The 57,671-nt window shown below is 36.6% G+C and carries 52 protein-coding genes and 1 riboswitch (2 of these 53 only partly in view); of the genes, 15 read left to right on the forward strand and 37 right to left on the reverse strand.

Annotation, left to right across the window (positions count from 1 at the left end; all coding sequences use genetic code 11):
• Positions 1–23: the 5' end (the start) of an alpha-xylosidase gene (gene yicI / locus B494_RS0103335; protein ID WP_017470948.1), read on the reverse strand. It extends 2,290 nt beyond the left edge of the window; 23 of the gene's 2,313 nt are visible here — the first part of the coding sequence; the start codon lies at positions 21–23; the stop codon falls past the left edge of the window.
• 149 nt (positions 24–172) lie between these two features.
• On the opposite strand from yicI, the gene B494_RS0103340 reads away from it, so the two are divergent.
• The gene (locus B494_RS0103340) at positions 173–1,042 is read left to right on the forward strand and encodes a helix-turn-helix transcriptional regulator (RefSeq protein WP_017470949.1); all 870 of its coding nucleotides are present in this window, start codon (positions 173–175) and stop codon (positions 1,040–1,042) included.
• A 94-nt stretch (positions 1,043–1,136) separates the two neighbouring features.
• On the opposite strand, the gene B494_RS21700 is transcribed toward B494_RS0103340, so the two are convergent.
• Both B494_RS21700 and galE read right to left on the reverse strand, forming a co-directional pair.
• On the reverse strand, positions 1,137–1,271 hold the full coding sequence (locus B494_RS21700; RefSeq protein WP_420884335.1) for a putative holin-like toxin: 135 nt from the start codon (positions 1,269–1,271) through the stop codon (positions 1,137–1,139).
• Between the two features lie 96 nt (positions 1,272–1,367).
• Positions 1,368–2,357: a UDP-glucose 4-epimerase GalE gene (gene galE / locus B494_RS0103345; RefSeq protein WP_017470950.1), complete on the reverse strand. Its 990-nt coding sequence runs from the start codon at positions 2,355–2,357 to the stop codon at positions 1,368–1,370.
• Between the two features lie 202 nt (positions 2,358–2,559).
• On the opposite strand from galE, the gene B494_RS0103350 reads away from it, so the two are divergent.
• Positions 2,560–3,936 carry a sugar transferase gene (locus B494_RS0103350; RefSeq protein ID WP_017470951.1) on the forward strand — a complete coding sequence of 459 codons (1,377 nt, stop codon included), beginning with the start codon at positions 2,560–2,562 and terminating at the stop codon, positions 3,934–3,936.
• 100 nt (positions 3,937–4,036) lie between these two features.
• Positions 4,037–4,576, forward strand: coding sequence for a nuclease-related domain-containing protein (locus tag B494_RS0103355; protein ID WP_017470952.1), 540 nt, complete (start codon positions 4,037–4,039; stop codon positions 4,574–4,576).
• Between the two features lie 75 nt (positions 4,577–4,651).
• Here B494_RS0103355 and B494_RS0103360 read toward each other — a convergent pair whose 3' ends face one another.
• From B494_RS0103360 to xylF, 3 genes are all read right to left on the reverse strand, one after another.
• On the reverse strand, positions 4,652–5,818 hold the full coding sequence (locus B494_RS0103360; RefSeq protein ID WP_017470953.1) for a sugar ABC transporter permease: 1,167 nt from the start codon (positions 5,816–5,818) through the stop codon (positions 4,652–4,654).
• Positions 5,790–7,316 carry a xylose ABC transporter ATP-binding protein gene (locus B494_RS0103365; protein ID WP_033193523.1) on the reverse strand — a complete coding sequence of 509 codons (1,527 nt, stop codon included), beginning with the start codon at positions 7,314–7,316 and terminating at the stop codon, positions 5,790–5,792. The genes B494_RS0103360 and B494_RS0103365 overlap by 29 nt, the downstream gene beginning before the upstream one ends.
• 156 nt (positions 7,317–7,472) lie before the next feature.
• Positions 7,473–8,564, reverse strand: coding sequence for a D-xylose ABC transporter substrate-binding protein (gene xylF / locus B494_RS0103370; RefSeq protein WP_017470955.1), 1,092 nt, complete (start codon positions 8,562–8,564; stop codon positions 7,473–7,475).
• Between the two features lie 464 nt (positions 8,565–9,028).
• On the opposite strand from xylF, the gene B494_RS0103375 reads away from it, so the two are divergent.
• From B494_RS0103375 to B494_RS0103390, 4 genes are all read left to right on the forward strand, one after another.
• Positions 9,029–9,268, forward strand: coding sequence for a hypothetical protein (locus tag B494_RS0103375; RefSeq protein ID WP_017470956.1), 240 nt, complete (start codon positions 9,029–9,031; stop codon positions 9,266–9,268).
• Between the two features lie 309 nt (positions 9,269–9,577).
• Positions 9,578–11,119, forward strand: coding sequence for a spore germination protein (locus tag B494_RS18890; protein WP_017470957.1), 1,542 nt, complete (start codon positions 9,578–9,580; stop codon positions 11,117–11,119).
• A gap of 28 nt (positions 11,120–11,147) precedes the next feature.
• Positions 11,148–12,266, forward strand: a complete 1,119-nt coding sequence (locus B494_RS0103385; protein WP_017470958.1) for a GerAB/ArcD/ProY family transporter — start codon at positions 11,148–11,150, stop codon at positions 12,264–12,266.
• Positions 12,250–13,455, forward strand: coding sequence for a Ger(x)C family spore germination protein (locus tag B494_RS0103390; protein WP_017470959.1), 1,206 nt, complete (start codon positions 12,250–12,252; stop codon positions 13,453–13,455). Before B494_RS0103385 ends, B494_RS0103390 begins: the two co-directional genes overlap by 17 nt.
• 188 nt (positions 13,456–13,643) lie before the next feature.
• Here B494_RS0103390 and B494_RS0103395 read toward each other — a convergent pair whose 3' ends face one another.
• From B494_RS0103395 to B494_RS0103440, 10 genes are all read right to left on the reverse strand, one after another.
• Positions 13,644–14,291, reverse strand: a complete 648-nt coding sequence (locus B494_RS0103395) for an ABC transporter ATP-binding protein (protein WP_017470960.1) — start codon at positions 14,289–14,291, stop codon at positions 13,644–13,646.
• The gene (locus tag B494_RS0103400; protein ID WP_017470961.1) at positions 14,266–15,405 is read right to left on the reverse strand and encodes an ABC transporter permease; all 1,140 of its coding nucleotides are present in this window, start codon (positions 15,403–15,405) and stop codon (positions 14,266–14,268) included. Before B494_RS0103400 ends, B494_RS0103395 begins: the two co-directional genes overlap by 26 nt.
• Positions 15,402–16,619 (reverse strand): ABC transporter permease, encoded by a 1,218-nt coding sequence (locus tag B494_RS0103405; protein ID WP_017470962.1) that lies wholly within the window; start codon positions 16,617–16,619, stop codon positions 15,402–15,404. Before B494_RS0103405 ends, B494_RS0103400 begins: the two co-directional genes overlap by 4 nt.
• A 23-nt stretch (positions 16,620–16,642) precedes the next feature.
• Complete coding sequence (locus tag B494_RS0103410; RefSeq protein WP_017470963.1) at positions 16,643–18,241, reverse strand: DUF6583 family protein; 1,599 nt, start codon at positions 18,239–18,241, stop codon at positions 16,643–16,645.
• Positions 18,242–18,545: 304 nt separating this feature from the next.
• Positions 18,546–19,322, reverse strand: a complete 777-nt coding sequence (locus B494_RS0103415; protein WP_017470964.1) for a hypothetical protein — start codon at positions 19,320–19,322, stop codon at positions 18,546–18,548.
• On the reverse strand, positions 19,319–20,188 hold the full coding sequence (locus tag B494_RS0103420; RefSeq protein WP_017470965.1) for an ATP-binding cassette domain-containing protein: 870 nt from the start codon (positions 20,186–20,188) through the stop codon (positions 19,319–19,321). Before B494_RS0103420 ends, B494_RS0103415 begins: the two co-directional genes overlap by 4 nt.
• Positions 20,185–20,562: a GntR family transcriptional regulator gene (locus B494_RS0103425; RefSeq protein WP_026065134.1), complete on the reverse strand. Its 378-nt coding sequence runs from the start codon at positions 20,560–20,562 to the stop codon at positions 20,185–20,187. Before B494_RS0103425 ends, B494_RS0103420 begins: the two co-directional genes overlap by 4 nt.
• Before the next feature lie 202 nt (positions 20,563–20,764).
• A complete protein-coding gene (locus B494_RS0103430; RefSeq protein WP_017470967.1) occupies positions 20,765–21,601 on the reverse strand; it encodes an HAD family hydrolase in 837 nt (278 codons plus the stop codon).
• Positions 21,602–22,205: 604 nt separating this feature from the next.
• Complete coding sequence (locus B494_RS0103435; RefSeq protein WP_017470968.1) at positions 22,206–23,339, reverse strand: glycerate kinase; 1,134 nt, start codon at positions 23,337–23,339, stop codon at positions 22,206–22,208.
• A gap of 25 nt (positions 23,340–23,364) precedes the next feature.
• Entirely contained in the window at positions 23,365–24,699 is a 1,335-nt protein-coding gene (locus tag B494_RS0103440; RefSeq protein WP_338131625.1) for a GntP family permease, read from the reverse strand.
• 203 nt (positions 24,700–24,902) lie between these two features.
• Here B494_RS0103440 and B494_RS0103445 point away from each other — a divergent pair, with 203 nt between their 5' ends.
• Positions 24,903–25,997 carry a CdaR family transcriptional regulator gene (locus B494_RS0103445; RefSeq protein ID WP_017470970.1) on the forward strand — a complete coding sequence of 365 codons (1,095 nt, stop codon included), beginning with the start codon at positions 24,903–24,905 and terminating at the stop codon, positions 25,995–25,997.
• 222 nt (positions 25,998–26,219) lie between these two features.
• On the opposite strand, the gene B494_RS0103450 is transcribed toward B494_RS0103445, so the two are convergent.
• Both B494_RS0103450 and B494_RS0103455 read right to left on the reverse strand, forming a co-directional pair.
• Complete coding sequence (locus B494_RS0103450; RefSeq protein ID WP_017470971.1) at positions 26,220–26,885, reverse strand: hypothetical protein; 666 nt, start codon at positions 26,883–26,885, stop codon at positions 26,220–26,222.
• Between the two features lie 162 nt (positions 26,886–27,047).
• The gene (locus B494_RS0103455) at positions 27,048–28,403 is read right to left on the reverse strand and encodes a zinc ribbon domain-containing protein (protein ID WP_017470972.1); all 1,356 of its coding nucleotides are present in this window, start codon (positions 28,401–28,403) and stop codon (positions 27,048–27,050) included.
• A gap of 528 nt (positions 28,404–28,931) precedes the next feature.
• On the opposite strand from B494_RS0103455, the gene B494_RS0103460 reads away from it, so the two are divergent.
• The gene (locus B494_RS0103460; RefSeq protein WP_017470973.1) at positions 28,932–29,639 is read left to right on the forward strand and encodes a zinc ribbon domain-containing protein; all 708 of its coding nucleotides are present in this window, start codon (positions 28,932–28,934) and stop codon (positions 29,637–29,639) included.
• On the forward strand, positions 29,609–30,073 hold the full coding sequence (locus tag B494_RS0103465) for a hypothetical protein (RefSeq protein ID WP_017470974.1): 465 nt from the start codon (positions 29,609–29,611) through the stop codon (positions 30,071–30,073). The genes B494_RS0103460 and B494_RS0103465 overlap by 31 nt, the downstream gene beginning before the upstream one ends.
• A 127-nt stretch (positions 30,074–30,200) precedes the next feature.
• Here the strand turns inward: B494_RS0103465 and B494_RS0103470 are convergent, their stop codons facing one another.
• From B494_RS0103470 to B494_RS0103555, 18 genes are all read right to left on the reverse strand, one after another.
• Positions 30,201–31,367, reverse strand: a complete 1,167-nt coding sequence (locus B494_RS0103470; protein WP_017470975.1) for a nucleotide sugar dehydrogenase — start codon at positions 31,365–31,367, stop codon at positions 30,201–30,203.
• Between the two features lie 74 nt (positions 31,368–31,441).
• A complete protein-coding gene (locus B494_RS21330; RefSeq protein ID WP_017470976.1) occupies positions 31,442–31,624 on the reverse strand; it encodes a hypothetical protein in 183 nt (60 codons plus the stop codon).
• A gap of 318 nt (positions 31,625–31,942) precedes the next feature.
• On the reverse strand, positions 31,943–33,355 hold the full coding sequence (locus B494_RS0103480; protein ID WP_017470977.1) for a Coenzyme F420 hydrogenase/dehydrogenase, beta subunit C-terminal domain: 1,413 nt from the start codon (positions 33,353–33,355) through the stop codon (positions 31,943–31,945).
• A 28-nt stretch (positions 33,356–33,383) separates the two neighbouring features.
• Positions 33,384–34,907, reverse strand: coding sequence for an oligosaccharide flippase family protein (locus B494_RS0103485; protein WP_017470978.1), 1,524 nt, complete (start codon positions 34,905–34,907; stop codon positions 33,384–33,386).
• 3 nt (positions 34,908–34,910) lie between these two features.
• Positions 34,911–35,996 (reverse strand): polysaccharide pyruvyl transferase family protein, encoded by a 1,086-nt coding sequence (locus B494_RS0103490; protein ID WP_017470979.1) that lies wholly within the window; start codon positions 35,994–35,996, stop codon positions 34,911–34,913.
• A gap of 330 nt (positions 35,997–36,326) precedes the next feature.
• Positions 36,327–37,496 (reverse strand): glycosyltransferase, encoded by a 1,170-nt coding sequence (locus tag B494_RS0103495; RefSeq protein ID WP_161603085.1) that lies wholly within the window; start codon positions 37,494–37,496, stop codon positions 36,327–36,329.
• A 123-nt stretch (positions 37,497–37,619) separates the two neighbouring features.
• Positions 37,620–38,681, reverse strand: coding sequence for an EpsG family protein (locus B494_RS0103500; RefSeq protein ID WP_017470981.1), 1,062 nt, complete (start codon positions 38,679–38,681; stop codon positions 37,620–37,622).
• A gap of 39 nt (positions 38,682–38,720) precedes the next feature.
• On the reverse strand, positions 38,721–39,845 hold the full coding sequence (locus B494_RS0103505) for a glycosyltransferase family 4 protein (protein ID WP_017470982.1): 1,125 nt from the start codon (positions 39,843–39,845) through the stop codon (positions 38,721–38,723).
• 15 nt (positions 39,846–39,860) lie between these two features.
• Positions 39,861–41,012, reverse strand: coding sequence for a glycosyltransferase family 4 protein (locus B494_RS0103510; RefSeq protein WP_017470983.1), 1,152 nt, complete (start codon positions 41,010–41,012; stop codon positions 39,861–39,863).
• Positions 41,009–41,881: an NAD-dependent epimerase/dehydratase family protein gene (locus B494_RS0103515; RefSeq protein WP_017470984.1), complete on the reverse strand. Its 873-nt coding sequence runs from the start codon at positions 41,879–41,881 to the stop codon at positions 41,009–41,011. Before B494_RS0103515 ends, B494_RS0103510 begins: the two co-directional genes overlap by 4 nt.
• A gap of 2 nt (positions 41,882–41,883) precedes the next feature.
• The gene (locus tag B494_RS0103520; protein ID WP_017470985.1) at positions 41,884–42,510 is read right to left on the reverse strand and encodes a sugar transferase; all 627 of its coding nucleotides are present in this window, start codon (positions 42,508–42,510) and stop codon (positions 41,884–41,886) included.
• A 24-nt stretch (positions 42,511–42,534) separates the two neighbouring features.
• Entirely contained in the window at positions 42,535–44,361 is a 1,827-nt protein-coding gene (locus B494_RS0103525) for a polysaccharide biosynthesis protein (protein ID WP_017470986.1), read from the reverse strand.
• Positions 44,362–44,440: 79 nt separating this feature from the next.
• Positions 44,441–45,325, reverse strand: a complete 885-nt coding sequence (gene galU, locus B494_RS0103530; RefSeq protein ID WP_017470987.1) for a UTP--glucose-1-phosphate uridylyltransferase GalU — start codon at positions 45,323–45,325, stop codon at positions 44,441–44,443.
• Between the two features lie 36 nt (positions 45,326–45,361).
• Entirely contained in the window at positions 45,362–46,129 is a 768-nt protein-coding gene (locus tag B494_RS0103535) for a tyrosine-protein phosphatase (protein WP_017470988.1), read from the reverse strand.
• A gap of 181 nt (positions 46,130–46,310) precedes the next feature.
• Positions 46,311–47,078 (reverse strand): tyrosine-protein phosphatase, encoded by a 768-nt coding sequence (locus tag B494_RS0103540; protein ID WP_017470989.1) that lies wholly within the window; start codon positions 47,076–47,078, stop codon positions 46,311–46,313.
• A 604-nt stretch (positions 47,079–47,682) separates the two neighbouring features.
• Complete coding sequence (gene thiT / locus B494_RS0103545) at positions 47,683–48,255, reverse strand: energy-coupled thiamine transporter ThiT (RefSeq protein ID WP_017470990.1); 573 nt, start codon at positions 48,253–48,255, stop codon at positions 47,683–47,685.
• A gap of 197 nt (positions 48,256–48,452) precedes the next feature.
• A riboswitch (TPP riboswitch) is annotated at positions 48,453–48,560 on the reverse strand.
• Between the two features lie 421 nt (positions 48,561–48,981).
• Positions 48,982–49,671: a CpsD/CapB family tyrosine-protein kinase gene (locus B494_RS0103550; RefSeq protein WP_017470991.1), complete on the reverse strand. Its 690-nt coding sequence runs from the start codon at positions 49,669–49,671 to the stop codon at positions 48,982–48,984.
• Positions 49,646–50,410, reverse strand: a complete 765-nt coding sequence (locus B494_RS0103555) for a YveK family protein (RefSeq protein WP_017470992.1) — start codon at positions 50,408–50,410, stop codon at positions 49,646–49,648. The genes B494_RS0103550 and B494_RS0103555 overlap by 26 nt, the downstream gene beginning before the upstream one ends.
• A 307-nt stretch (positions 50,411–50,717) precedes the next feature.
• Here B494_RS0103555 and B494_RS0103565 point away from each other — a divergent pair, with 307 nt between their 5' ends.
• The 5 genes from B494_RS0103565 to nrdG all read left to right on the forward strand — a co-directional run bounded on the left by B494_RS0103565 (position 50,718) and on the right by nrdG (position 56,515).
• The gene (locus B494_RS0103565) at positions 50,718–51,434 is read left to right on the forward strand and encodes an EAL domain-containing protein (RefSeq protein WP_017470994.1); all 717 of its coding nucleotides are present in this window, start codon (positions 50,718–50,720) and stop codon (positions 51,432–51,434) included.
• 30 nt (positions 51,435–51,464) lie between these two features.
• Complete coding sequence (locus B494_RS0103570) at positions 51,465–52,898, forward strand: zinc ribbon domain-containing protein (protein ID WP_017470995.1); 1,434 nt, start codon at positions 51,465–51,467, stop codon at positions 52,896–52,898.
• Between the two features lie 77 nt (positions 52,899–52,975).
• Positions 52,976–53,824 (forward strand): zinc ribbon domain-containing protein, encoded by an 849-nt coding sequence (locus B494_RS0103575; RefSeq protein WP_017470996.1) that lies wholly within the window; start codon positions 52,976–52,978, stop codon positions 53,822–53,824.
• Positions 53,825–54,167: 343 nt separating this feature from the next.
• Positions 54,168–56,045 carry an anaerobic ribonucleoside triphosphate reductase gene (locus B494_RS0103580; protein WP_017470997.1) on the forward strand — a complete coding sequence of 626 codons (1,878 nt, stop codon included), beginning with the start codon at positions 54,168–54,170 and terminating at the stop codon, positions 56,043–56,045.
• A gap of 5 nt (positions 56,046–56,050) precedes the next feature.
• Entirely contained in the window at positions 56,051–56,515 is a 465-nt protein-coding gene (gene nrdG / locus B494_RS0103585) for an anaerobic ribonucleoside-triphosphate reductase activating protein (protein ID WP_026065136.1), read from the forward strand.
• A 470-nt stretch (positions 56,516–56,985) separates the two neighbouring features.
• Here nrdG and B494_RS0103595 read toward each other — a convergent pair whose 3' ends face one another.
• Positions 56,986–57,671, reverse strand: partial view of a nuclease-related domain-containing protein gene (locus B494_RS0103595; protein ID WP_017471000.1) — the 3' portion only. 268 nt of this gene lie beyond the right edge of the window; 686 of the gene's 954 nt are visible here — the last part of the coding sequence; the start codon falls outside the window, past its right edge; it ends in the stop codon at positions 56,986–56,988.

Consider the following 57,671-nt stretch of genomic DNA (forward strand, 5'->3'; position numbering starts at 1 on the left):
CAAAAACCATCTGTAAATTTCATTTTATCCTCCTAACAAAACTTTTTCACTAACTTTTTTGAAAACCCTTTCATTTCGTTATATTTAATATTATACTGACTGAATAAGAGATTTTATTGTACAATTACAATCTTTTGTTGCACAATTATGATATTTTATTTGGAGGATAATGATGGAAGACTCCATTTTGTTAGAAAATCGGATGCACGGTGATACGATGTTCCCGATTCGAGTGTACACGGTCGACTATTTAGATGGTGAGGTGATCTTTAATTTACATTGGCATCCTGAATTTGAATTTCTTTACTTAGAGGAAGGGGAAATAACATTTCAAGTTGGCACCAATCGCTACCATTTGAAGCAAGGGGATATTTGCTCTATTCGCTGCGAAGAACTACATGGTGCTTACCCAGTAAAAGGAAGGTCATTCAAGTTGCATGCGATTGTTTTTCACATGAACTTAATCAAAAGCTTTACATTTGACTTAGTTGATAATGAATACCTTGATCACTTACATGCTATTGACTTTCCGCCATTTAAACGAATGCAAACATCAAGAGCAAAAGGACTATTGCAGCAATTACTCGATACTTATTTCAATAAAGCGTATGGTTTTGAAATGGAAGTGAAAGGCTATTTGTATTTAATTCTAGCTGATCTTCTTCGTGATAATTCACAAAACGCACCTCATGTATCGCCAGAAATCGCAAATAAATTAAATATTATTAAAGCCATTATGCAGTATGTTGATAACCATCTTGATCAGCAGATAACGATAGCTGAACTTGCTGAGCAAGCACAAATGAGTGAAGGCCATTTTAGTCGCTTTTTCAAATCGATTGTGCGTATGACACCGATTCAATATGTCAATTCGATCAAAATTAATAAAGCCTGTGAATTACTGAAAAAAACGGATAAAAAAATCATAGAAGTCGCAATGGATGTTGGTTTTGATAACCAAAGCTATTTTATTCGGACTTTTAAAAAACAAAGAAAGTGCTCACCTTCCCAATTTAGGAAGGATGGCATTGATATATGGTGAAGGTAAAAAGCAAAGGGACTTGCATGTAAGCCATGCAGCCCCTTTATAACCGTTAAACTTCCTCTTTCTTTGAGCACTTCATAACTGTATGTGCTTAACGTAAAACAAAAGATAGACAAGCTATCAAGAACGTACCAAATCCAATGAGCACCATAAACGTCTCATAAATGGTCATAAAGATCACCACCTCCTGCATGGAATATGATGGAGTCAATATTCCAATTATCATCGATAGAACAAAACTCAATATACGAACTTATGTTCTTATCATGACCGAAGATAGTGTTATTTATACTTACATACTAAAGCTTTTCCATTTAATGATTTAAAGTTGTCGCTCAAACTGCCAAGCATCTCTAAGCATATCTTCTACTTTTAATGTCGCGGACCAGCCAAGCTGATCTTTAATTTTTGACACATCTGCATAGCAAGTCGCAATATCACCTGGTCGGCGCTCAGTAATTTGGTATGGAATCGATATGCCGTTAACAGCTTCAAACGCTTCAATCATTTCCAGTACAGAAGTACCTTTTCCCGTACCTAAATTATAGATTTCCAAACCGGATTTGAGCTTTTCTAAAGCAGCCACATGGCCTTTCGCTAAATCAACGACATGAATATAATCACGTACCCCGGTTCCATCTACCGTATCATAATCATTTCCATAGACAAATAACTTCTCTAATTCACCCTTAGCCACCTTTGTAATATAAGGGACAAGGTTATTAGGAATACCACTTGGATCTTCACCTAGTAAACCACTTGAATGGGCACCAACTGGGTTAAAGTAGCGTAATAAAACAATAGATAACTTACGATGTTTTTTGATCACATCCTGTAATATCCGTTCACTCATTGCTTTAGTCTCGCCATAAGGATTGGTTGTTGACAACAATGGCATTGTTTCATGCATCGGCGACGTCTGATCACCATAGACCGTTGCTGAAGACGAGAAAACAAATTGTTTAACCTCATATGTCAAACAAGCTTCAGCAAGTGCCATTGTACTTATTAAATTATTTTGATAATAAAGAAGCGGTTTGTCGACAGATTCCCCAACAGCTTTTAATCCCGCAAAGTGGATCACACCATCAATGTGATGGGCTTGAAAAATCTTTGCCAACGCCTGCTTGTCTGTGACATCACCTTGATAGAAGGTAATCTTTTTTTGGGTGATCTGTTCGATTTTCCCCACCGTTTCTCTCTTACTATTTGACAAGTTATCAATAATAATCACATCATGTCCGTTATTTAGCAATTCTACGGAAGTGTGTGAACCAATATAGCCCACCCCGCCTGTTACTAATATATTCATTATTCTCACCCTCATTTTTTAGCTGTACACTTGATATCTTCATTATAGTCATTTGATTGCAAGTCAGCAAATTTTTAATAACTTTGAGATTCTAGTTGGATAATAGCAATACAAGTATTATAATAAAGGGTGAATCTTTTTCTATTAATCACTACACGCATTAAACATATGAAACCGTAACTTTGAAAGGAGCCGAGAAAAAGTGAATTTTAATAACTCAAGAACACAAAAGTTCTTGTTAATGCTTGGCGATATTTTTTGTATTTTAGCTGCCTATGTAAGTGCCTTTTATATACGATACTTTGACTTTCCTGATCCAAATTGGGATGCGTTTATTTCATTGTTACCTTGGATCATCGTTATTGGCTTATTTCTAATATCCGTCTATGAGCTTTATATTATTGATGGGAAACAAACCCTGACCGACTTAATAAGAAAAATTCTTGTTGTCGTGACCATGCTGACGTTCCTAACGATGGCAAGTTCATACTTATTTCGAGCGTTTGCCATGCCACGTTCTGTCATTGTCATTTCGACACTGTTTATGGTTGTCTATTTGTTTGTTTTTAAAGCTGTTTTCCTTAAGCTAACAAGAAGAAAAGTAGTTGGTAAGTTCCTGATTATCGGTAATGAAACAAATGCAGAACAACTGATTACCAAAATCAATTACCCGATGCTAAAACGCTCAGAAATAACTTGTGTTAAAGAAGGGTCCAATATGAAAGGGATCAAGCAATTGGTGATCAATTCTGATTACATTATTTTATGCACAGATATTTCTAAGGAACTAAAGTCACAAGTGATTTACCATGCCATGGAGCATAACAAGGAAGTTTATGTTATTCCAACCTTATATGAGCTTGTTTTGCAACGGGCAACGACTTCACCGTTGGATGATACGCTTGTCATGGGGGTTAAGCCGTTTGGTTTAACTTGGGAGAAAACATTCATCAAGCGATTATTTGATATTGTCTTTTCTTTACTCGTTCTGATTGTGATTTCACCTTTACTATTAGTGATGGCAATCATTGTTAAATTGGAAGACCCAAAAGCATCTGCTATTTATTCACAAGAGCGACTCGGTAAAGATGACAAGCCCTTTACCATATACAAATTCCGTTCGATGATCAGTGATGCCGAGTCTTATACAGGGCCAATTCTTGCTTCAACGAATGATGATCGTATCACTAAGGTCGGAAAGTTTATTCGAGCGACACGCATCGATGAATTACCACAGTTTTTCAATGTGTTAAAAGGTGATATGTCAATCGTTGGACCAAGACCTGAACGAGAATTCTTTATTAACAAACTGTTAAAAGAACATTATCATTATGGCTATCGAAATCGCGTAAAACCTGGCATCACCGGATATGCGCAAGTGATGGGAAAATATACAACCGTAGCAGAAGACAAGCTTAGATTCGACTTATTTTATATACGGAATTACAGTTTCTGGTTAGACCTACTGATTATTTTAAAAACATTTTTAGTCGTTTTTGATAAGTCAAAATCTGAAGGGACAGAAACAAAGAAAAAAGTATCGACAAAACAAGAAGCACTAAATCGTAATAATATTTAACAACTAAAATAGAGTCATCGAGATACGCATCAATCGGTGGCTCCATTTTTTGATCAAAGAAGACTCGCCTAACTCTTTAATATAATAAGGAGGATTCAATATGTCTGGGCTTGAAGTATTTGTTGGTTTAGCTATTATTACTGGACTAAGCGGCTTATACACAAAATTAAGAAAAAAGGTCGGTTCACGTTACGTTGAACAAAAGCTACAGAAACTCGATCAAGATATTTACCAAACCCTTTCGAATGTTAAGCTAGACGATCAAAATCAAATTGATCATGTTGTTCTCTCCGTTTACGGTATTTTCATCATTAAACGTGTAAACCAACACGGTACCATCTATGGTAGTTCATCCGATCAGGAATGGACCTGTCAACTAAAGAAACAGAAACAAACGTTTCCAAATCCAATTAAACAACACGCAACACTTACTTCCACTTTAGTAAAACACTTTAATATAAAAGAAAAATACATCCATACCATTGTTGCATTTGCCAATAAAGCTGAATTAGCAGTCGATCAACAATTAATTAAAGCAAACCAAGTAACCGATTACGATCGGCTTCCCGATCTCATTCAATCCTTTTCAACACCACAATTAGCTAAACAACAAATTCAAACCATTGCAGATAACTTCTAAAAAAGCACCCATTCGCCTTTGCTTTAGCGAATGGGTTAGCTTTTCTTATCTTTAAAACTTTACACTTTGACAAATTTAGGCGGTCTGTTTTTTATTTGAAATATCAACCCACACCGCCACGATTAAAATCAGACCTTTAACAATATATTGCCAAAAGGTTTGAATATTCATCATGCTCATCCCGTTATCGATACTCGCCATTATTAACGCGCCAATAATGGCACCAACGATTTTTCCTTTCCCACCTGTTAAGCTTGCGCCACCAATGACACAAGCGGCAATCGCATCTAGCTCATACATATCACCAGCACTTACCGTGGCAGCATTTAATCGACTGGTTAGCATAATGCCTGCTAAGCCAGCCAAAGCCCCCATTAATACAAAAACATAAAGGGTATGTCGTTTAATATTGATTCCTGATAGGGCCGCCGCTTCTTCATTGCCACCGATCGCATAGATATAGCGACCAAATGCTGTCTTATTCGAAACAAAAATAAACAGACTACCAAAGAAAACAACGATCAGCATCGGTAAAGGCACCCCATAATAAAGACTTAACATAAATGTAATTAAGAGAATTCCTGCACCATAAATCATCACTTTCCCATAGTCAACAAGTGGTGAAGCTAGCTGTAGCGCCAACTTATTTCGTTTGATCCGATCTTTCCACGTTAAGAAAAAGAACAGAGCAACCATAACTATCGCAAGAAGATAACCTAAACTATATGGAAGATAACTATTTGAAATAAAGCGGAAGCTTGGTTCTAAAGGAGCTATGGTTCGACCTTGACTTATACCAATTAATATCCCACGAAAGATGAGCTGACCACCTAAAGTAACGATAAAGGCGGGCACAGCACGATAAGCCACCCACCAACCTTGCCACAACCCAAGTAACGCACCAGCTATAATAGCAACCGCAATAACAGACACCGTTCCCCATCCATACCAAACCTGAAGAATTGCTGCAATTCCACCCGCTAAGCCAGCTAATGAGCCAACTGATAAATCAATATGTCCAGTAACAATAATTAAGGTCATCCCAATTGATAAGACTGAGATCACTGCCATTTGATTAAATAAATTGGATAAGTTACGAGGTGATAGAAACTCTCCACCTGTAAATAAACTAAAAATAAGCGCAATCGCTATTAATGCAATGATTAAAGTATACGCTTGTATATTTAAGCTAATGTCCATTTTCGGCTTTTGTTCAACGTCCTGATGCTTTAACTGCTTCATTTTTACCCCTCCTTAGCGTGGCATAGGTCATAATCTTCTCTTGTGTCGCTTCTGCCCTACTCAAATGCCCAGTGACTTCACCTTCTGACATGACCATGATCCGATCAGACATCCCTAACACTTCAGGTAATTCTGAGGAGACAATAACAACCGCAACACCTTGAGCAGCTAATTCATTAATAATTTTGTAAATTTCATATTTAGCCCCAACATCTATTCCTCTTGTTGGCTCATCTAAGACCAAGATTTTTGGATCAGTAAATAACCATTTACTTAAAACAACTTTCTGCTGATTTCCTCCGCTTAATTGTGAAACATCTACTTCTAGCGAATGCGTTTTTAACCGCATTTTTTCCGTTAACTCTTCAGCCTTCTTCACTTCTAGCGTCCGATCAATTAAGCGATTCGGCATCACTTTTTTCAGAGCAGCCAATGTTGAATTTTTCGATATCTCCATGCCCATGACTAGCCCATATTTCTTGCGATCTTCTGACACATAAGCTAAGCCTTTAGCAATAGCATCTGAAGGCTTTCTAATATTAACTGTTTCACCAGAAATAACGACTTGGCCTGATGATGTGCCGGGATACCCACCAAACAAACTTGTAAACAACTCTGTTCGCCCGGCGCCCATCAAACCAGCCACACCAAGAATTTCACCTTCCCGTAGATTGAAAGATGCATGTTTGACAAGCATCTCGCCTGTCAAACCATGTTTAAATTGATAATCTTGAACCATTAAAACGTCTTCTCCAATTTGATGCGCTTGATATGGGAAAAATTCAGTAAGTGCTCTACCGACCATTTTTGAAACAATTTTATCTTCTGTTAAAACATCAATGGGATCTGTACTAACGGTTTTCCCATCACGCAACACCGTCACCGTATCCGCTATAGCTAGTACTTCACCAAGCTTATGAGATATATAAATACACGTGACCCCTTTGCTTTTAAGCGCTCTTAATAGGTGCATCAACACGTCAACATCACTCTCGGTTAATGCTGCAGTCGGTTCATCTAAAATAAGAATATCGGCCTTCTTCGTAAGCGCTTTAACAATTTCAATAAGTTGTTGTTTTCCAACAGTCAAATCACTGACTCGCATTTGCGGATCAACTTTTAATCCTATTTGTTCAAGCCAATATTGCGCTTCAGCATAGAGACCATGCCAATCAATAACAGGCTTTTTCATGCGCTCATGACTTAAGAAAATATTTTCAGCTACTGTCATCTCTGGTACCAAAGCTAATTCCTGATAAATAATCGCTACACCTGCGTCTTGAGACTCTTTTATATCCCTAAATGCTACCGGTTTACTATTTATGAAAATATCGCCATGATAGCTTCCTGTCGGGTATACACCACTTAATACTTTCATTAAAGTTGACTTCCCTGCACCATTTTCTCCACATAAAGCATGAATCTCTCCCTTTTTCACAGAAAAGCTAACACGATCCAACGCCTTTACACCTGGAAATGCCTTAGTGATCTCCTTCATTTCTAACACGTAATTACCCACTATTTTTCACCGCCTTTATGACAAGCTTTAGATTACGAGCGAAAGCCTTGGCACTCATCCTATAACATTTTTTAACATATAACCAAAGAAGGAGACACGTTCTCCTCCTTTGGCTACATTTTGGCATCCTATTTTCTAGGGTTGATCAGGTCTATCTTGCTCTGGGACATTCCGATAAATATCATCGTAACTATGAAATCCATCTGCAATAATTGTATCGATAATATTATCTTGTGTAACAGGAATAGGCTCTAATTTTATAAAGGGGACATCAGTTACCTCATTATTTACAGTTTCATCAACTTGAATGGCCTCTCCGTTCGCCAACTGGACAGCAACTTCCGCATTTCTTGTGGCGATCGCACGAATCGGTTTATAGATCGTCATTGATTGCGTACCTTCTGCAATTCTTTGAACAGCTGCTAAATCAGCATCTTGACCAGAAATAGCAACTTCTCCAGCTAAATTTTGTGCACTTAATGCTTGTATCGCACCACCAGCAGTACTATCATTTGTCGCTACAATGACATCAATATCATTATTATTAGAAGTTAAGGCGTTCTCCACAATGCTAAGTGCATTTTCCGCTGACCATCCATCAGCCCACTGATCCCCAACAATCTCTATATCACCACTATCAATCAGTCGATCTAAAACGTTCATCTGACCTTCTCTAAACATATGGGCATTATTATCTGTTGGTGCCCCACCCAGCAAGAAGTATTTTCCGTTCGGTACATTTTCAACTAAGTATTCGGCTTGCATTTCTCCAACGCTTACATTATCAAATGAGACATAGGCATCAACATGTGCATTATTAATTAAGCGATCATAGGCGACAACAGGTATCCCTTCATCATTTGCCTGTTCAACTACAGGACTTAAAGCATCTGAGTTATTAGCAATAATAACTAGCACATCTATTCCTTGTGAAAGCATATTTTGGATTTGTGAAAGTTGTCTTTCGTCTTGACCATCCGCCGATTGAACAAGAACATTTGCTCCTAATTCTTCAGCTGTTTCTACAAAAATATCACGATCATGTTGCCAACGTTCAAGTGTTAAATCAGCCACCGATAGACCAATCGTTAAATCAGCATCTTCCTCACCTTCTAATTCAAGATTTTCTCCTCCAACATCTTGATCAATCGCTTGCCCACAAGCAACCAGAAAAAACAACATAACGAAGCCTAACCACTTAATAATAGTCACATTAAACTTTTGCAAATCGATACCCCTTTCTATTCTTCATTCATTTGAATACGCTTACATAATAGCAAAAAATGTATTGTTTGTCTACTGGACAAACTAAGTTTTGGTAGAAATTTTGAAACCACTCAATTTCTAATATACGCATACCCAACAAAAAGGTACAACTAGCGCGTTGTCCCGCTTCCATGACGCGACAGCCCAATGGTGTTGCTTCCTTCACGCCTTAGCGAAGGGATTACGAAATGTAACACACACAAGTAAGCTATAGCGGTTCTCGACACATTACATGTGTATAAAACAAACCTCCTATCACTGGGCGCTTTACAATCGTTAATTGATCGAAAGGTGTAATTGACGCGTCTATAAATGATGTCGGTGCTAATGTCATATGTTTTTCTTTTACTATATCAAGGAAATACTATCTAATTTTTGTAAAACATGCTATGATAAAATCAACTTAAAAAGTGAGGTGTGTTCGGATGATTAAACAAAAATGCAATTTAATAGCACTTGCCATTTACCATGATGACGATTTTGGTGAAGAAGTAGCCATGCTCTATAGTCCGATCAGTTCTTATTATTTCCCAATCCCAACACGACACATCTTAGAAACAACTAAACATAATGGACATGTGTTTGTCACTGAGCTTCAACATGCCTATTTCATCCCGAGTATTGACGTGACTAGAAAATTAAATGAATGGAGAAAACGGAAGTGAATCGAACGTCATTTCCCCCTTTAAAGAACACTTACAAACTCAACCGATTGTAAGTGTTCTTTTTCTTTTTCCAGCTTTGATAGCTTAAAATACAGATGAATGGATTCGAATAGTTGCATTCATTATCGATTCAACGATCAACCCTCGTTTCTGTTACTCACTACCCTCGACAATTTAGAACACCTTTGAAAACACTTTTTCTTATTAGCGCATAGTATGTTTCCATTCGCCTCATACTAATAGCAATAACTTTTCTTTTGCCCATTTGTTCGGGCGCAATCACTCATATCTCATGTTAGGGGTATTATAATGGCTCGAAAAAAAACACGATCCAATCCTAAACAAACGGATGCTTTAAATACAATGCTTAAACAAGGCGAGAGAGAGGTCGACCCTAACCTATCTACAAATATTGATAAATTAGAGGGCTTTTTTGATCGGGATAGTGACTTCACTGTTCGCCCCTTTAAACTAATTGGCAAATATCCTGCAGCTATTATTTATCTAGATAGTATTGTAGATAAGAAAGGCATTAATCAAGATATCTTAAAACCTTTAATGAATCAACAATCCAACTATTCATTTGAAGCACTCACTTTTGAACAGATCAAAACAGTCATCTACGAAGAACTTATCTATCAAACGCGAGGAAGTGAAGAAACAAAATGGACATCTATTATTGAGCATATTTTACGAGGGTACACGATTGTTTTAGTTGACCAGATCAAGCTTGCTTTTGCTTTTGATACATTCGATGTAGCTGAACGTAGCATTAGCCAACCTGAAGCTGAACAAGTGATTCGTGGTCCACGAGATGGGTTTATCGAATCGTTATCAACAAATATTTCATTAATTCGATTTCGTCTTCCTGTACCTTCCTTACGAATTAAGTCATTAAAAATTGGACAACTGACCCAATCAAAAGTGGCTGTCTTTTATCTAGACTCAATTGTAAATCCGAGCTTACTTGAAAGTGTTATTGACCGTTTAAACCAGATCAAGACTGACCGTGTTCTTGATGCTGGTTATATTGAGGAACAGATTCGGGATGCCCCTAAGTCACCATTTCCTCAAATACAGTATACCGAAAGACCAGATGTCGTCGTTGGAAACTTACTTGAGGGTCGGGTCACTATTATTGTTGATGGTTCTCCCTTTGGTTTAATTGCCCCAGCAACGATTACACAATTTTTGCATACGCCTGAAGATTACAATGAACACTTCCTAATAAGTTCAGCAACTCGGATGATTCGACTTATTGCCTTAGTATTGTCATTGATTATGCCGTCACTTTACTTAGCAGCCATTTCTTTTCACCCGGAATTAATCCCAACCCGATTTGCGATTGCGATAACAAGTGGACGGACCGGTGTGCCTTTCCCGCTATTTCTTGAAATATTTATAATGGAAATTGCCATGGAAATTCTACGAGAAGCCACGATCCGAATGCCAAAACAGATTGGGGCTGCTCTAAGCATTGTTGGTGTGCTTGTCGTTGGACAAGCTGCTGTTGAAGCAGGGTTTGTCAGCCCATTAACCGTTGTTATTATTGCATTAACGACGATCGGATCTTTTGCAACACCGAGTTACAATATCGCAATCGCCTTAAGGTTATTACGATTCCCAATGTTGCTTATGACAACCCTCCTCGGTTTATATGGCTTTATGATCAGTTGGATCATCATTTCTAACCATTTACTTTCACTTCGTTCCTTTGGTGTGCCCTATTTACAGCCACTCTCTCCAGGGAATTGGAATGATCTTAAAGATGCGATTATACGCACACCGTTGCGTTGGTTAAAGTATCGTCCAGATGCCCTCAATACGAAACACAAGCAAAGACTGAAGTAAGCCATTCATTAAAAAAGGGGGGGCCATCATGAAAACAAAGGTTGATCAACTCACGATGCTGCAATATATTTGCATTCTTGTAAATAGCACCATCGGTATTAGTGTGCTTTCTCTCCCACGCTGGGGGGCAACTAACGCCGGCACAGCAGGTATTTTGGCAACCTTTATTGGCTTAGTCTTGTTTTTTATTTTTCTAATGGCTATACTTTTGATCACATCGGCATACCCTCAACACAATTTCTTTGAAATTATCTGTCTCCATCTCGGAAAAACGTTAGGAAGGATTGTAACGATTGGCTTTTCAATACAATATGTTATTTTAACTTCAGTTATTATTCGAGAATTTACCGAGGTCATGGCCACCACTTTATTAAGGGAAACACCCGTTGAAATTACCATTTTTGTTTTAGTCTTAACCGTCGCACTTTCAACCCAAAAATCGTTGATCGACTATGGGTACATTAACTATTTTTATTTCCCATTTATTATTATTCCTGGACTTTTATTAATTAGCCTTGCCTTCCCTAGTGGTCAATACAGTAACATCCTCCCGGTTTTAGGGAATGGGATCACGTTAAGCAAAATCTTTATAACAAGTATCGACATCGTCATCTTGCCTTTTTTCCAAATTGGGTTATTTACATTGTTTTTAGTGATCCCAAATATAAAGCGTCCTAAAAAAGCTCTAAAAGGCGGGGTGATCGGCTGGCTAATTATTACTATGATGATTATGCTAATGACAACGGTCACCTATGCCGTATTCGGTGTAGAACAAATAAAAGATGAAGTCTGGCCTGTTCTAGCTCTAACTCGAACGATAAGGTTAGCCATTCCACCATTGCAAAGGTTGGATGTCTTCTTTATTTTATTCTGGGTCATTACCGGGTTTACAACGATTTTCAGTGGCTATTTGATCGCGACCTCCTTCTTTGCACAAAGCTGCCGTATGTCACATACTAAATTACCCTATTTGTTCTCGCCCGCCTTTTTCTTAATTGCGCGTACCTTTGATAATCATGTTCAACTCTATGAATTTATGCAACAAATAGGACACATAACATTCGCGATAACGACTAGCTTATTAATGATCTTAGTGATTATCACGCTATTTAAAAAAAGGAGGACAGCAAATGAAACGCCGCAATAAAATAATGTGTATCATCGTGGTTACGTGTTTGCTCCTTCTTAGTGGATGTTGGGATCAGGTTGAAATTGAATTACGTGCGACAATCGTAGGCTTAGCAATTGATCAGGCTGATCATCATGAAATTGAAGAAGATTACATTACCCACCCCGAATATCGTTCGGCAAATATAGAAGGATTGTATAAAATGACGGCACAACTCGCTGTGCCTGGACAAGTCGCTTTAGGTCCAGAAGAGGGAGCCGAAGGTGGCGCTGTTGATGATAATGTTTGGATCGTTGAAGGGTATGGCTACACAATCGGTGACGCCATTCAAAGTATGCAACAAAAATTAGCCCATGAACTTTTCTTTGGACATCTTCAAGTTATTATTGTCTCAGAAGAGGTAGCAAAAGAAGGGTTAGCAACGATCGACGATTATTTTCAACGTCGGAATGAAATTAGAAGAACGGTCTGGCTCGCTGTGGCTAAAGGGGACGCCGCCGCAACGATGGCTGTTTCACCAAAGCTCGAGCAAATTCCCGCCATTTATTTATCAACCACATTAGATCACGCCGTCGAGCTTGGCAAGTTCCCTGAAAAACGACTCGGCGATTTCTGGGTCAATCAGAAAAGTTTGGGTGAAGAAGCCATGCTGCCTTATATTGAAGTTCATGACAATAATATTCGAATGAGTGGGATGGCCTGTTTTAAAGGTGCTAAAATGGTCAATTTGATTGAGCCTTACCAAGTGGTAATCTATAATGCTGTGACTGGGTTTAATCCGAGTGGAGCTAACATCATGTTTCCAATTGATGACGGCCATATCTTAGCAATGTCAAGGAATCGCGACGTCGAATATCAGATTAAACTTGATAAAGGTCTGCCTAAAATTGATCTACACGTTAGCGTAGATGCTGAAATCAGAGAAAAATCTGCCTTTGCAATTGAAATTAATAGAGCCGAAGATGTTGAACGCTTGAATCATCATACGGAAAAAATAATGGAAAAAGACACAAAGCTATTTCTGCAACATATGCAACAAAATCAGATCGATATCTTTGGGTTTGGTGAACGGGTTAGGGCCAAGCTCCCGCAATACTGGGACAAACATGTACAAACCAACGCAAACTGGCAGCAATTGTTTTCACAAATTACGATTAACATCAACTATGATATAAACTTTGAACGCATTGGTATAAAGTCGGATTAGCAAAGAGCCCTTCTTCCCTAATGAACGGAAATAGCTGATTGTTACTATTACTGGATAAGCTAGTATACAACAACTAACGAAGCAGTGGGGCGCTTATCTAAGGGTTAATCTATCCCTCTTAACACTTTTAATGTCAACAATGATACTTGTAACAACTAAGTGGATGTTAGCAGACAAGCATTCCCAGATTACTGATTAAGTATGTCGTGATAAAACGGATCATCACCAATAATAAGCGCACGATCACACAGCTCTTTTATTTCACTCATATCATGTGAAGTATAGATAATAATTGTGCCTTTTTGCTTCGATAACTCTTTAAGATATGCATTAATTTCTACCCGAGACTTAAGATCAATACCTACGGTTGGCTCATCCAATAACAGAAGCTCTGGTTCATGAATCAAACTAATGGCAAGATTAAGCTTTCTTTTCATACCACCTGATAAGTTTTTCACCTTTTCTTTCCATTGGTTAAGTTGCATATCTGTACAAATCTGCTTCAATTGTTGTTCTGTCCTGTTTACCCAAGACAGCTTTTCAAAAAAAACCATATTGTCTTTAACAGATAATTGTTCCCACAAAGCAATATCTTGTGGCACATAACCGATTTTTTTTCGCACTTGTTTAATATGTTTGTGATAAGGTTGTTGATACAAGAGGACTTGCCCCGATGTTGGTGACATTAGTGTCGCTAATATTTGCAATAAGGTTGATTTCCCAGCACCATTCTCACCAATTAAACCGACCACTTCACCTCGCATAATCTGAAAATTGATTCGATCTAAAACATGTTTTCTTCCATACTTTTTAGTTACTTCCCTTATTTCGAGCATAGAAACCTCCTTCCTTGGCATACCATAAGGCCAAACCAATCACAACCAACATTAACCCACGCCATGAGGCATGGTCATTTAAAAAGGCACGCAACGGATTTAGCGGCATCACCGATTGAATCAATTGATAAGCCTCTCCTTCTATTTTAAAAGAGCTATTGATCAACGTTAGCCATAAGACAAAGCTAATGGCTGTCGCTTGGTAGAAATAACGATTTTTCCAAATCATAGCTAATAAAAACGAGAAGACAGCAATCGTAACCCGATAGCTGAACAGTGTTAGTATACTAAGCTGTTCTCCACGATACACATTTAGAACCAGAAACGTCAGCCCATCAACCAGCAACAATATTATAAGCATCATCATCAAGCTGTTCAGTAAAAAGCAACGATAACTCACTTTCATATATTGAAAACGAAGCCGCACATGTTGGCTTTTTTCAGTGATGATCCAATCAAATAGGAACAAGGTTGATAACGTACTAAGGAGCACCCATACTAGCCAATACAGCTTGGGTTCATCATGCTCAGCAATCGGTCGATCTTCACCGCTTATCGTAAGGTCTGTTGACAGAATTGAAGAGGCCTGATAAAGCTGCTCAGCGGTAGCTAAAATCTCATCACTGTTCCACTTATCTGATTGTTGATGAGCTTCTGCAAGACCAACAACAGCTGATGCTGCTTTAACTTTGCCTGTATCCGCCAAGATAGTAGAGGTAACCATTTCTTTTACATAAGGGTAGGCAATTGAGTGCTCGGTATAATATGCCTCAACCAAATACCGTTGTTCACCATGTTCAATCCGCTCTTGATAACCTTCACGAATAAGATAGACACTATCTAATTGATTGCGGTTTAAACGGCTAATTGCCTCTTGTTCTTCAAACTGTTCAACATTAACTGTATCTGCTTGTGCAATGGTTTGATATAACTGTTGTGCCAATTCCGTTTCCTCTTCAAGCACAATACCAATCGGGACAAGAAATTCATCACTTACATCCTCTATGAACGGGACAAACAGTAACGTCCCAATTAACGGAAGCCAGAGCCAAAATAGATAACTGAGCACATGTTGTTTCCAGAGCATCAGTCGTGCTATGCATAACTGCATCATTTAACTCGCCCCCTTATTACTGAACCAATAGATATTAAGAAGATACTAATGAGACTATATCCATATAGTAAAGCAAATTCTGCATGAAATCGGCCATGTAAAATAATCTGTTCTAACCAAGTAAACACATGATTAGAAAAGAGATAGCCCACTCCATCTTGGATAGACATAGGAAAATAAACTTGTGGAATCGTTGCACCGCTAAACAAAAGTATGCCAACCATAGCTAACATTTGGATGATTAGCTTTAGTCTCTGACTCAACGGTAAATAATCAATTACTATGAATAGCTCTGAAAAGATAAAGATGTACAAACCCATTAATAAAGCGATAAACCATAACTGATCAGTGGCTAAAGATAACTGTAACCAATAATGAATGAGAGCAAATGAGCTGATAGCTAACACGATCATAATTACCAACAGTGTAATAAGCAACGCAATTGCTTCATGTAAATCGGTTAAACCATATAGTATGATTCGCTTTTTCATCCGACGATCATCGTGTTTGTGCAAAATAATATATAAGCTAAACAACCAGATCGTTATTAATACAAACCAAATCGCGATAGTGAAATACACAAGTGGCGAGTTATATAGACTAATTTGCACTTCATGTTCTTGTAAGGCTTGATCTTTTGCTAAAGCATGAAAGAAAAAAGATTGGAACTGCTCAAACAATAACAATTGCCGTTCTTCTCCTGCCAACAATGTGCTTGCATAATAATCAACCGTTAATATATTGGCTTGCGCACTTTCAATATAATCACCGATATTGTCAACAAATCCTTGGACAAGCTGGCCTTCTAGCCTTTTATTCGGATGACCCACAACCTCTAGCTGCACCGATTCTCCACGAAGTAATGACGAGAAAAACTGCCTAGGGAAATAAAGATAGGCATCCAGTTGCTCTGCGGCAATGGCCGCTTCAGCATCGCTTTCTTGATATGAGGTAACATCAATGTAATCAATCGACTTAGAAACCTCTTCCATTAAGTGAACAAGCAAATGGGTTTGATCCGTTTGATCCAAATTAACGATACCGACATGAATTGGCTCCTGCGTAGGTTGCTCAACTATAGCAATGACCAAATAGCCGATGACACTTAAAAGAATAATCGGAGCAAGCAAAACAAGAGGAAGTGACAGCCACTTCCCCTTTAATCGCTTGAAATTATTTCTTATTAACACTGAAACGATTCGAAAACCATCCATCTGCTTCACCCGCTAAATCATTCCTAATATAAAGATTCAAACATAAATTGTTGCAGCCAATTTTCTGCTTGTAGAGACAGTTCTGATTCAACATAATCGTATAACTGATCAGCATCCATATCTGTTAATACTTTCAACTCATTCATCGGTGGTTGCTCAATACCACCTATTGTTTTTTCTTCTTGATTAACCGTTAAACCAAATAGCTCCGTATAACCATACATTTCTTCCGCTAAAGAAATATGGTGCTCTGCACTCATAATATCATTATCAAAGTTAGACTGACCATGCCAAGTTAATGAACCTATTGACATCCCTGCACTTTCAATCGCAAAGCGACGATCGAATGATTTCGTTCCATCATCTTCATTTTGTTCATCCAATTCAATGATAAGCTGGCCTTGATCATCCAATGATAGGATAATTTCATCTTTAAAGCCATTTTCGTCCAGCATTAAATTTGCTTCTATCCCTAATGTCCCTTGGTCGCCCCAATGATCGGTCACCGTCATTAAGTAATCAATCCGTTGCTCTTCACCTGTGACATCATGCGTTCCATTAATTTCTAAAGACTCGGTTACATCATGGTCGGTATTATAAATATCAAAAACAAATTCACGATTTACAATAATATCACTATGAACCCAAATCGTAGATCGCAATTGTCCCGGTATATACACTTCTTCCAACTCATAACGCAACGTTGTGATCATCTCTTGATATGCATCTCTATAAATATCTTCCATTGATCCCATTGAATAATAACTAAATGGCGTTACACTCATTGACTGTTGATCGACCATCATATCGATCATAATATCTTCTAAACGCTGATCATCCTCAAGCTTATCAAGCAAGTCGCTCAAAATGCCTTGAACCACTTCATCTGACAAGTGCATGTCAATCTTCTCAGTCTTTACTTCTTGGTCACCTAAAGTGATCGTTTCATCGGATACGTCAAATGCTTCTTCCGGAATCGCTTGATAAAGATAATCGATATATTCTGCTTGAATATAGTCAAGATCCTCCTCAGACATTAGAAGATAATTGTCTGTGTCGAATAAAAAGCTAAAATCTAACTCATCTTCACCTTCATAATAAGGATTTAAATTTGACATTAACTCACCATATTTATTACCGTCAATCATTAATGTGTCGTCGGTAAAAGGCATGTTATAATACAATTGATTTCCTTCTATGTACACATTTAATCCATCAACTTCAACACCTGCTAACTCACCACTGACTTCACCTAAAATTTTCTCTTCCTCTCGATCTAATGCACCAGTAATTGTAATTTCCATACTGTTTAATAGCTCAGTAAATGACCCATCGATGCCATAGCCATAACTTTCAGGTAAATTAAGCGCCAATTGAAGCGTTGATTCAATAGCGTTATTTTGACTATGCTCGTACCACGCCAACTCTTCAGCATAACGCGCCTCAAATTCATCTTGTAACTGTTGATAGTAGTTACGTTCAGCTAAAAAATACTTTTCTTTTGGTGACGATGAGAAGAAAACGAAAAAAATGACAATGGCTAACAACATCACCGCCCCTGCTGCTATAAAAATTTTCTTTTTACTTTTTGCTTGTTCATTATTGGTTACTTCCTCTGTCATATTCCCTCTCCTTATCTCTATTTCTAATATCGTTCTGCACGCTTTTATAGAAAGCGCAACTATCTCTATAGTAACATTGCTACTTTATCGTTTACTAGACAATTTTGTAAAATTTTAAAATGTTTTGTCGAAAACGTTATCAATTTAAACCATTTATTCTCATTTAAATTGACCACATTTTTTTCATACCTTTATCATAGACACCGATCACTCAACAAAAAAAGTTCTGTTACATTAAACAGAACTTTTTTTGTTACAGATAACCGTCCGTAAAAACGCGCGCCTTAAAATAGAAAGCAAAGTGCTATATTTTTATCGCCATATTTTTCGTTAGTTGGCGAATCAACCAAGCCAATAACCCGATAATCAACACAATCCCTAATCCAGCAACGCTTGATGGTAGAAAGTCCATCGTAAGTGGTCCACTTGGTAGCGGCAAATCAAGTGATACTCTAAATAATAAGTCCTCTAATCTTATTAAAATAATCGATACAGCAATAGATAGCAGGCCCACAATCATATGATGGCGAAAACTTGCACTAATTAACCAACCGACTAAATAATAAATCAATGCGTGAATACTAAAAACAAAAATCGCTAGCCATGGATTAGTCTGCGGATCAACAAAAGGAGATATAATCGCTGATTGAACAATATCACCGATAAAATCACGGTCAATATCTAGTATTATTTCATTTATTGTCATTTCTTTTGTTGGTATAGCTAAATAACGGAAAATTAATTGTTCGACCTTTGTAACAAACGTCGTCAAGGTCGGAATAACAAACGACAGTCCAAGTGTAGCAAGAAATGTCCCTTTATAATAATCTCTTCTGGTCACACCTAATTCAACACAATAAGGCAGAAAAGTAATTACAATTATGCCAATAATCAGCATAAATATATGATTTGCAACAAAGATCGAATGATAATAACTCTCGACTTCATGACCTTGTGTATAATTGATAACTATTTTAATGGTGTGAATCGCCAACATGACACCTAAAAAACCAAGCGCCCACATAAGTTGAACAACAAATAGGTCTTTAGTTACTTTCAGGAAGATTAAAGGTTTCTTCATCGCTGTTCCTCCTCTGTTAAATGGATAAACAAATCTTGTAACGCCACTGGCCCTATTTGAAGCCCTTCACTTATAGCTAGCTGCTCCTCATCCTCATCAAGTCCGCCATAAAGCATAACAGATTTGGTATCCCCAAGTTGTTCGGTTCGTAGTACGGTCTTGCCTTGAACAAACGAATCAACGACAGCTACATCACCGGTAATGCTGACCCCTTTTTCAATAAGGGAGTGATAGCCCTCATGAAGCAAAATATTCCCTTCGTGTATTAAAAGAACGTCGTCAAAAAGGTAATCCATTTCTGAAACGAGATGGGTTGACAAAATCACCATTCGTGGATGCTCTTCTTGATCTTTTAATAATGCTTTATAAAAAAGCTCCCGTGCTGGTGCATCCATGCCAAGATACACTTCATCAAATATGGTGATTGGCGCGCGTGTGGCCAATCCTATCGTCACGTTTAGCGCAGCTTGCATGCCTTTAGACAGCTTATTAATCGGTTTGTTTACATCCAACTTGAATTTTTTGACCAAATCATCAGCATAGTTACGATCAAATTGTGGGCGATAGCGTTCAATATTGCTTAACGTATCTTTAATACTATCCGTTTCATCTTGATAGTCTTTATTATAAAGGAGCGCGACTTGTTGCATGATTTCAGCATGTTCAAAAGGGACTTCCCCATTAATAGTAAGTTTTCCTGAACTTGGCTTTAAAAAGGAAGCAATAATGGATAACAGCGATGTTTTTCCTGCACCATTTCTTCCAAGCAAGCCATATATCTTGTTACTATCTAATTCAAAATCTACCTGTTTAAGCGCATCATGCTTGCCATAAGTTAAAGATAACTGTTCTGCTTTGACATTCATTCTTTATCACGACCTTTTACATGTTTTATATAATCAACGACTTCACTTTCTGTAATACCTAATTTATCTGCTTCACGGACTAGCTTACGCACATAATCATCAACAAAAGTTGCCTTCCTCTTTTGGATTAGTTTGTCTTTTGCTCCTAGCGTGACAAACATACCAATCCCCCTTTTTTTATATAGAATTTCTTCCTCAACCAATTGGTTGACGCCCTTTGTAACGGTGGCGTGATTTATTTTATAAAAGTTAACCAATTGATTGGTTGAAGGAGCTTGATCTCCTTCTTTTAATTGATCATTAATAATCTGATCTTCAATTTTCTCACGGATTTGCACATAGATCGGCTTATCTTGTTCAAAAGGTGCACGCATGTTTATCCCTTCAATCATTTAGAGTCATCATTAAGTCATCCGGTAAACCGGTTATATACTTATGTATATAACCATAATAGATAAAGCAGAAAAAGTCAACTGATTTAAGCTTCTTTTACAAAAAAACAGCTACCCCCTAGGAGGTAGCTGTTGAACTGATAAGAACTGATCTGCTAATAAAGCATTTTAAAATAGAAACCTTTCAAATCAATTGGTACTTCTTAAAACTATTTAATATCCCGTCTTCGTCATGACTATCCGTAATATCATCAGCCGCTTGTTTTAATGCTTCTTTAGCGTTTCCCATTGCAATACCATGTTGGACAAAATTGATCATTTCCAAATCATTAAGCCCATCTCCATAAGCAAAGGTACTGCTCTTATCTATATTTAAATGATCTAATAGCTTAACAATAGCCGTTGCCTTGTCTATACCAGGGACGGATAGTTCACCACTGTTATCACCAAATAACGGAACAGTGCTCGGAATCACATGAAATATCTGATCAAACTCTTGTTTAATGCGCTCAATCGGAACGTCTGACCCTAAAAATGAAATTTTATTAATATCATCTCTAATCAGATTCTCCTCTTCTTGCAAAGCATCATGAAAATGTTGTATGCCCTGTTCCACTTCTTCTTTAGCTTCTGGGTGTTCAGCTAAATAGTTTGCGATGATCTTCCGAATATGACTTTTACAGTATGGACTTGCAAACAACCCACCATTAGATTCTAAATAAAAATCAATTTGATGTTGATTAAAAAAAGTGACAAGATGCTCTACATTTTTCCGATCAACTGTTTCATGACAAATCACTTCATCTGCGACTTCAATATAGCCACCAGCAGCACCAATGACCCCATCAAATCCGATGGCTAATATGTCCGGAAACAATTCTGCCTTGGACCGACCTGTACAGATAAAGACAAGATGACCATTTTCTCTAGCTTTTTGAATAGCAACCTTTGCTGATGGTGGAATTACTCCATTGTCATTCACTAACGTTCCATCAACATCAATAAAAATGACCTTTTTCATTTTTTCACTCTTTTCTTTTTATGATAGTTAGGATTCATCCTCACCTGACAGATGATTCTGATAAAACGAGCCTGCAATCAGTGAGCGTAGGACTACAGGACGTAGTGGTCTTAGTCTGTAATCCTTCTGGTTTTAGGCTACGATCTTACCTACCCACTGATGGTTAGCTGAATGGATTAGGACAGTGGTGTCCGTTAGCTCTCACCTAAATAAATGAGCTCTGCTCTCTATTTTGCGTCGGACATTTGACGAGCTTATCTGTGATAAATTGTCTTATCTACTTAAATCATTACTTATATCGGCAAGCAGGACTTGTACCTTCGCCTGTATTTCCATTCAACCTTAATACACTGTGATTTATTCCGAGCTGCCATCTGTTATTAAATCAGCAAATTCCAACTTGACTGCACCAAATATTAATACCCAATTGTGTCATCGCCCATGTACAGTCTATAGCTATTATCGGTTATTTCTTGAAAATGTGTTGACCCTTTTTAGACTTTCTTGAGCATTTACAAAGTGTTGCGGGCACTTAAAAACGACATCGAAGCGTTTTTGCAGCGATGCCGTTATATGACTTTTTATTAACCTAAAATGCCACTAATCATTGTGATAATTTTAATACCGCCATCACATTACGAGCCGTTCGCGTAAGATTCTCACTTCCGCGCTGTAAGGCTTCTTCTAATGTCGTTAATTCAGGTATAACACTGAAAACAGCGTCGACGCCATAGTCATAAACAGATTCAAAACCACTATTGATACATCCAGAAAGCACAATAACAGGCTTATGATATTTTTGCGCGACTTTACTTACCGCAATTGGTGTCTTCCCATAAATGGTCTGATGATTGATGCCACCTTCACCCGTAATGACGAGGTCAGCTTGTTTAATCTTTGTTTCAAGATCTAACAACTCAACCATCAAATCGCCACCTCGTTTTAACTCGGCACCTAAAAAAGCCAGTAATCCAGCACCCAAGCCTCCCGCAGCACCCGACCCAGGCACTTTATCAACCGCTTTGCCTGTTACCTCTTCAATCATTCTGGCATAGTGTGCTAAGTTTTGATCAAGTCGCTCAATTTGTTGTGCTGTCGCTCCTTTTTGCGGGCCATATATTGCTGAAGCACCTTGTGGGCCTGTCAGTGGGTTATCAACATCACATGCAACATTAAATGTAACATCTTTTATGCGTGGATGAAGTTGGCTAAGATCAATCGTAGCCAGCTCACTTAAGCCGCCACCCGTTGGAGCAATGCACTCACCCGCCTTATTTAACAATTGTCCACCTAAAGCAACAACCATACCAGCACCGCCATCATTGGTTGCACTACCGCCAATACCGAGTAATATTTCCTCAACACCAGTCTCTAACGCATCTCTTATTAATTCACCGACACCATATGTCGTTGTTTCTTCCGGATTTCTTTCAGCGACTGTTAATTTATCTATACCGCTTGCAGCTGCCATTTCAATAACAGCAATTTTGCCATCACCTGACAAACCGTAAAATGCTTCAACAGGTGCTTGTCTTGGCCCTTGCACGGTTAACTGTTTTAATGTTCCACCTGTCGCATCAACAAGTGATTGAACCGTTCCTTCACCACCATCAGCCATTGGCACTTTGGTAATGGTTGTTGCTTGATCAACCGCTAAAATACCCTTCTCAATCGCACGAGCTGCCTGATAAGCCGTTAAACTTTCTTTAAATGAGTCAGGTGCAATAACAATATGCATTCGATACATCCCCCTTTTTAATCTATTAACCTATGCCCATTACGCCATAAAGTAGAATCGATATCAACATGAGCACCAAACCAATTAATGATTCATACGGTACAAGCTTTAAACGTTCTTTGAAGCCCATCAATACACTACCACCTGTTGCATGAAAGAAGCTACCGTGTGGTAAGTGATCGAGAACGGTTGCTCCTGTATGCACCATTGCTGCACCGCCAAGTGCACTAAAACCTGAATCCAGTAACGGTTGACTAAAGACGGAACTAGCAACAATCGCTCCAGATGTTGTTGAAGCCGTCGCAGCTGACATTAGTACACCTGATAAAGGTGCAAGTAAGAAAATCGGTAAACCTAACGTAGAAACCCCATCAATTAATAGTGTCCCTAATGTTGAATTTTGAATAATACCAGCAATCGTCCCCGTACCAATAAGCAGAATGGCAACATTAGACATCTTCTGCAATCCAAATTGTGCTTGTTTCAAAATCCCACCAACTTGCCCCATTACTAGTGAACCGACTAAACCACCGACTGGCAATGCAATCATCGGATCAATAATGACATCAAATAATGGACGTAATGATAATAACACCACAGCAACAAGTGGCGCCGTCATCGCACTAAAGAAGCTCGGTAGTTGCTTATTCGCTTGGTCATTATTTTTCAAATCACTATCTGAAATATGAACACCTTTATTTGTTAAGCGTTTCGCTAAAAAGTAAGTGACAAATAGACCGACTAAACCTGGAATCACACCAGCAAGCATAACCGAAGTAAGCGGTGCATCAAACGCTTCTGAGATAGCAATTGTATTGGGATTAGGTGACATCACATTCCCAGCCTTTCCACCCCCAATCATAGCTAGTAATATCGCTGTTTTACTAATATTTGCTTTCTTTGCAATAACAAGTGCAATAGGTGCTACTGTAATAACAGCAATATCAATAAATACACCGACCGCAGTTAATAATAATGTAGCCAATCCTAAAGCAAATAAGGCACGTGTTTCACCAATTCTTTCAATAATCGTTTGTGCAATTGATTCGGCAGCACCAGTGGTAATTAAGACACCAGCCAATATCCCAGCGGCTAGTATTCTTAAAATAGCCGTCATCATACCTTGTGCACCACCAATCATTAACTCAACGGTCTCTGGTAACGAAGCGCCACCAACTAACCCGCCTACTAAAGCACCAATAATTAAACCATAGACAGGTGGGGTTTTAAGAAAAATTAAGCCAATCGCAACAAGCAAACCTATTATAGCTCCTAATGCTCCTATTTCAACTCCCATCATCGTCATCCTCCTCATCATGTAAACGTTTACTACGTTGCTAAGTTTACTATATCCTTGCATTGAATAGATATATTTTCTATACTGATATTTGTGAAGGAAAACACAATTTTTTCGGTACGCAGACTAAACAATTCGTTTTTGTAACTTTGGATATATTTACTGAATCGATACTATTGAACGCGCTTACTCTTTTTCATTAACAAATCGACTTAAGTTAAGATTAATGCTATGGGGAACAAAAACAGCAATAGGAGGAGACACAGATGAACGTTAGTGTGGCATTAGCACAAGAAATTGTCGAACAAATGAAGCAGATAATTAATCAAGAAGTTAATTATATGAATCAAAAAGGTGTCATTATTGCCAGTACTGACCCTGACAGAATCGGCAATTTCCACGGCGGAGCAAAAACCGTCATTGAAACCAATCAAAATCTTATTATTGAATATGATCAACAGTTCACCGGTACAAAAAAGGGGATTAATATTCCTGTTAGAATGGAAACCGAGACCATCGGAGTTATTGGCATTACTGGTGAAAAAGAAGAAGTCGAGAAATATGGTGAAATTATTAAGAAAATGACAGAGATCTTAATAAAGGAAAATTATTTAAATACGTTATCTTTCCAAAAACGCGAACAGGACCGGCTATTAATCGAAACACTACGGCAACATAAGCAGTGGGATGAACAGACAAAAACACAACTCAGCTTACTTGACTTTGATCGATCACTTAATTATACCTGTGTTGTTGGCAAACCTTCATCGTATTTCTGTAATCAAGAACATGTCTATCATGGGCTCGACCATTATTTCACCCATAACCAGTCGTGCCATTATACGGTATTACAAGATACCGTATATTTATTATTTAAAACCAATCATGCCGCGACTGTAACTAATGAACTCAATAAATTAAACCACTTCCTATTTCACGAATTAAAATTAAACTATCACTTTGGTATCAGTCCAGTGGAAAACTTAGCTGTCACGATTTATCAACACTTTAAGCAAGCAGAGCATGCATTAACATGGGCATTAGTTGAAGCTCAATCGATCGTCTTTTATCACGACATGGATCTAGGCCTGCTGATCACAACATTGAAGACAGAAGCAAAAACAGCCTTTGTAGATAAAATGCTTGGCGCTATCCCAGAAAAAGAGCGTGAAACACTTAAAGAGATTTTATTAACCTATGGTGCCAACAACAAAAGTATTAACAAAAGCTGTGAAACTTTATTTATTCATAAAAATACATGCCAATATCGGCTCAATAAACTGAAAAACTATACTGGCTATGATCCTAAAGACATCAACGACTATGTCAAACTGTATTTAGCCTTCATTTTGGATGATTAGTCGATTAAATTGCTTAATCGGGTTGATCAACTACCACTATCAAAAAGGGGCTTACCATGCTTCATCATTGATGCTCGGCTAGCTTAATCATATGATCGATTAAAACGACAATTTTGTTAGTTAATAATATAAAAAATGACATTGGTATGTGATTGCCCCCCTTGTTAAGTATACGAGTGGGGATTCAATCTACCAACGTCATTTGTACTTTAAATAAAGATACTATTGCTGACTTAGTGTAATACCAGCACCTGAGAGAATTAACTCAATTGATTTTTCGTCACCTTCAGTATCATGATACAATATAAATCCCAAATCATTGACAACAGGTATATTAAGCTCTCTAAATGATTCACTTGTGACATCGCCTGATATCGTGATTTGCTGATCATTTGGTGCGTCATAAGTCATTTCTTTAAAATCATCTATATAAAACACCGTATAAGCTCTAGTTGATTCTTCGTCATCTTTAGCTACAGAGAACGACATCGTCGAATTTATCTGATGCCCCCCAAGCGATTCCAATAGGAGCTCGACATTTCCTCTTCGACTAATTTCTGCAGTGATTTTTTCCTCATAATCATTAGCATACGTTTCAGATGCTCCCCACGTTCCTTGAAGGGGATGAGATCCCCAAAAAATAACAAATATAAGTCCAACAATCGCAAAGGCACTGATTAAAAAAGATAATCGCTTATTTGTTTTAATGAGGTTAATGACATGATTAATTGATCGCTTGTTGTTTTCTGGTGTAAATGTTTCTTGACTAGATAATTCAGTTTGATCTACTTGCTCTGTGATAAATTGATCGCCACATTCAATACAGAAATCATTTTCTATTGATTGTTTTGAACCACACGCTTTACAGTTCTTTTCTTGGTTTACCATATCCAATCTCCTTTTAAAATCCTTCATATTATTTAGCTCCATACATACATCTTACTGTTGGCGCTTGTCGTTACTTTTGTTTTCCATTTCGTCTAAGTCAAGCATCTATATAACGAGAACTTTACGAAGCTCGCTTTACTTTTAGCTGATCATCTCAATTTATCAACCTTCAATGAGGTCAGCTGATTTTAGCTTTAACACTTGCTCCTCCTCATCATAGACCATGATTGCCTCAAATGTTAATGTTTGCGTAAAATCATCTTGATCTGATCCAAAATAATGACGTGTTTCAACATCTAATTCATAGATGACAGCATAATCATAAATATCAAGTTGCTCAAATTCTTGAATATTTGCTGTATAATGAACACTTCGCACTTCTTCGTCATCATTGTATCGATCAGCTGTATTGGTGAACGTTTTGTATAAACTACTATCACGACCATCAACAAGTAACGCCTGTATGTCCGATAATCCAGAGGCGCTATCCCCCCAACTAATTAAGTAACCTACTTCTTGATAAAGTGAATTTAATGTAGATTGAGCCAATTCAACATTTACAAGTTCAAGTAAGATATGATAGTCATCCTGATATTCTGTTACATGGACAGGTTCAGATGCTAGCGTGTCCGATTCGTACGCTTTCTTCAATTGAAGCAAACTATTATCATTTAGAGGTAGCGGTCCAAATTGCCCCTCTCCACCTGATAGTACGCCAATTTCAACATCGTCTAGATAAACCGTCGCATCTTCTATATCCGATGTGACGGAAAAGTGAATGCTTCTTAAAGGAATCGTTACTAAGTAAGTATCAGCAGTTGATAAAACGTCTTCTGTCTTCACATTTTCTAGCGGGATATCTGAGTCAACAGCAGCGCTAAATTGGTAGCGTCCTGGCGCGACAGGACCCACAGAAACCAATTCATCAGCGTAGTAAATACCCGCTTCTTCATCATTAATTGCAATTACTGCCCCATCAATTGATGATTCAATTGCTAAGTAAACAGGATTTATCACTAATTGATAGCGATCAAACAAGCCAAAATATGAGCCTTCTTGTTCTATGTATAGCTCATGACTTGAATTAAATGCATCATTACTATTCCTCATGCGTTCAACTAAACGACTTAAATACTCTTTATTATTATTTAAATAATCCATATAAGGTGCGATAGATTCTTCCGTCACCTCAAAACTCGGATCATATGTGACAAGCTGCTTAACAAAATCACTTGACTCTCGATTTTCTATTGATGCTATAAGTCTATCAATTTGAGCATCCTCTGCGTAATAGTTGTCCAACACTTGATAACTGATAAAAAATAATAAGGCCAAAGAAAGGACAATACCCACGATTAACTTATTTCTTTTAGACATCGGCGATTTGGGCTGAACACTTTGTTTTTTCGTTATTTCTTCACTTTCTTGTTGCTTATCCATCTGAGTTAAGGAAACGCCACACTTGTTACAAAACTTTCCCTTATGTTCATTTTTTGAACCACATTTTTTACAATACACTTAAATCCCCCTCTAATTTTCTCTCTATTAATATATCGACATAATTCGACAATAAAGAACAGAAATACTTGTTATTTTGACAATGTTAATTTATTATATATCTGTTCGGTGTATCGATCAATACGACTAGGTCTTTTTTAACATCTTTAATATTTTCCCCTCAATTGATGTGGCGTTCTTTCCGTTGTTTACCATCATTTGTACAAGCTCATGATTAGAGCAATCCGATACTATAGAACTGTTAGTTGATCAGTCTGTTAAAATTAGTTTTCAATTTCAAAATCAAGTAAAGATACAGAGGAAAAACTTGCGTTATACTTGCCTTTGATAATAAACGCCCTTAATCAGTGAGCGTTTTCGTTCTTCTCTCACTGATTATTAGTTGAGTCCATTAGGACATTAGCGTCCATTATCATTATCACCCACCTCAATAGATTTGCTCTATTCTCTATTTTGAGGTGGGTGCTTTATAAGACGGTTATCTATTCTATGGTAGAGCGATCATAAACTCATGACTGGAGTGATTAAATGAAGTATTGTCCCAAATGTAGTTCAAAACAAAGTGAAAATATAAATACATATTGCTCAAATTGTGGCCATCAGCTTAAGGACAACGTTGCTAATGAAACAATTAGATTAGGTGGGGATGAGTCAGCTAAACACAACTCTATTGAACCTATTAACAACAAGCTAAAAAAGCGGTCTCAGATTAAGAAAATAGTAAGCTTATTCGTTTTACTGCTTGCTTTAACTATTTTTGGTTACTATTATTTTGGATTAAAAGCAAAAAATGAAGCCATCGTATTTGAAAACAAGCTAGACAATGTCTCAGGTTATTGGATATCAGATACGCCAATGTCTAAAGAACCCTTACTTGATAAACGTATACTAGAACAGTCTGAAACCAGCCTGTATATTGATCAAGACATCATTGCGATTATTGATCATCAAACTGATGAAATCAAAGCCTATAATATTATTGAACATCAAACAAATAAGGAAGCACTAACACTAAAGGTAGAGCCCTTTTATACAAATGATCCATCACCAACCACCATCCAGATTACATGCGATAAAGACAATACGTTCATAAATATAGAAATGGATGATTTAGATCGATCACGTTTTATTTCAGTTAAAGAAGCAGACTATCTTGAAGCTGGCGGCAACTCTATTCGGCAACGCTTAGCTAACCAAATGAGGCGTTGGCGGATGAAGCAGACGCATTCACATTAACGAGTCTCTCAGGTAATTTTGTTAAAAGAGATGATGACGGATTAATTAGAGAGATCATGTACATTAGTGAAAAGTATTACGGCATCGCACATATCGATCCGCATAATAATTATTCAACGGGGCGTTTTACGATCGCAAAGATTCTTGATCAGTCCATTGATGACAATATCATATATTTAGAAACGATCCTGATTGGTGATGTAACGTTAAGAAATTTAGAAGCTCCTATAGAACATTCCATTAAATTAACGTTTGAATCATTTGATGATAATAGACAGGTCAAATTAAACGATAGTACAGAAGCTTTTGAAGCCATCACATATAAAGTTATGCAAGCTGAGCATCCAGAGTTATTTAACCCTGAAGAATATTTTCATAACTTATATAACATGGAGTTAATTCCTTATTTAAATGAATACGGATATGATGGTTAAGAGCAAACCACTATACAACAAGGTACAGATGGTTGAATTGAGGAATTAATAGGGCTTGATCATTAAACGGCAAATATCCCAAACCTAAATAGGTCTGGGATATTTGTCGTTCACAATAGAACGTTTATTAATCACGACTAAATAAATCTCTCGTATACACCTTATCGGCAACATCTTTAATATCATCTGTTAAGCGGTTAGCAACAATCACATCAGATATCTTCTTAAACTCAGCGAAATCCTTAACGACACGCGAATGATAAAAATCATCCTCTTGCAAGACAGGCTCATAAACGACAACTTCAATGCCTTTAGCTTTCAAACGTTTCATCACACCTTGAATGGCTGACTGTCTAAAATTATCTGAGTCTGTTTTCATGGTTAAACGATAAATACCAACCGTTTCAGGTTTTCTAGCAATAATACTATCCGCAATATGCTCTTTACGGGTACGATTTGCTTCAACTATGGCCCCAATAATATTGTTAGGGACATCTTGATAATTCGCCAACAATTGTTTCGTATCTTTAGGCAAGCAATAGCCACCATAGCCAAATGAAGGGTTATTATAGTGGGTCCCAATCCGCGGATCTAGACCGACACCTTCAATGATTTGCTTTGTGTTTAAGCCACGAACTTCCGCATAAGTATCCAACTCGTTAAAGAAAGCAACACGTAAAGCTAAATATGTATTAGCAAACAACTTGATCGCTTCTGCTTCAGTTGAATCCGTGAATAAAACATCGATATCTTCTTTAATCGCGCCTTCAACTAATAAATCAGCAAATACTTTAGCACGCTCAGATTGTTCACCAACGACAATACGAGAGGGGTGTAAGTTATCGTATAACGCTTGTCCTTCTCGTAAAAATTCTGGTGAAAAGATAATATTTTCTGTTTTAAATTTAGCTCGGACTTCCAATGTATAACCGACTGGAACCGTTGATTTAATTACCATCGTCGCTTGTGGATAAATATCAAGTACATCCTGAATCACACGTTCAACCGTGCTCGTATCGAAGTAATTTTTCTTTTCATCATAATTTGTCGGTGTAGAAATAATGATATAATCTGCACCTTGATACGCTTCTGTCGGATTAGTCGTTGCTTTTAAGTTCAATTCTTTATTCGTTAGAAATTCTTCAATCTCTGCATCTACAATCGGGGATTGCTTATTATTAATCATATCTATTTTTTCTTGCACAATATCTAATGCAACCACTTGATGATGTTGTGCTAAAAGAACAGCATTAGATAAGCCTACATACCCTGTTCCTGCTACTGCAATTTTCATTTAATACACCTTCCTTAAAGGTAATTATTAATAACGATAACAACCTTCTTTTAAGTCTCAGTCATTCATTTTTGTTAAAAAGAATAGAAAATTCCTATTGATAATTCAAGCGGATTGAAGTCACCTGAGCCATCATCATACTCAAGAGAAAAACCACCAACTTTTTCTTTACCCAAAAGCGTCGAGATAATTTTAGCATAACTTCCTTCATACGTCCATTTCGGACAATAATTTTTGTAGCTAAGATGAGTTTTCACTATTCAATCTTCTTACTTATCTTCAAGTTTACCATTTGCGAAGCGGAGAGCTAAATCAATCGTTCACCTTAGATCATATCCTAGCCAGACTATTTCTGGGATTACCACTATGCAGAAATCACTTGATATTGTAATCATTGGATGCTCCAAATACCATATAGAAGAGGTGATTATATGGTTTCATAAAGATCATCAGTAAAAACTAAGCGGTGACATGCATCTCTAATCATTTGCCAATCATTTTTGAAAAAGGAATAAGATATAACGGTAAATCGCAAATTTCACAGGAGAGAAAAATCAAAAATTCACCACTGTTCTCTATCTAGATATTTTCTTTGATACTTTCCTAATAATTGCATTTATTACACCAGTTATACCTTTTTTCTGAATTAAGATTAATTTATATAATTGATTATACCTTCTTGAAAGTTTCCCCATTTCAGTTTTAAAATAGTCTAAATCATCTAATTCCACAGCTTTTTTATACACGAGATGACTTTGAGTAGAAATTTCCTCTCTCAGATCTTGTACCTTTCGCCTTAACAATGGAACGCTATTTGAGGCTTCAACTCTTTTCTTTGGTTTCCATTCATTAGCTTTATCTCTTTTATATAATCTATAAGCTAATTCATCATGTGTATGTCTATAATGTGCTGCTTGTGATCTAAAAATAATTTCTTTATCAACAATATCAAGATTTAGCTTTCCAGACTCGATTCCTTCTTTTATTAAGTCATCAATCACAGGATTACGTACTACAATAACATTGTTCCCCCTACTGTCTTTTGTATATTCCTGTAACCATGCATCACCTAATGTTATATCCGCTGTTTCATTCATCACATCATCTGTAAAATCGGAAGCTTTCGTCTTGAAGTAGCCCTGTCCCCAATTTTGTCCAAGCAACTCCTTGGTGGACTTAACTGTAGTCACTTCATTTCCATCAATTAGCCCTGTAATTTCAACCCCATAATTATTTGCCGGTTTATCTAAGAGTTTTTTTCTAAAATTTATATATTTTAAATTTCCTGGCTTTATCCCCACTTGCCAGGCTATAGCTTCAGCAAATTTACTACTCTTTTGATGCCCACAAATCAAACCTACTGTATATTTAATTCTATTTTTAATAACCTCATCTTTTTCAGCCAATAATCGAATTGCCATAATAAAGCTAGGAATACCAACAATGGCATATCTACCAGGTACTTCTTTTACTATTTTCAATACTCTTGAGAATTCAACAGGATAATATTTTGTCTTTGCACCCGCTCTAATTTCATCAATCGACCTTGAAATATCATATTGAAACATTATTGGGCTATTTTTTTCTGGATTTTCTTTTACATGAATAACACCATCAATTAATTTTTTTTCAAAAAGTTCTTTAAAAATCCACGTTCCCATTCCTCCTGAACTTGCTTTCTCCCTATAATCGCCTTCATTTACATACCCAGCATATAATGAGATATAATATCCTATTCGCTTATCATAATTAATTTCTTTTATGTTATCATACAGTTTTTCAGCTATCTCCGATTCATTTATTTCTTCATTTAAATTCGGAGAAACATATTCTACTATCGAATCAAGTTCATAATCTTCATTCACCAATACAGTTTCTTCATATACTCCATATTTATTTAGCTCCATCTTAATGTTATCATCCACAACTGCACACGATCCACTTGCCTCACTAAATCTTTTCTTAACATTAAATTCCGCTACTTTCAAAGTATCCCCCCTTACCATTCTACTACATTTATCTAACTAGTCTGTAAAATAGCTTTTTAATTGGTTTTCCTAGTAAATTTTTCTCGTATTGGTTCATTCCAATTAGCCACATTGAAATACCAAACACAACTACGTAAATTGTGCCAAACAGCAAAAAGAAAAAGATATTACTTAATACAAAAAAACTATTTATTACTATTCCTAAAATTACAGGGATAACCAAGGCTAGGGTGAGATTCAATATTTGTTTCCAGAAAAACTTCATATCTAAACCCACTTTCACATGATTATACCAGTTCATAATGAAACCATTTCCTATTATAAGTGATGCTGCCGTACCAAGCGCAGCTCCAATACCGCCATACACATGTGCTAGGGGAATAGTTAAAGCTAAATTTCCGAGAGCTATAAAAAAATATACCCAGGATCTAAACTGATGCATATTTTTTGCTCGTTGTATTTCTATCCCGATATTTTGAATAAGCGGAATTGTAACAGGAATAATTAACAATAATACTATTGGGTAGGAGCCGTCATAATTCTTACCTGCCCACATATTAATAAACGGCCTTCCAAAGAAAATTAGCCCACTTGAAATTAATGAAAGTATTATAAACTGTATTCTTCCAATTCTAATAAATAACTTTGTTAATTCACTATTATCATCAAAGTTTGCGACAAGTCTATGCACCCTTGGAATAAACACACTTGATATAGCAGAAGCAATTGATAGGTAATATGTGTTTAATTGTGCGGCCAAACCATAAACAGCAACTGATACAGTGCCATGAAATCTTCCTAGAATAAATTTGTCCACATTCCAATTAATTTGATCAATTAGTAAATTTATGAAAATAAATGATGAGAACACAGTCATTTCTCTCATCAGCTTAAAATCGAAATTTCTAAAAGAAAATCGCATTTTCAATTTTTTAATACAATAAATTGCATTAGCTATCTCAATCGCAACATTTAGAATTGTGGTTGTGATTACCATCCCTACCGAACCATAACCTAAGATTAATACTGGTAGAACAATGAATGGGTTAACAACGATTTTAATCATCTGAACTAGCTTCTGAAATACAAATTTCTCATTTGCTGTTATATGTGAGGTGAATACTATGTTAGGAAATGAGATAGCCAAATTTAATACCAATATCATCATTAAAATCTTGGCTCTCGATAATTCAATAATAGTTAATTCAGAGCCAAATATAACTTCAGTATTAATCGCTATTACTGTTCCTGCTATTACCGCTATAATCCCTATAACAGAAAAAATAATTAAAAACATACCATTTAGGGTGGCTATCTTTTGTTTCTCTTCTTGAATCTTGTACCTAGAATAATAGCGCATATACGCACTACCAAAGCCAAAATTTAAAACTCCTAAATAAGCAACAACCGACGCTACCAAGTTATAAAGACCATATTCACTTTGTCCCAATAACCTTATCATTATTGGAGTATAAATTATGGAGACTAGATGACCTAATCCCATTGAGATGTATGATAAGGCAGCTCCTGCCTTTAATTGATTGACTTTCATTTTTTAATTCGCATCCTCAATCTTTAAAGCATTTTTTAAGAAACTAAGAGCTAGTTCTCTCTCTTTTTCTAATATTGGCATTGCATGTGAATAGTCTATATCGAAAACTTTTTCATTAATCGTCACATTCTCAGATTTTCTTTCATTTAACTCGAATTTTTTTAATAGTGTATCGATTCTAGAATACATCGATACTGCACCGGCTCTTTCATATACAATGAATGGCTTTTCTAATAAAATTGAGAACACTGCGCCATGAAAAGAATCTGTACAAAATATCGAACTATCATTTATATAATCAATGAACTCACTCGGACCAGTTTGATAAGTATCTGATTCATTGATATCTCCTAGATTAATAATTTTCAATCCTTTAATTTCAGCTAAATTATTGATTTGTTCCTTATATTCATTTGGTATACCTCCAAGAAAATATGTTAGTAAATAGGCTTCAGTAGGTTTATTATCAGCTGCTCTTGCAACCTCAAGCCACTTGTCTTTGTTTAGAAGTACTGTTGGGTCTACAAGAACATCAGCTTCACGCCCAGAAAGGTTTTTAATGATTTTTGCTCCATCATTTTCTCTAACTGATAAATGTGGAATCTCTTTAAGCCATTTTTGATAATGCGAAATAACACTATTGGGCAACTCGGATACCCCAAAACTAGGTGCGTAGGCAATTCTCTTATTTTCATCTACGAAATCCAAAAAAAAGAAAGATGATACTTTATTCATTCTTGGATTCCAAACTTGATCACTTCCTACAACAAAATAATTAAACTTATCATTAAGTTGAGTTAGATCATCGTCCATGTGAAAAACTCTTTCAGTTTCAACTATATATTTGCATGAAAAATCTTTAAAGATTTCATGCCTTTTTTTCTCTGTAAAATACTTAGATGGACTAGTTACCCATTTTTTAATTTCTCTAAGATATAATTTATATCTATTATGTTTTTTATCTCTGTTGAAGCGTATAGTTTCAATGCTGAATCCTAATGATTTTAATGTCTCTTGTAGTGCATAATTCTGAAGTCTATTACCATAATTAAAATATCCATTTAGCGTTGCTATTGCAATTTTTTTCACATTCTCTCTCCTAACCTTTTTTGCGAAGAAAAGCTTAATAGTTTCATAAGAAATCAGATCAAAATAACAACCTTAACTTTATTAAATAACATGTTTTCATCAACATCGATATTTTTAAAAGCTTTTAAGTCCTGCTGTAAATTTAATCGATTTTATTTGTAAAATATGATTTTTATAGGCAAAACCAACAAAGGGTTTACGTTGTCTAGCCCTATTTATGCCTATCTCCCTATCTACTCCACTAAAGTTAATTTATACCAAATTAATGCCGTTAATTATCTGTAGTAGATTAGCACCTTTTTATCAGACAGTGAAATTAAAGTTTTTTAACTAATTTCTATACAGAATATTAATTTTATTTGCTATAACTTCAAAAGTATAATCTTCCGCAGTAACACGAGCTCTTTTTACTAATTGATCCATTTCCGATTGATTCTCTAATATATGTTGAATAATATTACATACACTTTCTGTACTCTTAGGCTGTGCTAAGAAACCATTTTTGCCATTCTCTATTATTCCATCAAAACCTTGACCTTTACAGCCTATTACAGGTTTAAAATTAGCCATCGCTTCTAAATACACCAGTCCGAAAGTTTCTTGCCAACTAGGAAGGGAAAAAATATCTGCTGATGAAATTTGTTTTATTGCTTCTTCATGAGACAAAGCCCCTGTGAATTTTACATACTTTTTAATTCCCAGTTTATTAACAAGCTTAATCAAGTTTTTTTTCTCTGGTCCATCACCAACCACTATATAATCAATATTTACACCTTTTTCGTGTAAAATACTAATTGCTTCAATGTTATGATTAATGCCCTTACTTTCTACTAATCTAGAAACACTTATCATAGTGGGTTTAGAAGTAGACTTGTAATCATTATTAATAGAAACTTCTTCTAAATCAATTCCATAACCAATTGTGTGAGAATCTAAATTCATAACTTTTTTAAGTTGAGTTGTCAGTCTTGGGCTCGGGCTTATAAGCTCATCCGATACTTTAAATGCTTTAGTTAATTTCCCCCTGAGTTTTCTATTAGATTGATATGTTTTATCTAAATCAGTTGATTGATATGTAGTAATTAACTTAATATTAAATAATTCAGCAATTTTCATAGCTACAAATGCATCTGGAAACCCAAAATGCGCATGAATTACTTCAAAATCAAAAGTTTTTTTAATGATTTTCACCCTTTTTAAAACACTTGCAAACATAAAAAATGAAGACAGATTAAATAAAACAGGGGACCTTTTAATGCTTAAAAATCGCGGATAATGTACTTCAATACGATCATGCACCTCAATATTTTTTGTAGAATAGTAATCATTAAATCTTTTACTACTTCCCCTTAAAATTGCTGGAACATACGGTATAGGAGATACAACTTTTATTTCATTTCCTTCTCCCAAAAGAGAAATCGCTTGTTGATGAACAACTTTTCCGTATGATTTATCGTTATTTGTTGGGTACATATGAGACAAAAATAGTATTTTCTTCATCATGTTAGATCCCTTTCTGCATTATTTTTTGATTTATAGTTATAAATTATTTGCATTAAGTTAATGCGTGAAGTTTACATATTCGTAGAATCCACTTCTAATGAAGAGTATATAATAAAAGCTTTATTGCACGAAAAATTTATAAGGTATAACTCTATGCCAACCTTCAATTAACCTAATTACACAATAAAATATTGTTATTGAGCTAATTACAATGTAGTATATCAATCTTAATTTTGGATTTTTTTCCATATTGACTGCTTTAGGTATAAAAAATATATTAAATATTTCAAAATAATAGTTTAAACGATTAAACAAAATTACTCTAGTTGACATTAAACTTGTTAAAAAAGAAAATAGTACAATTAGCAATAAAAAATCAAACTCTTTATCAGTCTTTGTAGTACCACGCATAAGAAGTCCAAACAACAGTATGGATCCACTAACTAACGATGTTAGTACTCCTCCCCCCTCAAAATATTCGGTACCTTGATAATATGAATATTCAGGCAAGACCGAAAAAACAAAGTCTAAAATTGTATCAAAACCGACTAAGAATATCACAAAACTAGTAGCAATAAACAATAATTTTTTATAATTTAATTTAATGCCATAGAATAAATATAACGGTAAAAAGATCAGGGCTAGTTGATGGAATGCCGTTGCTATCAACACAAATATTATGAATTTAAAAAGCTTTCTCTTTTTTATATAGTTATAAGCAACAATTAATAACCCAATAGCTATATATTGTCTTATAGCATTAAATGAAACAAAATAGTAATATAACGTAATAAACAAAACCACACTAAAAACTTTATTTTCCGAAGTATTTTTAATTCCATTTAAAATAAGATAGAGAACAATGAAACTAGTTACTATAATGATAGACTGCGGGTTTGAAGAAATATAGGATACTATCTTATTTAATACAATATAACCATTTTCATATCTAAATGAATCGAACATTTGAGAGAAGTCAGTTACTTTAATTAAATTAAAAGTGTTAATATAATTTACTGTGTCAGTTCCTATTAGTTCAGCTCTTAACGCAGAAACAATAAAGAGCAAAATAAATGATATCGAGAGGAATAATTTATTGTAGTTCTCTTCATTAATTCTTACCGTCTTTAGTAATAATGCAGTAAATATAATTAAACTAAACATTCCTACGTATACTATCAAATTTAATTCTCCTTCTACCTTAAATTCTTTATGAACTATTTAAATTATGCTGTTATATAGACTTATGTAGTCGTCCGTTATTTGTTCCCAATTAAATCGAATACACTTATTTATACACCTAGCTGAAATAACGTCATAGTTTTTTAAAATTTCTTGTATCTTTTTTGCCAGCTCTTTGAAATTCATTGGAGAGACGCTATATCCAACTATACCATCCTCAAATTGCCCATCAAAACCTTGTCCTTTAGAGTAAATCACAGGTAATCCCTGGCTTATCGCCTCAGCGTATACTAATCCAAAGGTTTCTGTTAGTGAGGGCATTACAAATACATCAGATTTTCTATAAAAATTAATTAGCTCTTCTTGAGAGCATTGTCTAATATGTTGAAATTCTCCTAATTTAGAAAGATATCTATAATAATCATTATCTTTCTTTTCCCCAACTAGTAATATTTTTATTTTCTTGCCAGTCAAGTCCATTATTTCTTTTTTAGCTTCGATAATACTTTCAATATTCTTTCTTTTTATAATTTGACCAACAAATAACAATGTGATTTCCTCTTTATTAACATTAAACTTTGGTCTGTCTTTGTATATATTTTGAAGCCAAAAACTCGAAATCCCATTTGGAACTACAAATGATTTCTCTGAAAAAATAGCTTGTAAGTCAGTTGGAACAAATTTATCAATTACGCTCTCTTTATAAACTTTGGATAAGAAGACTATAGTACTTGCATTTTTTAATATTTTCAGAGCATATGGTTTTAAGTGTCTAGCCTTTTTAAAATATTGGTTAACATCCGTATCTCTTACGGCTACTACGTAAGGAATCTTGTGCTTTTTAAATAATTCGTAGGCAACTCCACCGTCACTAAAGAGACTATGAGCATGAATGACATCAAGTTTAGATATATCAAAATTTCTTTCAACATCTTTGCACATTCTTAATATTTTGCTAAAATATATATACTTATCCCATCCCCTAATAATTTTGTTTGCATACACTTGATATGGATATTCACTCGGATCTACTTCTTTAATCTCAGGCTCTGTATGTTGAGGAATGTATACTTCTATATCGATATTCTTCCTATTTAGTTCTGCAAATAGGTTTTTGTATATATTACTGTAAGAAAAGCCACAGGCTATTTGTAATATTCTCATCTAGGCCCACCTTCATTAATTAGTGCATATTATAACTTTATACATATCTAAATGTTTGTTAAGGTTATTTTGCAAAGAATATATTTCCTTTACTCTTCTTAGATTTTTCTCTTTTTCCTCAGCCATTTTACCTTTATCTTTAAATAGGTCTACTACATGAGACACAAATGCATCAGCTATGTTATGAACATTATCAAGATTACCTACAACCTCAACTGGTCCGCCAGCATCTGTTGTTAGTACAACTGTTTTCCTGCTCATTGCTTCAACAAGAGTTCTCCCAAAGGACTCCGTGTTATAGTTAGAAGTCAAAATAAAAATATCAATATCATAGTAAAACTTATTAATTTCTTCTAAAGTAATATTTATCTTACCATCAAATCTAGTTTCAAATATCTTTTCTAATTTACTAAACATCAATTTTGTCTCATCTAACGCTCTATCATCCAGACAACCTACAGCCATTTTCACTTGTAAACTATCCCCAATTACAGCATTAACTTTCTCACATATTTCAACTGCTAAAGGCCAATTCTTCCAATTTGTATATCTACCGGCAAATCCAATAGTAATCTGTTTATCACTTTTTTTATCTAGGGATTCATTATAAGTTTCAAATATCTCTCCAGCAGTGTTTTCAATTATAGTATAATTTAATAAAAAGCCTCTTCTAGTTAAAGCCTCCTGCCAATATTTCATATTGAACTTAGTTGTTGTCACCAGTGTATTTAATTCTTTCATAAAGAAATAAAAAATCCCCTTGAATATTTTGTTATACTTTGTAAAAAGACCGCGTTCAGTATGAATTAGAGAGATGTCTCTCGATATTAATTTAATCTTCAGAAGTAATGCAACAATAAAAAAGCTTACCTGAGCTTGAGTATGAATTACTTTTGGGTTACTAGTATTAATAATTTTTTTCACATTCAATATATAACTAATAAAAGCAATTGGATTCTTGACTAAGTGCTTTATTCTAGTATGTGTAGTTAAATTAAAATATTTAACTTCTGAGTGTGGCTTATTAACTTTTCCTGGAGAAATTACACCAACTTTATATTTAACCTTTGTTCCATTTATTATGATTTTTGTTGACTCTTGCTCGCCTCCAACAGTATCAAGGGCATTGTCACTCATAAGTAATATATCTAAATGTTCTTGTCTCATATGCCGTTCTCCAATTCAGTCTCCTCGATCGACTCTTTAAAACCTCTTACTCGATAATTTACTTTTTCGTATTCACTAATTTCGTTTTCATACACTAAACTCCCAAAAACTTTATTCAATGTCCCTACCTTATTAATAAAAGGCTTAATGAGTGGGTTAAATATTTTTGTCAACTTCATATTCTTTCCATGGGTTTCTGCAATTAATCTTACCATTTCACTTGTCTTCACGTACTCTTTATTTTGTGGGAAAAACAACCCAGATTCTTGATAGTCTATCATTAGACGCAAAAATTCGGTTAAGTTATCAATGTGTAACATGCTTCGCTGATTATCGATATCAGGAAAGAACGGTAGCTTACGTGCAACGTTTGCTAATTTCGGATAATTTCCTTTTGATCCTTTACCATAGATCATAGGCGGGCGCAAAATCATCACTTTAAACTGCTCATCTGAGATCGGCATAATACCTTCTTCTGCTTGAAGTTTACTGTCGCCATAGAAATTGCTTGGGTTTGGCTTCGTTTCTCTAGTGATGACTTGCATCTCTTTGGAACTATCTCCATACACAATAATACTACTCATAAAGATAAATTGTTTTACGCCTTCTGCTTTGGCTTTTTTGGCAGTTTCAATCGTTAGATCACGATTGACCTTATAATATAGATCTTGTAGTTTTGGATCGCGAGATACATGCGCGATCCCAGCAACGTGAAAGACGACATCGTAGGGAGAGAAGTCCGCTTCTTTCCACTTGTCGTCTCGCATATCTAGACTATCAATCTTGTATTGATCGGGATATTGGGCTAACCATTTCGTTAAGCTAGTGCCGATATAACTGTTTTTCCCTGTAATTAAAATCCGTTTCATCGCTAGATGGACTCCTTTGTTTTTTGTTCTGCGTGTTCAGTCGTTCCTGTTCCGCCTTCAACGACACCATCACTTCTTAGTACTGAGAGGAAGGTCCCGAAAAAGCATTTCAAATCCATTTTCGCTCCGAATTTTTTAATATATTCACCGTCTAAACGTGCTTTAACGTCAATCGGCAACTCATCCCGCCCATTAATTTGTGCCCATCCGGTGAGGCCTGGAAGAACATCGTGGACATTGTACTTATCGCGTTCTTCAATTAAGTCATATTGGTTCCATAACGCGGGGCGCGGGCCAACGATTGCCATTTGACCAACTAAAATATTAAAAATTTGCGGTAGTTCATCAAGACTTGTTTTCCGCAAGAACTTACCCATTGTTGTAATATATTGGCTAGGATCTGCTAACAGATGGGTTGGTGTATCTTTAGGTGTATCTATCCGCATTGTTCTGAATTTTAAGATATTAAAGGGCACTTTGTCTTTACCTATTCGCTTTTGTCTAAAAAGAATGGGTCCTTTTGAATCGATTTTAATTGCGATGATAAGAACAAGAAAGACAGGTGCTAGTAGGATAAGTCCCACCATGGCTAAGATGGTATCTAGTAATCTTTTCACTTTGATGTACATGGTGATCATCTCCTTTTATAACGTTTAAGAAATGCTCGATTTAACTTCTTGATCAGCATAGACAATCCGCATAAGTTCATCCTTCAGTTGTTGTTGATTATATTGATCAAATTGGTCAATTAACCGTAATAGTTCTGTGGTATCGACTAGCCTCGTGCGTCCAACATAAATTTTTTCGAAAATTTCACCTGGATGAATTTCATCATCATCAAGTAATTCTTCATACATCTTTTCTCCAGGCCGAATGCCTGTAAATTCAATCGGAATATCATCTAAGCTAAAACCTGATAGTTTAATAATGTTTTGGGCTAAATCAACAATTTTAACAGGTTCACCCATATCTAATACGAAGATTTCGCCACCTTTGGCTAGTGTACCTGCTTGAATAACTAAACGCGATGCTTCTGGGATCGTCATAAAATAACGAGTCATATCTGGATGCGTAACAGTAACGGGACCACCATTGGCGATCTGTTTTTTAAAAAGTGGAATAACTGACCCGCGACTACCGAGTACATTACCAAATCGCACAGCAACAAACTTCGTTTCACTCCTAGCTGCTAAATCCTGAATTACCATCTCAGCAATCCGTTTGGTTGCACCCATCACATTTGTTGGGTTGACCGCCTTATCTGTTGACACAAGAACAAATGTATCAATATTATAAGTGTCTGCAGCTTCAGCAACATTTTTGGTGCCAATCACGTTATTCTTAATTGCTTCATGTGGATTATATTCCATCAGTGGTACATGTTTATGAGCAGCTGCATGATAAATAATGCTCGGTTGATAATCACCGACAATCTCAAATATCCGCGCTCGGTCTTGAACATCACCGATTATTGGAATAATTTCTGTTTCTGTTCCAGAAAAAGCTTGGCGTAACTCCATATCAATCGAATAGATGCTAAACTCACCATGTCCGACTAATAGGATTCGATCTGGATTAAAGCGCATCAATTGACGGCAAATTTCTGAGCCGATTGAGCCCCCTGCCCCTGTGACCATTATTGTACGGCAAGAAACATATTGTGAAATCGCTTGGATATCTAATTCAACGGGTGGACGACCTAAGACATCCTCAACATCAACATTGCGCAATGCTTTAACTGATACACGCCCAGTCGCAATATCTTCAATTTTCGGCAAAATTTGCACCTTTGCCTCTGTTTCATTACAGCTTGCTATAATTTCAGTCAGCTCACCATTTCGCAATGAAGGGATTGCAATAATAATATGATCAATTTTTTTCATTTCAACCACTTTTGCAATATCAGCGGTTGTTCCAGCAACACGGATATCAAAGATGTGCATTTTTTGTTTAAATAGATCGTCATCAACAAAAGCAACAGGATAAAGGTCAGAATCATTAGGTCCCGTTGTTAGCTGACGAGCAATCATCGCTCCAGCCGCCCCGGCACCCACAATTAATGTTCTTTTCCGCTTCTTTCCAGTGTTAATGTAACGATCCCTGAATAAGCGCCAAATAAAGCGTGAGCCACCAATAAAGGTCACATGTAATAGCCAAGTAATAATCAGTGCACGTCGATAAACCGAAAAATGATTAATAAAAAATTGAATAATAGCTGTTGAAAAAACGGAGAGAGAGACGGCATAGACTATCGCTTTAAGTTCATTCACACTCGCATAAGCCCATACCTTATGATAAAGCTTGAATAAGAATGCATAGAGATGATGAAAAAATAATAAAGCTAATACACTCACAGATACCGTAGTAGACGACCATACTGTCATCGATGGATAAACTACCCATGAAGCAATTACAATTGTTGAGCCTACAGCTAGTGAATCTAGTATTATAAGCAAAATCATCCTGTTTCGATAAGACATAGGGCGAGCTCCTTTTTAAAAATTCATCTATCTAAGAAGAAATTGATGCAGTGCAAAGAAAAGCACTGCACCATTTCAATTATTGCTTCACTTGAAATTGCTCAACCAACTCAAGCAACATTTTTTTGACATCAGCACCAATTTCTTTATTTTGCAATGCAAATTCAATCGTTGTTTGAACAAAACCAAGTTGTTCACCCACATCAAAGCGGTGCCCCTCAAAATCATAGGCATAAACCTTTTGAATCTCATTTAACATTTGAATCGCATCTGTTAACTGTATCTCTCCTCCAGCACCAATTTGCTGACGATCTAAGAAGCGGAAAATCTCTGGCGTAAAGACATAACGCCCCATAATAGCTAAATTAGATGGCGCTGTACCTAAGGCAGGCTTCTCAACAAAGTGGTTAACTTGATAGCGACGGCCAATTTTATCACCCGGATCAACAATCCCATAACGATCAGTGCGGTCCTCTGGCACTTGCTGAACCCCAATAACGGATGATTCTGTTTCTTCATATTGATTAATCAATTGTTTTAGGCATGGTACATCACTTTGGACAATATCGTCTCCTAGCAACACAGCAAATGGCTCATCACCAATAAACTTACGTGCACACCAAACAGCATGTCCTAAGCCTTTCGGTTCCTTTTGACGAATATAATGAATATCAGCCAAATTCGTCGACTGCTCAACTTTATGTAATAAATCGAGTTTATTCTTTTCTTTTAAATTTTGCTCAAGTTCAGGAGCGAAATCAAAATGGTCTTCAATCGCACGCTTCCCTTTACCTGTCACAATAATAATATCCTCAATCCCTGAAGCAACTGCCTCTTCAACAATATATTGGATCGTTGGCTTATCAACAATCGGTAACATTTCTTTTGGCATGGCCTTCGTAGCTGGTAAAAAACGTGTCCCTAAACCAGCTGCTGGAATAATTGCTTTTTTTACTTTCTTCATTATAATATCGACTCCTTTTAATAAAATGATTACTATTTAGAACATACCTAAAAACTTTTTCTTCTTAATGCGTTGTGGCTCATCTACATAAATTATATCGCCATCTATTAATAATTGAGCATTTTCCATGAAGGTATACAAGTGGTGCTGACCATATAACTCCTTAAATTGCTCTGTAGCCTCCGCCATCATAAAGCTTCGCGACCTGATATTATGAGCATCTGAGGCAATAAAATGTGTTAAATTTGCTTCAATCAGCTCATGAGAAAATTTCTTGATTTTTTTACCGAATTTACCAACAAGACTTGCTGCAGTTACTTGTGTTAATACGCCATTACGGACAAAATCATAAAGATGATTAGGGTGTTCCAATAATTCTGTATTCCGTTCTGGATGAACAATAATCGGTGTCACATTATGAACTTGCAAGTCAAATAATAGCTTTTCCGTATATCTTGGCACATGATTAGTTGGTAACTCTATAAATGCATATTGACTCGTTTCATTTAAGGTTAACAATTCGCCCTGTTCAAAACCCTCAACCATTTCACCATAAATCCGTATTTCTTGTCCTGGCAAAATCGTTAGTGGGATATCGACTTCATTAAGCTTTTCATTTAATTGCTTTACATATTGTAAAATGGATGGCTTATTATTTTCATATTGACCATTTTTATGATGAGGTGTTGCAATAATCGTGTGTATGCCTTGACTAACAGCTTCTCTTGCCATAGCTAGACTATCTTCAATCTGTTTTGCCCCATCATCAACGTCAGGTAATATATGACAGTGTATGTCGATCAAATGCAACACACTCCCTTCGTTTATATCTTGTTTAACTACGTTTGAAACCAACACTAAAAGTATAGCAGTTTCTTTTAGCAATTGGAACCTCAGCTAACATTTTTTAAGCGTTGAATGTATTAAAGTTAATGGTAAAATAAGCTTAATTTTCTAACTAACCCACTTCATCCTTCTAAGTGCCCTAAAATAAATCAAACAGCTTCCTTTTTTTAAAGCGCTTAGGTTGTTCAACCTCAAGCATTTGTCCATCAATTAAAGCTGAAGCATTTTCATTTAGAATATTGAGGGTTCGTTCGCTATGTTGCTTTTTAATGAGTTGATGTGCTTCCTTCATGCAAAAGGCTGACTCCGATTGTTGCTTAGCATCAGAACCTATTAAGTGAGCGAGTCCTGCATCTAATATTTCTGCTGAGAATTTTTTTACTTTCTTACCATATTTCCCAACGAGACTTTGTGTTGAAACTTGCGCCAATGTACCATTTCGAATCCATTCATAAAGTAGATTGGGATGTTGATAGAACGTCTTATTACGCTCGGGCTGCGTGATAATTGGCGTCAAACCATGAACTTGTAGTTCAAATAACAGTGTATCAGTTTCGCGTGGAATCGCTCCAGATGGTAATTCAACATAGATATAACCACTATTTTGATTAATCTCTAATAAGTGACCGTGTTCGTGATCTCTAATCATGTCGCGATAAAGAAAAACTTCTTGTCCTGGTATCACCGTTACTTTTATCCCTTCAATCTCTAGGCGATCATTTAACGCACATACTTCCTCTAATATATTGGCTTTCGGATTGTTAAAATGACTATTCTTATGGTGCGGTGTGGCAATAATCGTATTAATACCTTCACTAGCAGCAATCCTTGCCATTGCAACACTTTCCCCCAAGTGAGTGGGGCCATCATCAAGGTTGGGAAGTAGGTGACAATGTGTATCAATCATGGAAAACATCCTCTCTGAATTCTTCCAATCTTAATCAAAACTTGTTACCTTCCTATTGATGTATAAGCCAAATTGTGTACTAAGGAAGTAAAATTGCTGTATTTAACATATTATAGCAAGATCTTCAAAAAAATCATATCAACCAAAATTTCTATTTTATATATTAAACAGTCCTTTTTACCCATTACTTAAGAATCTACCACAAACCCCAAAATAAGTAAAGAATTTACCATATATCATATCCCGACCAAGGCGCAGGAATTCCTTTTACCCGCGAACGATCGATACTTTCGTGCGATACTCTCGTTTTTCGTGCGTTCGCTCCATACTTTCATGCGATATTCTCACTTTTCGTGCGTTCGCTCCATACTTTCATGCGATTTCCTCGTTTTTCATGCGTTCGCTCCATACTTTCATGCGATTTCCTCGTTTTTCATGCGTTCGCTCCATACTTTCATGCGATATTCTCACTTTTCGTGTGTTCGCTCGATACTTTCATGCGAAATCCCCACCTTTTCGTGCGTTCGCTCGAAAAGCGAGGATTTAAAAAAAGAACCACCTGTAATTAGGCAGTTCTTACGGGTCCTATGATGATAACAGAAATTTAAGCTGTTGTTGCAACTAGACTCGGTCGTTTATTGAATAGGAAGCTCACAGCAAGTACGTTGATAAAGAAAGATGGCAATAAGTATGAGCCGTTATAAACAAGTGAGTACATCCAAATATTCATGCCGTCAATTAATGATTCAAAGAAAACAACACCCGCTAGATAGTGGGCAACAAACCGTAATAAAACTCCCACAAGTACACCTAGTGTAACCATACCAATAAAGCGTTTCGTGTTGTCATTCTTCAAAGCTGACTGGACCGCAGGCGCAAATAGACCGGCTAAGCCAAGTACCGTGAAGGCAACGGGGTAATCCAGAGCACCTTGAACAGGGTGGGCGATCCAAGCCGTTCCTGTTGCAATTTGCAACATCCCATAAAGGAAACCTGCAAGCAACCCCCCTTTTAATCCCCAACGAAAAGCAACAATAAAAATCGGGATCATCGCAAATGATATTGATCCACCTTGTGCCCATACTTTAAATGATAGAAAAGGTAATAAGTCTAACGCAAGTGCAAGTGCTGTGAAGATAGCAATTTCAATTAAAAATAATGTTCGTTTTGATTGCAATGGTTTTTTCCTCCTAAATCGTTAATAAATTTGCTAAGCTAAGCAGTAAATCTGACTATTCGAAAAACGCACTTTCTCAAAAACTGCATTTATCTATTTACGCTTAGAAAGTACAATCCTCTCTAGAGCACACAAAAAAAGCAATGCCAAGGGGATGCTTCCTGATGGAGGACCCTCTTACATTGCTTCATTCGTGCCATCAAAAAAGCCACCATCCCTACGCTAGTACTAACTAACAGGTTCATAGGGTCAGAACATGACGTGTTCAATCTCAGCTGACCAATTCAGCTCCCCTTGAAGGCTTGTATCCTATACTTTTTTTGTTATTTTCATTATACCGAAACCTTAGATAAGACGCAACGATCAAATAAGCTCAAATCAGAAGATCTTTCTACTTCCCCTATCACATACAAATGTTCGAGCAGATCAACTGATCATCATTTTAAGCTAGCGAGTAAAACGAAACTTTAATCAGTGCGAGGAAGGCTACAGGATGTAGGTCAGGCAGACGTTGCGTTCTTAACCCTTCTTAAAGATGTGGCAGTTTTAGTCTACGATCTTACCCATCCGGTTATTGTTAATTGGGTAAATCTGAGCCCCGTTCTCTACTCCGAGGCGAACGTTTGGCGTACGGTTATCCGTGATAAAAAACAAGTTTTTCACTTAATACAAAAGCTCCCACCACCTTTTAGTAGTGAGAGCCTTATCATCAGTTTCTATATTTTTTTATTCCCCGTAGTAATAATACTGATTCTTCGTAACTTCACGATCATTGAGGACAACGCCTAACAACTTGGACTTGGCAGGTTCAAGCAATTCTTTCGCCTTAGTTGCTGAGTCTTGGTCGGTCTGTTTACTTCGTACCACAAGTAAAGACCCATCTACCACATTCGCTAAAATTTGCGCATCGGTCACAGCCAAAACCGGTGGTGTATCAAAAATAATCAAGTCATAATGACCTTTCGCTTCTTCAATAACTTGCTGCATCGCCTTTGATCCCAGTAATTCTGATGGGTTTGGTGGAATCGGACCGGAAGATAGAATATCTAAGCCATCAATATCCGACTTCGTTAGCGCTTCAAGTAGGGAGATTTCCCCTACCAATACACTACTTAACCCTCGACGATTGTCGACACGAAAAGTGTAATGTACCGTGGGTTTACGCATGTCAGCATCAACAAGCAAGACTTTCTTTTCTTGTTGCGCAAAAACAATTGCTAAATTAGCGACCGTTGAAGACTTTCCTTCAGAGGGACCAGCTGAAGTGACAAGCATCGTATCAAGGGCTTCATCCACAGCAGCAAATTGCAAGTTTGTTCTAATCGTCCGGTATTGTTCAGATATTGGTGATCGTGGATTAAGCTTTGTAATTAAATGACGCACATTATGATTAACTAGTTTTTTTCGCTTTGCCATGTAGGCTACCCCTCTCTCTCATCGTTCGTGCCGCTACATGACTTGACACAGCTAAATCACGATCGTTTATGTGTGATATAACACCGATAACTGGCAAGGACAGTACCTTTTCAACATCATCTTCTGTTTTTATAGATGCATCTAAAAATTCAAGTAAAAAGGCAAGACCTATACCTACCATAGCACCTAATACAAAGGCAATCGCCACATTTAATGTGAGATTTGGACTCACTGGTGACGGGTTAGCAGATAATTGTGCTTCATTTAAAATGCTGACATTATCGACATTCATAAGTTCATCAATTTGATCCTGAAACACTTCAACGACGGTATTCGCTATTGAAACAGCCATTGCTGGGTCCGGATCTGTTGCTGTCACCGTAACAACTTGTGAATTATCTTCATTTCCAACTGATAATTTATCACTCAATACATTTGAAGAAATGGTTAGATTTAATTCTTCAATCACTTCGTTTAAAATGCGGTTACTTTTAATAATGACATTATAAGTATTAATGAGTTCGACATTTGTACGTATGTCATTTAACTCAACTGCTGAATCTGTTTGTGCATTATTTTGATTAACTAAAAATTGTGAGTTCGCCTGATAAATCGGCGTAATAAAGAATAACGTCACCAGCCCACTAATCAGTGCAGCTCCAATGGTTAATGATAAAATAAGACCGAGTCGCTTTCTAATGACTAGGACGATTTCTTTTAGTGAGATAGTTTCCTCCATATATAAAGCCCTCCTGCTTAAACGCTTTCGCTTTCACTGCCTACTTCATTCAACAATGATTCTATTACACAGAAAACATTATAGCATAATTGATTGTCGAATTGGGGGGTATATTAGTCATTTTTAATTTTAACACTATTTAACATTAAAAATGGGGACTTATGTCACATCGGCCAGAGGAATTATGGGTAAATTGTTCTTATTTTGTCGATTTTATTGGAAAACTTAGTGATTTTGGTATACTTGTAATGGTGCATAGTTTTATTATACATAGTTGTAAAAAAAAGGTCTTAGGGGGCGCTAAGTTATGTTGATTGATCGATTTATTGACGAACAGAGGTTTTATCATCATTTTCAACCTATTTATTATCTTCAGGCCGATAAATGTTTAGGTGTTGAAGCATTATTAAGATCGACTGATTTCCCAAATCCTGAATTAGCTTTTGAAGCAGCCAGACGTCGTGGACGGTTGTATCAGCTTGATACAGCTTCTATTAAGAAAGCAATCACCACTTTTGCTACTTCGACTATTAGTCGGAGTCACGAACGGTTATTCGTTAATGTATTGCCCTCTACATTAGTAAACGACCGCTTTCCTGCTTTTATTGAACAGGTACTTGAACACCACCAATTATTAGCCAGTCAAATTGTATTTGAAATTTCCGAGTCTGAGCGTATGGATCAGTTAGCTAACCTTTACTATCGCATCGATCAACTAAAAGCAAAAGGGCTCTACTTTGCTTTAGATGATTTAGGTAAAGGCTATGCTAATTTTGATGTCCTGATTGGATTGGATTTTGACTACATTAAATTGGATCGCTTATTCAGTGCACAACTTCAACAATCATGTAAAAAGAAAGCATTGATTCAATTTTTTCGGGATTATAGTCAAAGTCAGGGGATTGGTTTAATTTTAGAAGGCATTGAAACGAGTCAAGAATATAAACTGGCTTGTCAACTTGGTGTTGACTATGGTCAAGGTTACTTTTTAGGGCGCCCTACTTCTTTAGAACAGCACCAATGACATTAACTACTTTTAACAAAGGATGATGAAATGAATTATTGTAAACATTGTGGCCATCAGCTTAATGAACAAGATCGATTTTGTAAAGGGTGTGGGACTCCTATTCAAACGGTTCAACAAGCGCTGACAGCAACCGAACCAAAACAACCGATCAGTAAAAGAATTAAACAAGCAAGTAAAAAACAAAAAGTCATTGGCTTTTCGCTTATCGCTATTATAATTTTTTCCATTGTAATCTATCAAATAAGCCAACATTTCATGAGTGTCGAACGTTTGATCAATCGATTTGAAACAGCAATAACTGAGCGTGATGCCGACGCACTAGCATCTATGCTTACAACTAATAATCAAGATTTAGAAATTGATGCAGATCGTATTGAGCCTCTTTTCGAATATCTTGAACAGTATGAAATGCGTGCAAGCACGTTAGCGGAAAACCTCCGTACGAAATATAACGGTGAACTTGAAGGGGACTTAGATGACTTTTTCCCATTTGACATTGAAGAAGACTCCATGTTTCTTTTTAATCACTATCAAATTGTTGTTGAGCCATTTACGATTGATGTCTATGCGAATTACGCTGATACAGCGATTCAATTAAATGGTGAGACAGTCGCAACAACTGATCAAGAATATCAAACAGTTGAAATTGGTCCACTATTACCAGGACTGTATTTTCTTGAAGCGGAATTTGAAAGTGAATTTGCCTACTTAACTGATACAAGGGAATTGGAGCTTTTTACAAATAATCAAGATACCCCTTATATCGAGTTTTATCTCTCAGCTGACGCTGTACGTTTCTCTGTTGACTATAGCTCGATTGCTGAGGAGGTACAATACTATATTAATGATCAGGAAGTAGAGCTTGATGATCAATATAGCTATGGTCCGGTTTCACTCGATAAAGTTAACTCAGCTTATGCGCTACTCTCTTTTCCATGGGGAGAATTCCAGTCTAATCAAAGTTCAGTTGACACATCGATTCTGCACTTAGATGTTGACGCACCCTTAAATGAAGCAGCAAAAAAGGCGATAATTGAGGTGGGGGACCGATTTGGTACAGAATTTATTGTGGCACATGTTGAACGCGATGCTGAATACTTTAGCGTAACAGATGAGTGGGTATTAGAGGAATATTTGCTAGACAGCATTGAGAATATGATTGAGAGTGATGTGTATTGGCGAGCATCACATAGTGAGACACTAATCGATTTAGACAGCTTTTACGTATGGTACGATGAAGACGAGAAGGCATACTATACAAATGTTGATGTTAAGTATCACTTTCAAATAGCTGAATCTGATTCTGAAGACGATTTAGCAGAACAAGATCAAGAAGATCTGGAAGATACCGTTCAACTTGAACTCATTTATGATCAAGCGCAAGATCAATGGCTTATTCATGACTATTGGTCGACATTTGGTTTCGATAGCATAAATACTGAACAGATTACCCATGACTAATTTAGGTCTGGCTTATACAGATTATTTTCGCTATAATAGGCAAAGTCACTATTTTTTCAAAGGAGAGAGATGGATTTATGAATTGTCCTAAATGTCAAGCCACTCTTGACCATGATGCCCTTTTCTGCACACATTGCGGGGCCAAAGTTCAAGAGGAATCAACAACAGAACACGTATCAGAGCAACAACCTGTTGCGCATACACCAACAAGTGAGTTTAATCCACAAGAGAGTGCTGAAACAAGTTCTCAGGTACAAGCGGAACAACAAAATCAAGCGGCAAATGAGAATGCTTTTCTAGAAAAGAGTAAAGAGGTAAGTCAGAAGTATTGGCAATTTACCCTCAGTGCACTTAAGCAACCTTTTCAAACAAGTCTTCGAATGACCGATCAACGTGATGATACGATTAATAGTATTATTACACTTGTATTATTTGGTTTCTTATTCGCATTACAATCCTATATAATGATCTTAAATTACACCTATGGCTTTTTAAGACCGTCATTTTGGGATATAGCTATGAAACCATTCTTTTATTCTCTTATTCTACTTGCATTTATGGTTCTTATTACATTTGGAATTACGGCATTATTTAAGATAAAAGTAAGTTACATCCAGACACTAACCCATTTCGCCGCTTTACAAGTGTTACCAACGGTAATTGCTCTGGTCTCAGTGCTGATCGTTTTATTAGGTGGTGTTGAGCTAAGTAACATGCTAATTTTTATTTCGCTATTAATTTTTCTAATTCATATTGTTAGTCAATTCTTTGTGCTTAGAGAAATTTATGATCACAAAAAAAATATTGACGTGACTTATATGGTGCTCTTATTTTATGTCGGATTATATATTTTCTTTTTAGTGTTCGGGGAACTAATATTTGCTGATTTCCTTTCTGGGCTTTTCGACATGCCCTTTCACTTTTAATTAACGATCGTTTTCGCTTATCACATATAAACGTCCGCTACAAAATAGAGAATAGCGCTCATCTAATATAGGCGGGAGTTAACGAAAGCTAACTCAACCATCAAGCAGTGGGAAAGAACGAATCCCTACTGCTTGAAGGATCGTTTTATAATGATCCATCAGACACAAAATTGTCACAATCTCGCAAAAGATTGGCACTGTTGGATTTTAATGATTATTGATCATTTTTTGTGATTTATGCAACTGTTCAGAGAAAAATGAATATGCTAAACTAGGTTTCAATACAAGATGTTGTGTTGAAACCTTTTATTTTATACAATATATAGTGTCAGGAGTGGATGGTATGCAAACACCAACAATGACAAATCAAAGCAATGATCAATTAATGACTGCTCTTAGCGAGATTGTCGATGCTAGTAATCAAGACTTAATACAGGAAAATGCCAATGTCGATGGGCAATCACCAATGGGACAAATGTCCAAGTTTGGCTCTGAGGCAGCTAAGCATTATGCCAAACGTGAATTATTGAGTTCAGATGTGCTTGAGGCAATGGATAATAATTTTATTCACCCACATGATCTCGACTTTATGCCGACAGGAACAACCACATGTGCACAAATCCCGCTTGGAGCGATCTTAAAAGATGGCTTTAATACTGGGCATGGGTATATGCGAGAACCTGCTGATATTGTCAGCGCAATGGCATTGTCATCTATTATTTTTCAATCTAATCAAAATATGCAACACGGTGGTCAAAGCTATCCAATGTTTGATTATGACTTAGCACCATATGTGCGCAAGTCTTATTTAAAACATAAGCGGCGTTTAGCCAATTATCCGGTTGAATGGGACCAGGCTCAACTTGAGCAAACGGCCTGGCAAGAAGCAGATCGTGATGCTTATCAAGCTTGTGAAGCATTTGTACATAATTGTAATTCCATGCATTCACGTGGTGGGGGACAAGTTCCGTTTGTCTCTGTCAATTACGGAACAGATACATCCAAAGAAGGTCGCATGCTTGTTAAAAATTTATTACGCGCAACAAAAGCCGGACTTGGAAATGGTGAAACACCGATCTTCCCTATTCAAATTTTTAAAATGAAGAAGGGTTGTAATTTCTTTGAAGAGGACCCAAACCATGATTTATACCAACTCGCACTTGAAACAACTGCGAAACGACTATTTCCTAACTTTAGCTTTATTGATTCGAGTGTAAATGTCCAACATTATGACGGTACACCAGAATCAGAAGTATCTTACATGGGCTGTCGAACACGAGTAATGGCCAATCGTCATGGTGATGAAAATAGTATTCAACGAGGAAACTTGTCGTTTACATCGATTAATCTTGTTAAAATGGCCCTTGTTTCACAAACAGTCGATGGCTTTTTTGATCAGCTTGGTCATTATGTTGATCTCGTCGTTAAACAATTGTTAGAGCGCTTTGAATTTCAAGCGCAAAAACAAGCTCAGCATTTTTCCTTTTTATATGGTCAAGGTGTATGGAAAGGAAGTGAACAGTTAAAACCAACTGACACACTTGAAGAAGTCCTTAAGCAAGGGACACTTAGTGTCGGATTTATCGGACTAGCTGAAGCATTAGTCGCGTTAATAGGTGAGCATCATGGCCAGTCAGACCGAGCTTATCAACTTGGTTATCAAATTGTTCAATTTATGCGTGAACGTGTTGATCAAGCTGCTGATCTATATGATTTAAACTTTTCATTAATCGCCACACCAGCAGAAGGATTATCTGGTCGCTTTACGAAAAAAGACCGTGAAAGATTTGGTGTTATTCCAGGGGTTACAGAGCGTGACTATTATACAAACTCATTCCACATTCCTGTTTACTATCAAATTCGGGCAATCGAAAAAATTCGTCTTGAAGGCCCCTTCCATAAAATCTGTAACGGTGGGCACATTTCATATATCGAATGTGATGGGGACGTCACCAAAAATATAAAAGCTCTCGATACACTTGTCAAAGCGATGGCTGAACATGATTTTGGCTATGGCTCAATTAATCACCCTGTCGACCGCTGCAATGACTGTGGCTATACAGGTATTATTAATCAAAGCTGTCCAAGTTGTAATAATGCTGATGAAGAAAAGATTGAGCGTATCCGTCGAATTACTGGCTATCTCGTTGGTGATATGAAAAAATGGAATACCGCAAAACGGGCTGAAGAGAGCCAACGCGTTAAACACCAAGGAAAGTGATGATGATGCGTGTATTAAATATATTACATGACTCTGTTGTTGACGGTGAAGGGATGCGAACAGTCATCTTCTTTGCTGGCTGCCCCCATTTTTGCAAAGGATGTCACAATCCAGAAAGTTGGAACATTCGCAATGGGAGTGAGATGTCAGCTGATGAAATTGTTGCTGAAGTGATGAGCAACCCTTTATGCGATGTCACCTTATCTGGTGGTGATCCGTTCTTCCAAGCAGGTGAAGTCGCTGAAGTCGCTAAACGGTTACGAGAAAACGGGAAAAACATATGGGCATATACAGGTTACACACTCGAGCAACTTCTTGAATTGGGTGGCGATTACACGAAATTATTAAAACAATGCGACGTCCTAGTAGATGGACCATTTATCTTGGCTGAACGTGATCTTAGTCTTGATTTCCGAGGTAGTCGAAACCAACGTATTATTGCTTTAGACGAAATAAAGGAACTGGCTTAAGCCAGTTCCTTTTCTTATGTGATCGCTTGATGCTTTCGTGCGAAATCCCCAACTTTCGTGCGATCACTCTTCCTTTTCATGCGAAACCCACATCTTTCGTGCGATCATTCTTCCTTTTCATGCGAAATTCTCATCTTTCGTGCGATCGCTCTTCCTTTTCATGCGAATTTCTCAACTTTCATGCGATCACTCTTCCTTTTCGTGCGAAATCCACATCTTTCATGCGATCGCTCTTCCTTTTCATGCGAAACCCTCTCCTTTCATGCGATCGCTCTTCCTTTTCGTGCGAAATTCTCTCCTTTCGTGCGATCGCTCTTCCTTTTCGTGCGAAACCCTCTCCTTTCATGCGATCGCTCTTCCTTTTCGTGCGAAATTCTCTCCTTTCATGCGATCGCTCTCCCTTTTCATGCGAAATCCCCACCTTGCTTGTGATCATGCGAAATTCAAAGCTGTCATGCAAGCGCTCATATTCATATGAGTGTATTCAAATCATATTGTGTATGCTTTCCTTTTCCGCGGAAAGGTAGCTGTGCTTTCAAGAATAATCGTCTAATCGTATAAGGTGAGTCAACTTTTAAAAAGTAACGTGCTTGTTTATTTGTTATATAACGTGAAATTAACTTCCGATAATCAAGTAGTGCATCTAAATGAGCATCATCATCCTTATTTTTGCAAACTGGGCACTGCCAGTTGCCATGTAGTCGTATAACATGTCCTTTTTTGCAATGTCTGCAATGGACACCCACTTGAATCTCGCTGAAGGGAATATCGTATTTCGCCAGTACATCTTCTTGTTTTTTAACATGTAATTGTTTAAGGCGATTAGCTAGCTTTCTGATTTGATTAAACGTTGTTATTACTTGATAACGCTGATCTAATACTGTTAACCGTTCTGGTAACTGCTGAATCAAAATGAGATCTTCGTGCTCATTATCATTTAAAAGAACTTGATCGTGACTAAGCACGACCATAGGATGGATCGGTAGTTGAAAATAACCTAAGTCACTCATTAACATGGCTAGTTGGTTGCTTTGTAGTTGTACTTGGTTCAATGGATCGGGATAACTTCTCTGATTGCCGTTGGATAACTGAATGAATTGTCGCGCCTTGTTAAAGTAAACCTGTCCGCTTAAATGTTTTACTTCAATGACGTAAC

The sequence above is a fragment of the Amphibacillus jilinensis Y1 genome, assembly GCF_000306965.1.
Taxonomy (GTDB): domain Bacteria; phylum Bacillota; class Bacilli; order Bacillales; family Amphibacillaceae; genus Amphibacillus_C; species Amphibacillus_C jilinensis.

Coding starts and splice junctions, on each gene's coding strand:
- B494_RS0103340 (WP_017470949.1), top strand. CDS start 173: ATGGAAGACTCCATTTTGTTAGAAAATCGGATGCACGGTGATACGATG.
- B494_RS21700 (WP_420884335.1), bottom strand. CDS start 1,271: ATGATAATTGGAATATTGACTCCATCATATTCCATGCAGGAGGTGGTG.
- galE (WP_017470950.1), bottom strand. CDS start 2,357: ATGAATATATTAGTAACAGGCGGGGTGGGCTATATTGGTTCACACACT.
- B494_RS0103355 (WP_017470952.1), top strand. CDS start 4,037: ATGTCTGGGCTTGAAGTATTTGTTGGTTTAGCTATTATTACTGGACTA.
- B494_RS0103360 (WP_017470953.1), bottom strand. CDS start 5,818: ATGAAGCAGTTAAAGCATCAGGACGTTGAACAAAAGCCGAAAATGGAC.
- B494_RS0103365 (WP_033193523.1), bottom strand. CDS start 7,316: ATGAAGGAGATCACTAAGGCATTTCCAGGTGTAAAGGCGTTGGATCGT.
- B494_RS0103375 (WP_017470956.1), top strand. CDS start 9,029: ATGATTAAACAAAAATGCAATTTAATAGCACTTGCCATTTACCATGAT.
- B494_RS18890 (WP_017470957.1), top strand. CDS start 9,578: ATGGCTCGAAAAAAAACACGATCCAATCCTAAACAAACGGATGCTTTA.
- B494_RS0103385 (WP_017470958.1), top strand. CDS start 11,148: ATGAAAACAAAGGTTGATCAACTCACGATGCTGCAATATATTTGCATT.
- B494_RS0103390 (WP_017470959.1), top strand. CDS start 12,250: ATGAAACGCCGCAATAAAATAATGTGTATCATCGTGGTTACGTGTTTG.
- B494_RS0103395 (WP_017470960.1), bottom strand. CDS start 14,291: ATGCTCGAAATAAGGGAAGTAACTAAAAAGTATGGAAGAAAACATGTT.
- B494_RS0103400 (WP_017470961.1), bottom strand. CDS start 15,405: ATGATGCAGTTATGCATAGCACGACTGATGCTCTGGAAACAACATGTG.
- B494_RS0103405 (WP_017470962.1), bottom strand. CDS start 16,619: ATGGATGGTTTTCGAATCGTTTCAGTGTTAATAAGAAATAATTTCAAG.
- B494_RS0103410 (WP_017470963.1), bottom strand. CDS start 18,241: ATGACAGAGGAAGTAACCAATAATGAACAAGCAAAAAGTAAAAAGAAA.
- B494_RS0103415 (WP_017470964.1), bottom strand. CDS start 19,322: ATGAAGAAACCTTTAATCTTCCTGAAAGTAACTAAAGACCTATTTGTT.
- B494_RS0103420 (WP_017470965.1), bottom strand. CDS start 20,188: ATGAATGTCAAAGCAGAACAGTTATCTTTAACTTATGGCAAGCATGAT.
- B494_RS0103425 (WP_026065134.1), bottom strand. CDS start 20,562: ATGCGTGCACCTTTTGAACAAGATAAGCCGATCTATGTGCAAATCCGT.
- B494_RS0103430 (WP_017470967.1), bottom strand. CDS start 21,601: ATGAAAAAGGTCATTTTTATTGATGTTGATGGAACGTTAGTGAATGAC.
- B494_RS0103435 (WP_017470968.1), bottom strand. CDS start 23,339: ATGCATATTGTTATTGCACCTGACTCATTTAAAGAAAGTTTAACGGCT.
- B494_RS0103440 (WP_338131625.1), bottom strand. CDS start 24,699: ATGCAAGGATATAGTAAACTTAGCAACGTAGTAAACGTTTACATGATG.
- B494_RS0103445 (WP_017470970.1), top strand. CDS start 24,903: ATGAACGTTAGTGTGGCATTAGCACAAGAAATTGTCGAACAAATGAAG.
- B494_RS0103450 (WP_017470971.1), bottom strand. CDS start 26,885: ATGGTAAACCAAGAAAAGAACTGTAAAGCGTGTGGTTCAAAACAATCA.
- B494_RS0103460 (WP_017470973.1), top strand. CDS start 28,932: ATGAAGTATTGTCCCAAATGTAGTTCAAAACAAAGTGAAAATATAAAT.
- B494_RS0103470 (WP_017470975.1), bottom strand. CDS start 31,367: ATGAAAATTGCAGTAGCAGGAACAGGGTATGTAGGCTTATCTAATGCT.
- B494_RS0103485 (WP_017470978.1), bottom strand. CDS start 34,907: ATGAAAGTCAATCAATTAAAGGCAGGAGCTGCCTTATCATACATCTCA.
- B494_RS0103495 (WP_161603085.1), bottom strand. CDS start 37,496: ATGAAGAAAATACTATTTTTGTCTCATATGTACCCAACAAATAACGAT.
- B494_RS0103505 (WP_017470982.1), bottom strand. CDS start 39,845: ATGAGAATATTACAAATAGCCTGTGGCTTTTCTTACAGTAATATATAC.
- B494_RS0103510 (WP_017470983.1), bottom strand. CDS start 41,012: ATGAGACAAGAACATTTAGATATATTACTTATGAGTGACAATGCCCTT.
- B494_RS0103515 (WP_017470984.1), bottom strand. CDS start 41,881: ATGAAACGGATTTTAATTACAGGGAAAAACAGTTATATCGGCACTAGC.
- B494_RS0103520 (WP_017470985.1), bottom strand. CDS start 42,510: ATGTACATCAAAGTGAAAAGATTACTAGATACCATCTTAGCCATGGTG.
- B494_RS0103525 (WP_017470986.1), bottom strand. CDS start 44,361: ATGTCTTATCGAAACAGGATGATTTTGCTTATAATACTAGATTCACTA.
- galU (WP_017470987.1), bottom strand. CDS start 45,325: ATGAAGAAAGTAAAAAAAGCAATTATTCCAGCAGCTGGTTTAGGGACA.
- B494_RS0103540 (WP_017470989.1), bottom strand. CDS start 47,078: ATGATTGATACACATTGTCACCTACTTCCCAACCTTGATGATGGCCCC.
- B494_RS0103550 (WP_017470991.1), bottom strand. CDS start 49,671: ATGGCAAAGCGAAAAAAACTAGTTAATCATAATGTGCGTCATTTAATT.
- B494_RS0103555 (WP_017470992.1), bottom strand. CDS start 50,410: ATGGAGGAAACTATCTCACTAAAAGAAATCGTCCTAGTCATTAGAAAG.
- B494_RS0103565 (WP_017470994.1), top strand. CDS start 50,718: ATGTTGATTGATCGATTTATTGACGAACAGAGGTTTTATCATCATTTT.
- B494_RS0103570 (WP_017470995.1), top strand. CDS start 51,465: ATGAATTATTGTAAACATTGTGGCCATCAGCTTAATGAACAAGATCGA.
- B494_RS0103575 (WP_017470996.1), top strand. CDS start 52,976: ATGAATTGTCCTAAATGTCAAGCCACTCTTGACCATGATGCCCTTTTC.
- B494_RS0103580 (WP_017470997.1), top strand. CDS start 54,168: ATGCAAACACCAACAATGACAAATCAAAGCAATGATCAATTAATGACT.
- nrdG (WP_026065136.1), top strand. CDS start 56,051: ATGCGTGTATTAAATATATTACATGACTCTGTTGTTGACGGTGAAGGG.